The 41,621-nt window shown below is 61.2% G+C and carries 46 protein-coding genes and 1 pseudogene; 23 read left to right on the top strand and 24 right to left on the bottom strand.

Annotated elements, in window-relative coordinates; genetic code table 11:
- The 3 genes from BO74_RS13630 to BO74_RS13620 all read right to left on the bottom strand — a co-directional run.
- The coding region (locus tag BO74_RS13630; protein ID WP_496442919.1) for a TRAP transporter large permease at positions 1 to 1,154 on the bottom strand (1,154 nt) is incomplete at its 3' end.
- 1 nt (position 1,155) lies between these two features.
- Positions 1,156 to 1,623, bottom strand: coding sequence for a TRAP transporter small permease (locus BO74_RS13625; RefSeq protein WP_496442918.1), 468 nt, complete (start codon positions 1,621 to 1,623; stop codon positions 1,156 to 1,158).
- Positions 1,624 to 1,917: 294 nt separating this feature from the next.
- Positions 1,918 to 2,907, bottom strand: coding sequence for a C4-dicarboxylate TRAP transporter substrate-binding protein (locus BO74_RS13620; protein ID WP_496442917.1), 990 nt, complete (start codon positions 2,905 to 2,907; stop codon positions 1,918 to 1,920).
- Between the two features lie 210 nt (positions 2,908 to 3,117).
- Here BO74_RS13620 and BO74_RS13615 point away from each other — a divergent pair, with 210 nt between their 5' ends.
- Positions 3,118 to 4,974 carry a sigma 54-interacting transcriptional regulator gene (locus BO74_RS13615; protein ID WP_496442916.1) on the top strand — a complete coding sequence of 619 codons (1,857 nt, stop codon included), beginning with the start codon at positions 3,118 to 3,120 and terminating at the stop codon, positions 4,972 to 4,974.
- A 204-nt stretch (positions 4,975 to 5,178) separates the two neighbouring features.
- Positions 5,179 to 6,504, top strand: a complete 1,326-nt coding sequence (locus BO74_RS13610) for a peptidoglycan DD-metalloendopeptidase family protein (protein ID WP_496442915.1) — start codon at positions 5,179 to 5,181, stop codon at positions 6,502 to 6,504.
- A gap of 68 nt (positions 6,505 to 6,572) precedes the next feature.
- Here BO74_RS13610 and erpA read toward each other — a convergent pair whose 3' ends face one another.
- The 6 genes from erpA to rplM all read right to left on the bottom strand — a co-directional run bounded on the left by erpA (position 6,573) and on the right by rplM (position 10,121).
- Positions 6,573 to 6,923, bottom strand: a complete 351-nt coding sequence (gene erpA / locus BO74_RS13605) for an iron-sulfur cluster insertion protein ErpA (RefSeq protein ID WP_496442914.1) — start codon at positions 6,921 to 6,923, stop codon at positions 6,573 to 6,575.
- Between the two features lie 53 nt (positions 6,924 to 6,976).
- Positions 6,977 to 7,387 carry a bactofilin family protein gene (locus BO74_RS13600; RefSeq protein ID WP_496442913.1) on the bottom strand — a complete coding sequence of 137 codons (411 nt, stop codon included), beginning with the start codon at positions 7,385 to 7,387 and terminating at the stop codon, positions 6,977 to 6,979.
- Between the two features lie 34 nt (positions 7,388 to 7,421).
- Positions 7,422 to 8,171, bottom strand: coding sequence for a DUF6776 family protein (locus BO74_RS13595; protein WP_496442912.1), 750 nt, complete (start codon positions 8,169 to 8,171; stop codon positions 7,422 to 7,424).
- Complete coding sequence (gene argC, locus BO74_RS13590; RefSeq protein ID WP_496442911.1) at positions 8,147 to 9,178, bottom strand: N-acetyl-gamma-glutamyl-phosphate reductase; 1,032 nt, start codon at positions 9,176 to 9,178, stop codon at positions 8,147 to 8,149. The genes BO74_RS13595 and argC overlap by 25 nt, the downstream gene beginning before the upstream one ends.
- Before the next feature lie 112 nt (positions 9,179 to 9,290).
- Positions 9,291 to 9,683, bottom strand: coding sequence for a 30S ribosomal protein S9 (gene rpsI, locus BO74_RS13585; RefSeq protein ID WP_496442910.1), 393 nt, complete (start codon positions 9,681 to 9,683; stop codon positions 9,291 to 9,293).
- A gap of 9 nt (positions 9,684 to 9,692) precedes the next feature.
- Positions 9,693 to 10,121 (bottom strand): 50S ribosomal protein L13, encoded by a 429-nt coding sequence (rplM, locus tag BO74_RS13580; RefSeq protein ID WP_496442909.1) that lies wholly within the window; start codon positions 10,119 to 10,121, stop codon positions 9,693 to 9,695.
- Between the two features lie 121 nt (positions 10,122 to 10,242).
- Here rplM and BO74_RS13575 point away from each other — a divergent pair, with 121 nt between their 5' ends.
- Positions 10,243 to 10,668, top strand: coding sequence for an OsmC family protein (locus BO74_RS13575; protein WP_496442908.1), 426 nt, complete (start codon positions 10,243 to 10,245; stop codon positions 10,666 to 10,668).
- Positions 10,669 to 10,674: 6 nt separating this feature from the next.
- Here the strand turns inward: BO74_RS13575 and coq7 are convergent, their stop codons facing one another.
- Genes coq7 through BO74_RS13560 form a run of 3 tightly spaced genes read right to left on the bottom strand, consistent with a single transcriptional unit; the run spans position 10,675 to position 12,409 of the window.
- Positions 10,675 to 11,295, bottom strand: a complete 621-nt coding sequence (coq7, locus tag BO74_RS13570) for a 2-polyprenyl-3-methyl-6-methoxy-1,4-benzoquinone monooxygenase (RefSeq protein WP_496442907.1) — start codon at positions 11,293 to 11,295, stop codon at positions 10,675 to 10,677.
- A 26-nt stretch (positions 11,296 to 11,321) separates the two neighbouring features.
- A complete protein-coding gene (locus BO74_RS13565) occupies positions 11,322 to 11,870 on the bottom strand; it encodes a CNP1-like family protein (protein WP_496442906.1) in 549 nt (182 codons plus the stop codon).
- Entirely contained in the window at positions 11,870 to 12,409 is a 540-nt protein-coding gene (locus BO74_RS13560) for an RNA pyrophosphohydrolase (RefSeq protein WP_496442905.1), read from the bottom strand. The genes BO74_RS13565 and BO74_RS13560 overlap by 1 nt, the downstream gene beginning before the upstream one ends.
- A gap of 130 nt (positions 12,410 to 12,539) precedes the next feature.
- Between BO74_RS13560 and BO74_RS13555 the strand changes: the two genes are divergently transcribed.
- Both BO74_RS13555 and BO74_RS13550 read left to right on the top strand, forming a co-directional pair.
- Complete coding sequence (locus BO74_RS13555; protein WP_496442904.1) at positions 12,540 to 14,264, top strand: proline--tRNA ligase; 1,725 nt, start codon at positions 12,540 to 12,542, stop codon at positions 14,262 to 14,264.
- 38 nt (positions 14,265 to 14,302) lie between these two features.
- Positions 14,303 to 14,884 (top strand): lytic transglycosylase domain-containing protein, encoded by a 582-nt coding sequence (locus BO74_RS13550; RefSeq protein ID WP_496442922.1) that lies wholly within the window; start codon positions 14,303 to 14,305, stop codon positions 14,882 to 14,884.
- Here BO74_RS13550 and ffh read toward each other — a convergent pair.
- Entirely contained in the window at positions 14,881 to 16,236 is a 1,356-nt protein-coding gene (gene ffh / locus BO74_RS13545; RefSeq protein WP_496442903.1) for a signal recognition particle protein, read from the bottom strand. The two genes, BO74_RS13550 and ffh, sit on opposite strands and share 4 nt — an antisense overlap.
- 30 nt (positions 16,237 to 16,266) lie before the next feature.
- On the opposite strand from ffh, the gene BO74_RS13540 reads away from it, so the two are divergent.
- From BO74_RS13540 to BO74_RS13475, 14 genes are all read left to right on the top strand, one after another.
- Positions 16,267 to 17,103 carry a cytochrome C assembly family protein gene (locus BO74_RS13540; RefSeq protein ID WP_496442902.1) on the top strand — a complete coding sequence of 279 codons (837 nt, stop codon included), beginning with the start codon at positions 16,267 to 16,269 and terminating at the stop codon, positions 17,101 to 17,103.
- A gap of 129 nt (positions 17,104 to 17,232) precedes the next feature.
- On the top strand, positions 17,233 to 18,951 hold the full coding sequence (gene pilB / locus BO74_RS13535) for a type IV-A pilus assembly ATPase PilB (protein WP_496442901.1): 1,719 nt from the start codon (positions 17,233 to 17,235) through the stop codon (positions 18,949 to 18,951).
- Positions 18,952 to 18,968: 17 nt separating this feature from the next.
- On the top strand, positions 18,969 to 20,201 hold the full coding sequence (locus BO74_RS13530) for a type II secretion system F family protein (protein ID WP_496442900.1): 1,233 nt from the start codon (positions 18,969 to 18,971) through the stop codon (positions 20,199 to 20,201).
- 24 nt (positions 20,202 to 20,225) lie between these two features.
- Positions 20,226 to 21,074, top strand: a complete 849-nt coding sequence (locus BO74_RS13525) for a prepilin peptidase (protein WP_496442899.1) — start codon at positions 20,226 to 20,228, stop codon at positions 21,072 to 21,074.
- A gap of 138 nt (positions 21,075 to 21,212) precedes the next feature.
- Positions 21,213 to 21,479: an FmdB family zinc ribbon protein gene (locus BO74_RS13520; RefSeq protein WP_496442898.1), complete on the top strand. Its 267-nt coding sequence runs from the start codon at positions 21,213 to 21,215 to the stop codon at positions 21,477 to 21,479.
- Positions 21,479 to 22,084, top strand: coding sequence for a DUF502 domain-containing protein (locus BO74_RS13515; protein ID WP_496442921.1), 606 nt, complete (start codon positions 21,479 to 21,481; stop codon positions 22,082 to 22,084). The genes BO74_RS13520 and BO74_RS13515 overlap by 1 nt, the downstream gene beginning before the upstream one ends.
- Positions 22,085 to 22,113: 29 nt before the next feature.
- Positions 22,114 to 23,916: an aspartate--tRNA ligase gene (gene aspS, locus BO74_RS13510; RefSeq protein WP_496442897.1), complete on the top strand. Its 1,803-nt coding sequence runs from the start codon at positions 22,114 to 22,116 to the stop codon at positions 23,914 to 23,916.
- 5 nt (positions 23,917 to 23,921) lie between these two features.
- Positions 23,922 to 24,329: a guanyl-specific ribonuclease gene (locus BO74_RS13505; protein ID WP_496442896.1), complete on the top strand. Its 408-nt coding sequence runs from the start codon at positions 23,922 to 23,924 to the stop codon at positions 24,327 to 24,329.
- A gap of 9 nt (positions 24,330 to 24,338) precedes the next feature.
- Positions 24,339 to 24,779: a barstar family protein gene (locus BO74_RS13500; RefSeq protein WP_496442895.1), complete on the top strand. Its 441-nt coding sequence runs from the start codon at positions 24,339 to 24,341 to the stop codon at positions 24,777 to 24,779.
- Positions 24,776 to 25,228, top strand: coding sequence for a dihydroneopterin triphosphate diphosphatase (nudB, locus tag BO74_RS13495; RefSeq protein ID WP_496442894.1), 453 nt, complete (start codon positions 24,776 to 24,778; stop codon positions 25,226 to 25,228). Before BO74_RS13500 ends, nudB begins: the two co-directional genes overlap by 4 nt.
- Before the next feature lie 79 nt (positions 25,229 to 25,307).
- Positions 25,308 to 26,195, top strand: a complete 888-nt coding sequence (gene argB / locus BO74_RS13490; RefSeq protein ID WP_496442893.1) for an acetylglutamate kinase — start codon at positions 25,308 to 25,310, stop codon at positions 26,193 to 26,195.
- Between the two features lie 34 nt (positions 26,196 to 26,229).
- Positions 26,230 to 26,886 (top strand): pyrimidine 5'-nucleotidase, encoded by a 657-nt coding sequence (locus BO74_RS13485; RefSeq protein WP_496442892.1) that lies wholly within the window; start codon positions 26,230 to 26,232, stop codon positions 26,884 to 26,886.
- 45 nt (positions 26,887 to 26,931) lie between these two features.
- Complete coding sequence (slmA, locus tag BO74_RS13480) at positions 26,932 to 27,531, top strand: nucleoid occlusion factor SlmA (RefSeq protein WP_496442891.1); 600 nt, start codon at positions 26,932 to 26,934, stop codon at positions 27,529 to 27,531.
- The gene (locus BO74_RS13475) at positions 27,528 to 28,583 is read left to right on the top strand and encodes an acyltransferase family protein (protein WP_496442890.1); all 1,056 of its coding nucleotides are present in this window, start codon (positions 27,528 to 27,530) and stop codon (positions 28,581 to 28,583) included. Before slmA ends, BO74_RS13475 begins: the two co-directional genes overlap by 4 nt.
- Here the strand turns inward: BO74_RS13475 and hemB are convergent.
- Complete coding sequence (gene hemB, locus BO74_RS13470; RefSeq protein WP_496442920.1) at positions 28,538 to 29,557, bottom strand: porphobilinogen synthase; 1,020 nt, start codon at positions 29,555 to 29,557, stop codon at positions 28,538 to 28,540. The two genes, BO74_RS13475 and hemB, sit on opposite strands and share 46 nt — an antisense overlap.
- A 148-nt stretch (positions 29,558 to 29,705) precedes the next feature.
- Positions 29,706 to 30,581, bottom strand: coding sequence for a ribosome biogenesis GTP-binding protein YihA/YsxC (gene yihA, locus BO74_RS13465; RefSeq protein ID WP_496442889.1), 876 nt, complete (start codon positions 30,579 to 30,581; stop codon positions 29,706 to 29,708).
- On the opposite strand from yihA, the gene BO74_RS13460 reads away from it, so the two are divergent.
- Positions 30,562 to 31,197, top strand: a complete 636-nt coding sequence (locus tag BO74_RS13460) for a c-type cytochrome (protein ID WP_496442888.1) — start codon at positions 30,562 to 30,564, stop codon at positions 31,195 to 31,197. The genes yihA and BO74_RS13460 overlap by 20 nt on opposite strands.
- A 53-nt stretch (positions 31,198 to 31,250) precedes the next feature.
- Positions 31,251 to 31,682 carry a CBS domain-containing protein gene (locus tag BO74_RS13455; protein WP_496442887.1) on the top strand — a complete coding sequence of 144 codons (432 nt, stop codon included), beginning with the start codon at positions 31,251 to 31,253 and terminating at the stop codon, positions 31,680 to 31,682.
- 70 nt (positions 31,683 to 31,752) lie between these two features.
- Here the strand turns inward: BO74_RS13455 and gpmI are convergent, their stop codons facing one another.
- The 3 genes from gpmI to bioB form a co-directional block, all read right to left on the bottom strand.
- Entirely contained in the window at positions 31,753 to 33,405 is a 1,653-nt protein-coding gene (gene gpmI / locus BO74_RS13450) for a 2,3-bisphosphoglycerate-independent phosphoglycerate mutase (protein WP_496442886.1), read from the bottom strand.
- A 95-nt stretch (positions 33,406 to 33,500) separates the two neighbouring features.
- On the bottom strand, positions 33,501 to 34,382 hold the full coding sequence (bioC, locus tag BO74_RS13445) for a malonyl-ACP O-methyltransferase BioC (RefSeq protein WP_496442885.1): 882 nt from the start codon (positions 34,380 to 34,382) through the stop codon (positions 33,501 to 33,503).
- Complete coding sequence (bioB, locus tag BO74_RS13440) at positions 34,379 to 35,362, bottom strand: biotin synthase BioB (RefSeq protein ID WP_496442884.1); 984 nt, start codon at positions 35,360 to 35,362, stop codon at positions 34,379 to 34,381. The genes bioC and bioB overlap by 4 nt, the downstream gene beginning before the upstream one ends.
- Before the next feature lie 65 nt (positions 35,363 to 35,427).
- On the opposite strand from bioB, the gene BO74_RS13435 reads away from it, so the two are divergent.
- Entirely contained in the window at positions 35,428 to 36,153 is a 726-nt protein-coding gene (locus tag BO74_RS13435; protein WP_496442883.1) for a ComF family protein, read from the top strand.
- 73 nt (positions 36,154 to 36,226) lie between these two features.
- Complete coding sequence (locus BO74_RS13430; RefSeq protein ID WP_496442882.1) at positions 36,227 to 36,691, top strand: tRNA (cytidine(34)-2'-O)-methyltransferase; 465 nt, start codon at positions 36,227 to 36,229, stop codon at positions 36,689 to 36,691.
- 3 nt (positions 36,692 to 36,694) lie between these two features.
- Here the strand turns inward: BO74_RS13430 and trpC are convergent, their stop codons facing one another.
- From trpC to BO74_RS13400, 6 genes and pseudogenes are all read right to left on the bottom strand, one after another.
- Positions 36,695 to 37,510: an indole-3-glycerol phosphate synthase TrpC gene (trpC, locus tag BO74_RS13425; protein ID WP_496442881.1), complete on the bottom strand. Its 816-nt coding sequence runs from the start codon at positions 37,508 to 37,510 to the stop codon at positions 36,695 to 36,697.
- The gene (gene trpD, locus BO74_RS13420; protein WP_496442880.1) at positions 37,507 to 38,541 is read right to left on the bottom strand and encodes an anthranilate phosphoribosyltransferase; all 1,035 of its coding nucleotides are present in this window, start codon (positions 38,539 to 38,541) and stop codon (positions 37,507 to 37,509) included. Before trpD ends, trpC begins: the two co-directional genes overlap by 4 nt.
- Positions 38,542 to 38,544: 3 nt before the next feature.
- Complete coding sequence (locus tag BO74_RS13415) at positions 38,545 to 39,108, bottom strand: aminodeoxychorismate/anthranilate synthase component II (protein ID WP_496442879.1); 564 nt, start codon at positions 39,106 to 39,108, stop codon at positions 38,545 to 38,547.
- A gap of 10 nt (positions 39,109 to 39,118) precedes the next feature.
- Complete coding sequence (gene trpE / locus BO74_RS13410) at positions 39,119 to 40,603, bottom strand: anthranilate synthase component I (RefSeq protein WP_496442878.1); 1,485 nt, start codon at positions 40,601 to 40,603, stop codon at positions 39,119 to 39,121.
- 158 nt (positions 40,604 to 40,761) lie between these two features.
- The gene (locus BO74_RS13405) at positions 40,762 to 41,442 is read right to left on the bottom strand and encodes a phosphoglycolate phosphatase (RefSeq protein ID WP_496442877.1); all 681 of its coding nucleotides are present in this window, start codon (positions 41,440 to 41,442) and stop codon (positions 40,762 to 40,764) included.
- Between the two features lie 2 nt (positions 41,443 to 41,444).
- A pseudogene (locus tag BO74_RS13400) lies at positions 41,445 to 41,621 on the bottom strand (ribulose-phosphate 3-epimerase); the annotation flags it as partial.

Here is a 41,621-nt window from a genome sequence, read left to right as displayed (position 1 = left end):
GCGTTGGCGATGAACATCACCGTGCCCATCGGCGGGGTCAGGCAGCCGATCGCCAGGTTCAGGATCATGATGATGCCGAACTGGATCGGGTCAATGCCCAGCAGCTTCACCGTCGGCATCAGCAGCGGAACGAGCACGATGATCGCCGCGTTGCCCTCGATGAACATGCCGAGGATCAGCAGCAGGACGTTCAGCGCGATCAGGAAGGTCACCGGGCTGGCCGAGAAGCTGGTGATGAAACGGGCCACGTCCTGCGCCACCTGTTCCCAGGTCAGGAGCCAGGCGAACGCCGAGCAGGCCATGATGATCAGCATCACGCCGGCGGTTGACCGCGCCGTCTCGAGCAGGGCGAGCTTGATGTGCTCGAACTTCATTTCCTTGTACACCAGCGAACCGATGATGATCACGTACAGCACGGCGACGGCGCCGGCCTCGGTCGGCGTGAAGATGCCGACGCGAATGCCGCCGACGATGACCAGGATCAGCACGAGCGCCCCGGAGGCTTCCTTGAGCGCATCCCAGAACTCACCCAGGCGCGGCCCGTGATCACGCACCGGCTTGTAGCCGCGCACGCCGGCGACGATGCGGATCGCCACCATCAACAGGAAGGCACAGAGCAACCCGGGAACGACCCCGGCCATGAACATCTTGCCGATCGACACGTCGGCAACGTAGCCGTAGATGATCAGCGCGATGCCCGGCGGGATGATCGGGGTGATCAGCGAACCGGCAGCGGTCACCGCCGAGGAAAACGCCTTGTTGTAGCCGAGCTTGGTCATTTCCGGCACCAGCATCTTGCACAGCATCGCGCAGTCGGCCAGGTTGGACGCCGACATGCCGCCCATCAGCGTGGACAGCAACACGTTGGCCTGCGCCAGGCCGCCCTTGAAGTGCCCGGTCAGCACTTCGGCGAGCTTGAGCATGCGCCGGGTGATGCCGGTGTAGTTGAGCAGGTTGCCGAGGAAGATGAAGAACGGAATCGCCAGCAGCGTCACGTTCTCGCCGGCGCCGATGATCCGCTGCGCGGCGATGATCGGCGACGCGTCGCCGGCAATGAAGAAGTAGGCCAGAACCGCCCCGATGACGGCGATGAACACCGGCAGGTTGATGGCGAACCCGACCAGCAGAAGCAAGCATGCAATACCCACGGCCATGTCAGTTGTCTCCCCGGGAAGATTTCTTGATGTCCCCGATCAGGTGCAGGAGCAGATAAAAGGCCATCCAGAAGGCACCGACCGGCACGGCCAGGTCGATGTAGGTGTATTTGAAGCCAAGAATCGGCGTGATCTTGTCGCCGGCGGCCATCGACAGCTCCAGGCCGAGCCAGCCGAAGGTGACGAGGACGACGATGCCGACGACATCGTTGAAATAGCCGATATAGCGTTGCAGCGATTTCGGCAGATTGACCACCAGGGCGTCGATGCTGACATGCCCGCGCCCCTTCATCGCCGACGCGGCGCCGAACATGATGGCCCAGAGATAGAGGGCGATGAGCACTTCCTCGATCCATTGCAGCGGATCGTTGAGGATGTAGCGCATGAACACGGCAAGAATGGTGATCACGACGATGGCGACCGTAAACAGCTTGGCCAGCCAGTCATCGAGATTTTTCAGAAATCCCATGAGGACACCTTTTGATAATGAATTTCCAGCCTGCCAGGGACCGACAGGCAGTCGCGAACGCCTTCAAAGCCCACCGCAAAGACGCAAAGGTCGCTCAAAGGAAAGAGGGGGGCTGATCACGGAAGTACTGAAGACTCCGTCACCCGGGCGAAGGCCGGGATCCAGTTCGTTGCATTTTCTGGATTCCGGCCTTCGCCGGAATGACGAATCTTCAATAAACCAGCGTTCCCTTTGCTCCTTCGCGCCTTTGCGGTGGGTGTTTTCCGGCTTACGCCGGAAAATGACGGTGAAGGATTACTTCAGGTACGACTGAACCTTGTCGTACAAACCCGGCGTCCATTCCGGGAAGTGCGTGTAGGTCGGCTTGGCGGCTTCGCGGAAGGCCTTCTTGTCGACCTCGATCACCGTCACGCCTTCCTTCTTCATCTTCTCGATGGTTTCCTTCTCGGCGACCTGGATGATGTTGGTCATGAAGTTGCCGGCTTCGTCGGCCGATTCGGTCAGCGCCTTCTGAATGTCAGCCGGCAGCTTCTTGAAGTACGCGTCGCTCGTCACCCACTGGCTGACGTTGTCGAGGTGGCCGGAGAGGATCAGGTACTTGGCCGGCTCGTGGTGTTTCTGGCCGTACAGCACCGGGATCGGGTTCTCAGCACCGTCGATCACGCCGGTGGTCAGCGCCGGATAGACTTCGCCCAGCGGCATCGGCGTCGGGGTGGCGCCCATCGTCTTCATCGCGTCAATCTGGATGCGGTTGTTCGGCACGCGGATCTTCAGGCCTTTCAGATCCTCGGGCGTCTTGACCGGCTTCTTGGTGACCATGTGACGGGTGCCGTAGAGCCAGTTGGAGGTCAGGATGCGGAAGCCCTTGGCCGCCAGCTTGTCGTTCATTTCCGCGAACCACGGCGTCTTGGCCAGCTTGAAGATGTCCTTGTAGTCGTTGCCCAGGTACGGCCCCATCAGGATGCCGAAATCGGGAACGTAGTCGGCGAAGAAACCACCGTCGGCGATGGTGATGATCGCGCTGCCGAGCTTCATCTGCTCCATCACGTCCTTCTTCGAGCCGAGCTGCGAGCTCGGATAGAGCTTCAGTTCCCCCTTGCCGCCCGTCTTCTGCGCGAACAGCTTGGCCCACTCGTTGACCGCCTTGTCGATCGGTTCGCCCGGGTTGTTCTCGTACGCGATCTTGATCGAATACTGGGCGGAAATCGCATTGCCCATGCCAAAGCACAAAGCGACGCCGAGCAGCATGCCCAGCAGTTTCTTGTTGGCGCGAATGACGTTCATGAGTCCTCCTCATTGGTATTGGTTGAAATGACGTGACAAACGTAACCGTGTTTGCACCAGGGCTATTTAGCAATACGCATGCCAACTGTAAACCATTGATTAATATAGATCATCATTTACAATATTTTCATTTATGAAACACCTGAAATTGCACTATTGAAACGAAACGGGCATCATCCCGTCTCTTCACGCCCTCGAGGAGGCCGCGCCATGCAATCCATCCTGCTGCTCAGCCCGATGCAGAGCATTTCCGACACCGCGCCGGAAGTCGCCCGCGAGCTGGGCATCCGCATCGAGATCAGGGACTCCGACGACGCCAGCGTGGTACGCCATATTGGCGAATACCCGGAGGCCGAGGTCGTCGTCACCCGCGGCGGCTTTGCCGAGCTGGCCAAGCGCGTGCCCGGCATCACCGTCGTCGAGATCGCCATGTCGCTCAACGAACTGCTCAGCAACCTGAGCACGCTGACCGGCAAGGGCTTCAGCCGCATCGGCATTGTCAGCCACCCCAACCTGTTCAGCGGCGCGGCCGGGAACTTCAACATCCTCGACGCGCAGGTCAGCATCCGTCCGCAGGAAAGCGAAGAAGCCATCGCGGCGATGGTCCGGCAGATGGCTGACGAAGGCTTCCAGGCGTTCCTCGGCTGCCGCGTCGCCTTCAACACCGCGCGCGAACTGGGGCTCGAAGCCGTGTTTCTGGAGAGCGGCAAGACCTCGCTGCGCGCCGCGCTGCGCGAGGCCATGCGCATCATCAAGGCGAAGGAACAGGAGAAGCTGCAGGCGGCGCAGCTGGCGGCGATCATCGACAACATCGACGAAGCGGTGATCGCCTTCACCCCCGAGCACGAGGTCAACTTCTTCAACCGCCATGCGCGCCGTCTCTGCGCGGTCAGCCCGGCCAGCCCGCCGGACTTCGAGCACGCGCTGTCGGTCCTCGATTCCGGCGAAAAGGAACTCGTCACCTCGATCAACGGCAACAACGTCATCGCCCGCAGCATCCCGCTGGAATTCGACGACGCCGTGCGCGGCAAGGTCATCACCCTGCACGAAGTCACGCGCATCCAGGCCTCCGAATCGAAGATCCGCTCGTCGTTCCACAAGAAGGGCCTCTACGCCCGCTACCACTTCGGCGACGTGATCGGCGAGTCCGAATCCATCCGCCAGCTCACCGCCCGCGCCAAGACCTACGCCGGGCACGACTCGAACCTGCTGATCTACGGCGAGACCGGTACCGGCAAGGAAGTCTTCGCGCAGAGCATCCACAACCACAGCCGGCGCAAGCAGGGGCCGTTCGTCTCGGTCAACGTCGCCTCGATCCCGCCGAGCCTGCTGGAGAGCGAACTGTTCGGCTACGTCGACGGCGCCTTCACCGGCGCGAGAAAAGGGGGGAAACCCGGGCTGTTCGAACTCGCGCACGAAGGCACGCTGTTCCTAGACGAAATCGGCGAGCTCGCCCCGGAAATCCAGAGCCGCCTGCTGCGCGTGCTGCAGGAACGCGAAATCATGCGCATCGGCGACGACAAGATCATCCCGGTCGACGTACGCATCATCTCCGCCACCAACCGCGACCTGTTCCAGCAGACGCAGACTGGCGCCTTCCGCCAGGACCTCTACTACCGCCTGCACGTCGTCGGACTGCGCCTGCCGCCGCTGCGCACGCGCAGCGAAGACATCCCGGCCATCTTCGAACACTACCTGCGTCGCTTCGCCGGCCAGGCCGGGCGCGATGCCCGCCTGACCGACGCGGCAAGAGATGTGCTGCAAACCTACGCCTGGCCCGGCAACATCCGCCAGCTGCGCAACGTCGCCGAAGTGGTGGCCTACGGAGACGATGAACTGATCGACGCCCGGCACATCCATGAAGTGCTGGGCGACCAGGAGCGGGCCTCGTCACGAACCGACTTCATCACCATCCCTGAATGCGCCTCGCTCAAGCAGATGGAATCGGAGATCCTCCGCAACCTGCTGGCCAAGTACCCGGCCGACGAAGTCTGCACCCGCCTGGGCATCAGCCGCGTCACGCTATGGCGGAAGATGAAAAAACTGGCAGATTGCGCCTTCGCTTGAACCGCAAACCTCAGCACAGACCCGAAAGTCGAGAAAAGCGCTGAACCAAGCGGCTGCGATCCCTGTACCCCACTTTTCTCGCAGGTTCTTTGCGCCTCTTCTTTGCGGGGAACGTTGAATTTCAAAATTCAAATACCCGGTTGCCGATTCATCGCAACCGGTTTTTTTGTTAGACTCCCAAAAGTTTTTTTGGCTGTTTTTTCCATGGACACGAGACAGAACCCAACCCGGCATTTTCGCAGCAACTGGGCCACCCGCCTCCGCCACCCTTGGACGCTCGGTGCGTTCGGCGCCATCGCCCTGCTCGGCATGGTTGCCGCGTCCGCAGTCCCCCCGGTCAGCGCGCCACCGGCCGGCTCGATCGAGACGGTACTCGAACAGCTCGGCCACCCCGAAGTACTGCCACTCTCGCTCGAGGCTGACGAAACCTTCCTGCGCGAAGAACGCATCCAGCGCTCCGACACGATCGGCAGCCTATTCATGCGCCTCGGCGTTTCCGACCCCGCGGCGCTGGCCTTCATCCAGCAGGATCCGGCGGCCCGCAGCGCCGCGCGGCAGCTCCGGCCCGGCAAGTCGATCACTGCCGAAACGACCGGCAGCGGGGAATTGCTGGCGTTGCACTTTCCACTCGGTAGCGCTGATTCGGCACTGGTCATCGAGAAGAACGAGACCGGCTTTGCCTCGACCGAGAAGGTCGTAAAATTCTCACCCAGCCTGCAGATCAAGTCCGGAAAGATCACCAACTCGCTGTTCGGCGCCACCGACGAGGCCGGCATTCCTGACAGCGTTGCCGTCCAGCTTGCCGAAATCTTCAGCGGCGACATCGATTTCTACCGCGACCTGCGCAAGGACGACCGCTTCTCGGTCGTCTACGAATCGCTGACCCACAACGGACAGGAAGTCCGTGGCGGCAAGGTGATCGCAGCGGAATTCGTCAACGACGGAGTTACCTATCAGGCCTTCTGGTTTGCCAGTGGCGAGAGGGGCGGCTATTACACGGCCGAAGGCAAGAGTTTGCGCAAGGCTTTTCTCCGCTCGCCGCTGGAGTTCTCGCGCGTAACCTCCGGCTTTTCGAACGCCCGGCGCCATCCCGTGCTGAACATCACCCGGGCGCACAAGGGCATCGACTACGGCGCCCCGACCGGAACCCGCGTCCGCGCCGTCGCCGATGCAACAGTGGACTTCGCCGGCCGGCAGGGCGGTTACGGCAACCTGATCGTCCTCAAGCACCGGGGGAACTACTCGACCGCCTACGGCCACTTGAACGGGTTCGCGCCCGGCGTCCGCAAGGGTACCCGCATCAGCCAGGGCGACACGATCGGTTTTGTCGGCCAGACCGGCGTTGCCACCGGCCCGCATCTCCATTACGAGTTCCGCATCGCCGGCAAACAGATCAACCCGGCCACCGTGGCGCTACCAACAGCGATCCCGCTGGACAAGGCGCAACTGGCACAATTCCGCACGGCAACGCAGGCACTGCACGCGCATCTCGATCTGGCCAAGCAGATCCGGCTGGCCAGCGCGGAATAATCGAGACACCGAAGCTCAAAAAGAAACACCGGCCTGCGCCGGTGTTTCTTTTTGAGCATTACTGAAGATTACGCCGAGAACGACGAACCGCAACCGCAAGTCGAGGTAGCGTTCGGATTCTTGATCACAAACTGCGAGCCTTCCAGCCCTTCAGTGTAATCGATCTCGGCACCGACGAGGTATTGGTAGCTCATCGGATCGACGAGCAGGGTGACACCGTTCTTGACCATCGCGGTATCGTCATCGGCCGCTTCTTCGTCGAACGTGAAGCCATACTGGAAACCGGAGCAACCACCGCCGGTCACGAAAACGCGCAGCTTCAGTTCGGGGTTGCCCTCCTCTTCGATCAGTTCACGGACCTTGTTGGCCGCGCTGTCGGTGAAGATAAAAGGCATGGGCATATCTGCTGAGGTGTTCATCTCTTTCCTTCCGTTTCAGTCCTTATCAACGGCCATCACGGCCACGATCTTTCCTACTCGCTCGCACTACCAGGCACTTCCGGCACGCTCTCCACTACTGCGCTGTTGCGATGGAGCAGCTTTCCTTCGATTACCGCGCCCTGCTGCATCTCGATGCGATGATACTCGACGTCACCTGTGACTCGGGCCGAAGGGAGAAGTTCCAGCGACTCCCCGGCGACCACGGGGCCGATCACAGTGCCATTGATCACCACATGGCCGACCGTAATGGAGCCCTCGACACAGGCCTTTTCGCTGACGACGAGCGTCCCTTCCCGGGGATTTTCGCAACTGATGTTTCCGCGCACAGTGCCATCGACACGCAAGCCCCCGGAAAAGAATACATTCCCTTCGACGCGGGTGGCGGAACCAATGAGGCTGTCGATGCTGTTCTGAGGCGTTTTGCCCTTCTTCTCTCCAAACATGCGTTCTCCCTGTTAAAAATTCGGCAAAACACTCTCAGAGCATTGCCGACTGCGTGGCGCGCACCTTGCCATCCTGCACCAGGTTGGCCTCCACGCCGAGCAGGCGTGCCCCGGCGGGAATGGCAAAAGCCCCCTCGATACGATGGAAGCGCTTGACCTCCAAACTTCCCTTCGCCTGCGTGGGAATATCGATGGTCGCCTTCTTTCCGTTTTGCACAATCATTGCGCGCAAGGCAAGCACCCCCTTGAACCCGCCGCCTCGGCGCTGATCGGCGACGACCACCAACAGCCGATAAAGAAAATCGCCTTCCGCTCCGGCCGTCTCGACTCGCAACCTGTCGATCCGGACACCACTCTCCGTCGTTTGCGGCGCACCGGGCAAAAGCCCCTCGTAAAACGCCAGGTCTTCCCGCAACGCGGCGTTCTCGCTCTCCAGTAGCCGAAGCTGGCTTGCCAGCTTGCGCTGGGCGGCCCGCTCCATCTGCAGACTACTCTCCCCCGACCCGACCAGGCCGCGCAGCTTGGTCAATTCCGTATCGAGTTCCATCACATAGTTGCGCAGCGACTGAAGTTCTTCGACCGGCTCGACAGCGTGATAGCCGGCCATTTTCCGCCCAGCATCGTAAATCCATGCGGCCGCGGCAAGAGACACGGAGATGACAGCAACCGCAAGGAGCGCGCGCCAGTACCACGCGACATGCGCCCGGATGGCCAGGCGCGGCGCGGTAATGCCGAAGCGCTGGCGTAACCGGCGAATCCTTACGGCAGCACCGGGAGCTGCCATAAGCCTTCGGTTTCCGGCAGATCGAACATGATGTTCATGTTCTGTACGGCCTGACCGGCAGCCCCCTTGACTAGATTGTCGATTACCGAGAGAACCACCAGCGTATCCCCGCCCTGCGGCCGATGCACGGAAATCCGGCACAGGTTTGAGGCCCGGACGAAGCGGGTCTCCGGATGGGTCTTTGCCGGGAGCACGTCGACGAACGGCTCGGCGGCATAACGCTGCTCGTAGAGCGCCTGGAAATCAGCTTCGCCAGTAATGCGGGCGTAAAGCGTCGCGTGGATACCGCGGATAAGCGGAGTCAGGTGAGGCACGAAAGTCAGCCCGACAGGACCGTTCTTCGACAGACGCGACAATCCCTGACGAATTTCCGGAAGATGGCGATGCCCCGGCACGCCATAGGCCTTGAAATTATCGGATGCCTCGGAGAACAGCGACGAGACCTCCGCCTTGCGTCCGGCTCCGGAAACACCCGACTTGGCATCGGCGATGAGACCGCCAATCTCGACGAGGCCAGCTTCAACCAGCGGTGCGAAACCAAGCTGCACCGCGGTCGGGTAGCAGCCAGGATTGGCCACGAGACGGGCCGAACGCGTTGCCTCGCGATTCACTTCCGGCAGACCGTAAACCGCTTTCGCCACCCATTCCGGACTGGCGTGCTTCATGCCGTACCATTTTTCCCATTCGGCGACATCGGCGATACGATAGTCCGCAGCCAGATCAATGACCCGCACCCCGGCATCGAGCAAGTCAGGGGCTTGCTGCATGGCAACACCGTTGGGCGTGGCAAAAAAGACCAGATCACAGGCTTTGAGATCGGCCTTTGCCGGATCTTCGAACGCGAGATCGACGCGTCCGCGCAAACTGGGGAACATGGCAGCGACATGCGTGCCGGCATCACCGCGCGAAGTGATGGCGGAAAGTTCAACCGCCGGGTGCTGGGCCAACAAGCGCAAGAGCTCGACACCTGTATAGCCGGTGCCGCCTACGATACCAACCTTGATCATTTCATCCTCCTTGGCAGGAGGCGAATGATAGTCTGCCTCCCCCAAAAACACAAAGCCGCCCCGAAGGACGGCCTTGATGAACAACCCCACGCGGAACGCGTGGAATGCTGAATCAGCGCTTGGAGAACTGCTTGCGACGACGCGCCTTGTGCAGACCAACCTTCTTCCGCTCGACCTCACGCGCATCGCGAGTCACGAACCCGGCCTTCGACAGAACGCCCTTGAGCTCGGCATCGTATTCGATCAGCGCACGGGTGATGCCGTGACGAACAGCGCCGGCTTGCCCGGACTCGCCACCACCAGAAACATTCACCAGAATGTCGAACCCGGCCGATTGATCGACCAATTCGAGCGGCTGACGCACGATCATGCGCCCGGTCACGCGCGAGAAGAACTCGTCGATCGGCTTGCCATTGACGACGATATTGCCCGAGCCGCGCTTCATGAACACGCGAGCGACGGCACTCTTGCGACGCCCGGTTCCGTAATAGTAGTTTTCAGCCATTTCGACCTCTTAAATTTCCAGAACTTTGGGCTGTTGCGCCGCATGCGGATGCGTATCGCCCGCATAGCACTTCATTTTCTTCAACATCGCATAGCCCAGCGGCCCCTTGGGCAGCATGCCCTTGACAGCCTTTTCGAGCACGCGACCAGGAAAACGCTGCTGCATTTTCTTGAAGTTGGTTTCGTAGATGCCGCCCGGGAAGCCGGTGTGACGGTAGTACATCTTGTCGTCGGCCTTGTTGCCGGTCACGCGCAACTTTTCCACATTGGTCACGATGACGAAATCGCCAGTGTCCACGTGCGGGGTGAATTCTGCCTTATGTTTGCCACGCAGGCGGCGGGCGATCTCGGTCGCGAGCCGGCCGAGCACCTTGTCTGTGGCGTCAACCACGAGCCACTCGCGCTTCACTTCATGCGACTTGGCGGAGAAAGTCTTCATTTCTAAAGCCGTCCTTGTATGCCTGATAACGGAAAGCCGCACATTCTATTGCAAGCATCCAGCGCATGTCAATCGGTGTTTTAATATCATTTTTTTCGCCCGAATGGAGCAAAGGAAGCTTATGGATTGCACGGTCAAATGGATCGAAGGCGGGATGTCTTTTCTGGCGGAGACGGGGAGCAAACACGCGATCGTCATGGACGGCGCACCCGAGGCCGGGGGGCGTGACATGGCGCCGCGGCCAATGGAACTGCTCCTGGCCGGCGCTGGCGGCTGCACGTCGTTCGACGTCGTCTCGATCCTAAAGAAAGGCCGCCATGCGGTGACCGGCTGCGAGGTCAGCCTGCATGCCGAACGCGCCGAGACGGAGCCAAAGGTTTTCACCCGGATCCACTTTCACTTCAAGGTCAGCGGCAGGCAACTCAAGCCGGAAGCCGTGGCGCGAGCCATCGAGCTGTCGAAATCGAAATATTGCTCGGCGTCGATCATGCTGGGCAAGACCGCCGAGATCACGCACGACTTCGAAATCGTGGAGACCTCCGCCTGAATCTCGCTACAACCTGTAGGCCACCGTCGTCATGACCTTGGCGGCGAGGCGCATCGCCGCCTTCACCGGCACCGGCAGTTCCCTCGCCCCGAGGCCCACTGCCATTTCTGCGTGCGCCACTTCGTCGGCCTTCATCTGGGAAACAATGGCCCGTGACTTGCCATCCTCTGCGGACAGCAAGCCCAGATGCCCTTCAAGATGGGCCTCCACCTGTCGTTCTGTTTCGGCCAGAAAGCCGAGGTTCCAGCCATCGCCGAACTTTCCGGCAAGCATGCCGAAGGACAGCGCCCCGGCGTACCAGACAGGGTTGAGGTAACTTTTCCGCCCGCCGAGTTCGGCAATGCGCTGCTCGGTCCAGGCCAGATGCTCGGTCTCTTCATCGGCGGCATGATTCAGCGAAGCGCGCACACCTTCGTCATGACAGACGATCGCCTGCCCCTGATACAAGGCCTGGGCGCAAATCTCGCCGACATGATTGACGCGCATCAACGCCGCGACATGCGCCTTCTCAGCCGCGGACATCTCAGGTTCCGGAAGATCACTTCCAGGAATTCCACGCGGCGATACCGCCTTGGCAAACAGGGTGCGCAAAGCCTTGTCAAAACCGATGATCAGATCGTCAACCATTCAAGCCTCTGCAATCGAAAAGCACTTCAACGTTCGTAACGCAAGGCACGCACCGCATCGTCGGGCGTCATTATTGTCCGCGTCCCAACCGAGCAGAAGTAGTCAACAAACAAAGCCACGGGATACTGATTGCCACTCCCCTTGATCTTGATCCAGTTGTTGCTGCGCGCCTTGGACCAGGTTCGATCGGACCGACCGAAGGCATACAACCGCCGCTCGCCGGTGACACAGCGCATCCCTTCATAACTGATATTCCGCGCCCCAGAAGGACTGACCACCACAACCGAGAAACGGATAACCTCGTCACTCCCGATCGAGATCGAAGCGCCGTCCACGAAGAACTGCCGGTCGCGGACCGCCCCGACCTGGAAGGGAATCAGATTCTCCTCACTCGGGAACGCTGGCAACTGCACCTCGATTTCGGACCACGGCTTCTCGTCGAATTCACTATCAAACGGATCGGAGGCTCCTGCCGCTGAAAAATGCAGAAAGGCCATCAGCAGGAAGACGGATGGAGCCGTCACACGGGCACGCACCTTCCCCCATGCCGCAGAGAAAACATTTTTCGGCCGCACTACCTTGCCACCTCCGTTTGCCCCGCGCCCCGCTGGCGAAAAGCATCGCGTCTCGACTGCCGACGGTCGGCATCGAGAAAGCGCGCCAACTCGTTGAGAGCCTGCTCGTATACGCCGCGCTTGAACTCGATCACCGCGTCGAGGGAGACCCAGTAGGTACTCCAGCGCCAGGCATCGAATTCGGGATGGTCGGTTGCCCGCAGCGACACATCGGAATCGCGCCCGACCAACCGCAACAGGAACCAGATCTGCTTCTGCCCGCGGTAACTCCCGCGCCATTCGCGCTTTACCCAGTGGATCGGCACATCGTAACGCAACCAGTCCTTGGTTCTGCCCAGGACGGCAACGTGCTCCGGCAGCAAACCGACTTCTTCATGGAGTTCCCGGTACATCGCCTGCTCGGGAGTTTCCCCACGCTTGATGCCACCTTGCGGAAACTGCCAGGAATGCTCACGGATTCGCTTGCCCCAGAAGACCTCGTTTTTCGCGTTACAGAGGATGATGCCGACGTTGGGGCGATAGCCTTCACGATCGAGCATTTGGTTTGTACCTGCAAATGTATTGGTTGCCCGGATTTTTTCACATTTCGAAACGCTTGGAAAGGCAAGCCATTGGCGCGCAGTCTTGTAGAATCCGCTTTTTTCCTCGCCGTTGCTGAGACCATCGATCATGCGCACCTCCAACTATTTCATTTCCACCCTCAAGGAAGCCCCCTCGGACGCCGAAATCGTCAGCCACAAGCTGATGATGCGCGCCGGCCTGATCAAGCGCCTGGCCGGAGGCATCTACACCTGGATGCCGCTGGGCCTGCGTGTGTTGCGCAAGGTCGAGAACATCGTCCGCGAAGAGATGGACCGAGCCGGCGCCATAGAGCTGTCAATGCCCGCCGTGCAGCCGGCGGAACTCTGGCAGGAATCCGGCCGCTGGGAAAAGTACGGCCCCGAGTTGCTGCGCCTCAAGGATAGACATCAGCGCGACTTCGTCATCGGCCCGACGCACGAGGAAGTCATCACCGACATCGTGCGCAAGGAAGTAAAAAGTTACCGCCAGCTGCCCGTGCATTTCTATCAGGTGCAGATGAAGTTCCGCGACGAGATCCGGCCGCGTTTCGGCGTCATGCGCGGGCGCGAATTCCTGATGAAGGACGGCTACTCGTTTCATACCAGCTACGATGACCTGCAGCGCGAATATCGCAACATGTTCGACACCTATTCGCGCATCTTCACCCGCCTGGGGTTGAAGTTCCGCGCCGTGGCCGCCGACACCGGCTCGATCGGCGGCACGGGCTCGCACGAATTCCACGTTCTGGCCGACTCCGGCGAAGACGCGATCGCCTATTGTCCGAGCTCCGACTACGCCGCCAACGTCGAACTCGCCGAGGCGCTTGCGCCCACAGCCCCCCGAGCGGCCGCGGCTGAAGCCATGGCCAAAGTCGCCACCCCGGAGAAAACCCGGTGCGAGGATGTCGCTGCGTTTCTCGGCGCCGCCCTGACCCAAACGGTCAAGGCCATCGCCATCATGCGCACGCCGGACGGCGAAGCCGCCGCCCAATTCGCCATGATCCTGCTGCGCGGCGATCACGACCTCAACGAAATCAAGACGCAGAAAATCGTCGGCGACTTCCGCTTCGCCCGTGACGACGAAATCATCGCCGCGCTCGGCTGCCAACCCGGCTATCTCGGCCCGGTCGGTATCGGCGACGTTCCGGTTTTCGCAGACCGGACAGCTGCGGCGATGAGTGACTTCATCTGCGGCGCCAACGAGGCGGGATTCCACCTGACCGGCGTCAACTTCGGGCGCGACCTGCCGGAGCCGGCGGCGGTCGCCGACTTCCGCAACGTCCTCGCCGGCGACCCCTCCCCGGACGGAAAAGGACAGCTCGAACTGTGCCGCGGTATCGAGGTCGGCCATATCTTCCAGTTGCGCAAGAAATATGCGGAAGCGCTCAAGTGCTGCTTCCTCGACGTCAACGGCCAAAGCCAGATCATGGAAATGGGCTGCTACGGGATTGGCGTTTCGCGCATTGTTGGCGCGGCCATCGAGCAATGCCACGACGAGAAGGGGATCATCTTTCCGCGCGCCATTGCGCCGTTCGAGGCATGCATCGTACCGATGGGCTACGCGAAGAGCGAAGCCGTCAAGGCGGCGGCCGACAAGCTCTACGCTGATCTGAAGGCATGCGGAATCGACGTCCTGCTCGATGATCGCAACGAACGGCCGGGCGTCATGTTCGCCGACATGGAACTCATCGGCGTCCCGCACCGGATCGTCGTCGGCGAACGCGGACTCGCGGAAGGCAAGCTGGAGTACAAGGGGCGGACGGATGCCGAGGCGGAGATGGTTCCGCTGGACGCGATCGGCACGTTCCTCAAAGCCAGACTGTGCACCGACTGATCTTCATCGTTGTCCTGCTGACGCTCCCGGCCTTCGCCATGGCCGGGGCGCAGAAATACGAGCCGCTGTCGGACAGCGTGCGTGGTGCGCTGTCCCGCTCGATCGCCGACCAGGCGCCGCTGACGAGCTCATTCCGCTCCCCAATCGACGCCATCGACTGGATGACGGAGATGTCCAGGCGGCTGGAACGACGCATTCCGAACCGGGAAAGCCGGCACGAATTCCTGCGCGCTGTTCACTATGAAGCAACTCGCGCCGGGCTCGACCCGCAACTCGTTCTGGGCCTCATCCAGGTTGAGAGCGGTTTCAAGAAATACGCCGTATCGTCGGCCGGCGCGCGCGGTTTCATGCAGGTGATGCCGTTCTGGGTCAAGCTGATCGGCCGCAGCGACGACAATCTTTTCCACCTGCGCACCAACCTGCGTTACGGCTGCACGATCCTGCGCCACTATCTGGACATCGAAAAAGGGGACCTCTTCCGGGCACTGGGCCGCTACAACGGCAGCCTCGGCCGCGCCGAATACCCGAATCTCGTGAACGGCGCCTGGCAAAAGCAGTGGTCCTACACGAACACACGCCAGACCGTGGCGACGCGAAAAAAGACTCCCGCGTCGCTTTAGCGCATACCGGGAAGCATTCCTTTCATCCCGCGCATCAATTTGCCGATTCCGCCTTTCGAGAACTGCTTCATCATTTTCTGCGTCTGCTCGAATTGCTTGAGCAAGCGGTTGACTTCCTGAACCTGAACCCCGGCGCCCGTGGCAATCCGCCGCTTGCGCGAGGCCTTGATCAATTCCGGCTTGCTCCGCTCGCCGGGGGTCATCGAATTGATGATCCCTTCGATGCGCCCGATCACCTTGTCCTCGCCCCCGACCGGCATCTGGCTGGCCGCTTGAGCAAACTGCGCCGGCAGCTTGTCGAGCATCGAGGTGATGCCGCCCATCTTGCGCATCTGCCCGATCTGCTCCTTGAAGTCGTTGAGGTCGAAGTTCTTCCCGGACTTGAGCTTTTTGGCAAACTCGACCGCCTTCGCCTCGTCGATCCCTTTTCGTGCATCCTCGATCAACGACAGCACATCCCCCATCCCGAGGACACGCGAGGCCATCCGTTCCGGATGGAACAATTCCAGACCGGTGAGTTTTTCGCCCACGCCGGCATACTTGATCGGCTTGCCCGTCACGTGGCGAACCGACAGCGCCGCACCGCCGCGGGAGTCGCCGTCGAGTTTGGTCAGGATCACGCCGGTCAGCGGCAAGGCCTCGTTGAAGGCCTTGGCCGTGTTGATGGCGTCCTGCCCGAGCATGGCATCGACGACAAAAAGCGTTTCGATCGGCTTGAGCGCCGCATGCAACTCGGCGATTTCCTTCATCATCGCCTCGTCGATCGACAGACGCCCCGCGGTATCCACGAGCAGCACGTCGTAGAAATGCCGCCTTGCCCAGTCAACCGCATTCCGGGCGATAAGTACTGGTTGCTCACTTGGGGACGACGGGAAGAAATCGATCTGCGCCTGTTCGGCAACCGTCTTCAACTGCTCGATAGCGGCCGGCCGGTAGACGTCACAGGAAACCACCAGAACCTTTTTCTTTTGCGTTTCCTTCAGCAGTTTCCCCAGCTTGCCGACCGTGGTCGTCTTCCCCGCCCCCTGCAGGCCGGCCATCAGGACGATCGCCGGCGGCGTCGTGGCCAGATTGAGGCCGGTGTGCGCTTCGCCCATCAGCGCGGTCAGTTCGCGGTGCACAACGCCGACAAGCGCCTGCCCCGGACTCAGCGAGCCGATCACCTCCTCGCCGACAGCCTTCTCCTTGACGGCAGTAATGAACGCCTTGACGGCGGGCAGCGCCACATCGGCTTCCAGCAGGGCAAGGCGAACCTCGCGCAACGCATCGGCGATGTTGGTTTCGGTCAAGCGCGCTTCCCCGCGCAAGTTCTTCATGACGCGGGAGAGGCGCTGGGTCAGGTTGTCGAGCATTTGATTTCCGGCTTGGTGTAGACTTGAAAAATGCCGGACATTCTACTGCACCTCGCCTTCCACATCGCTGCTGCCCTGCTTTATGCCGGGTTAGGCATTCGTTTCTGGCAAACGCGACGGGTGAATTCGTCTGACTCGGCGGGCCACACAAGGCACGGACTGGAACGGCTCGTCCTCGCCGCGGCGCTGACGCTGCAGGGGTTCGGCCTGTACGAAAGCCTGTTCTCTACAGGCTCCCTGCGCTTCTCGTTCAGCATCGCCTTCTCGTTGATGCTCTGGCTGGCGGTGCTCATTTACTGGCTGGACAGTGTCCGTTCGCGGATGGAGGGAATGCTGCCGCTGATCCTGCCGCTGGCGGCCGCGGCCGCCCTGTCGCCCGCGCTGTTCCGGCAAACCCACGAAATCACCCATGCCGCCTCGCCGGAATTCAAGGCACATATCCTCACCGCCATGCTGGCTTACAGCCTGGTAACGCTTTCCGCCCTGCACGCCCTGTTCATGGGCCTCATCGAGCGAAAACTTCATCAAAACCCGCTGGAAGCCGGCCGTTTGAGCGCCCCGCCGCTTCTTGCCATGGAAACATTGCTGTTTCGCCTGATCGGCATCGCCTTCCTGTTGCTGACACTCACGCTCGTCAGCGGTGTTTTTTTCTCGGAGGAGATTTTCGACAAGGCCTTCACCCTGGACCACAAAACCGTATTCGCCATTGCCTCATGGGGCGTATTCGCAGCACTCCTGCTCGGCAGAAAAATCTACGGGTGGCGCGGAAGAATTGCCCAGCGGTGGACACTTGCCGGCTTCCTTCTTCTCTTCCTCGCCTATATAGGAACCCGTTTCGTATCGGAGATAGTGCTCGGAAGAATATGAGATTTGGCAGAGTACTCAGAAGCAATCGCTCCCACCCTCCCGGCTTTACAAACCGGGAAACTCATTGCATGATCCTTCTGGCATTTTTCCTATGCACATCCACTTCCCGGGTCTAATCATCAGGCAGACATGGCAGCAAATCCCCAACACTCGGCCTTGAGCGGTCTCGCACGTGCGCTGGTTCAAGCCGGGCGGATTCGTGAAAGCGAAGCTGAAACACTGGCATCGCAGGCCTCTGCCACCCGGACCACATTCATCGAGCAACTTGTCAACTCGAAGAAGATTGGCGGCAGCGAAATCGCCCGCTTTGCCGCCGAGACCTTCGGCTATCCGTTACTTGATCTGGGCGCTTTCGACGAGGCGCACATCCTCAAGTCGGCAATCGACAAAAAGCTGATCGCAACCCATCGCGTCATCCCGCTGCACAAGCGCGGCAACAGGCTCGCCGTCGCGATCGCCGACCCGACCAACCTGCGCGCACTCGACGAGATCCGCTTCCAGACGGGCCTGGCCGTCGACCCGGTCATTGTCGATGAAACGATTCTCTCGCCGCTCGTTACGACGCTTTCCGAGTCAGCCGAAGAGACGCTCAAGAACCTGGTCAGCGAGGACATCAATCTCGAGTTCACTGACGAAGACGCCGCCGACAAGGCAAACGACGAAGCAGCTTCCGTCGAGGTCGACGACGCTCCCGTCGTTCGTTTCATCCAGAAGATGCTGCTCGATGCGATCAACGACGGGGCATCAGACATTCATTTCGAACCTTACGAAAAGAACTACCGCATTCGTTTCCGCATAGACGGAATCCTGCGCGAAATTGCATCCCCCCCTCTGGCGATCAAGGAAAAGATTGCATCGCGCATCAAGGTGATTTCCCGCCTGAACATCGCCGAAAAACGCGTTCCGCAAGACGGGCGCATGCGCCTGGTGTTGTCGAAGAGCCGCGCCATCGATTTCCGGGTCAGCACCCTCCCGACGATGTACGGAGAAAAAATCGTCCTCCGGATTCTCGACCCCAGCAGCGCCACGCTGGGAATCGACATGCTTGGTTACGAACCGGAGCAGAAGGCACTCCTCCTCGACGCCATTCAGCGCCCCTACGGTATGGTTCTGGTCACCGGCCCAACCGGCTCGGGCAAGACCGTGTCGCTCTACACCTGCCTGAACATCCTCAACAAACCGGGAATCAACATCTCCACGGCAGAGGATCCGGCCGAAATCGCGTTGCCCGGAATCAACCAGGTCAACATCGATGACCGCCAGGGACTGACCTTCCCCGTCGCGCTCAAAGCCTTCCTGCGGCAGGATCCGGATATCATCATGGTGGGTGAAATCCGCGATCTGGAAACCGCCGAAATTGCCATCAAGGCAGCGCAAACGGGGCACATGGTGTTATCCACACTGCACACCAACGACGCCCCGTCGACGCTCACGCGCTTGATGAACATGGGCGTACCCACATTCAACATAGCCTCCAGCGTCCTGCTGATCACCGCACAGCGACTGGTCCGCCGATTGTGCACATGCAAGCGCCCGATCGACACACCGGAAGAAACCTTGCTGAACGCCGGATTCACCGAAGAGGACCTTGATGGTGACTGGGTCTTGTATGAACCGGGTGAATGCGATCGATGCAAGGGTTCCGGTTACAAGGGACGCGTCGGGGTCTATCAGGTCATGCCAGTAACAGAAAGCATTCAACGCATCATCATGAGTAATGGAACATCGCTGGACATTGCCGAACAGGCGCGTCGAGAGGGAGTCAACGACCTGAGGCGCTCCGGGTTGCGCAAAGTAATGCAAGGGCTAACCTCGCTCGAGGAAGTCCTCGGCAGTACCAACGCCTGAAAAACAAAGGGGACAACATGGCAACAGCGGCACAAGCAGCCAGACGCGGACGGGAGGCCAAGGAATTCACGTACCTGTGGGTCGGAAAAAACAAGGCCGGAAAAATCGTTCGTGGGGAACAGCGGGCGGCCAGCGAAGCCGTGGTCAACGCCACCTTGCGCCGGCAAGGCATCCTGGTCACGAAGATTTCAAAACAGAAATTCAGAGGCGGAAGGAAGGTCTCCGAAAAGGACATTGCGTTGTTCACGCGACAACTGGCAACGATGATGAAGTCGGGCGTACCACTGCTGCAGACGTTCGACATCGTCGGACGGGGACACGACAACCCGTCCGTCGGCAAATTGCTCCTGGATATAAAAACAGACGTCGAAACGGGAAGTTCGCTGTCGCAAGCATTCCGCAAGTTTCCGCTGCACTTTGACGCGCTCTATTGCAACCTTGTCGCCGCGGGCGAACAGGCCGGCATTCTGGAAACACTGCTAGACCGATTGGCGACCTACAAGGAAAAGATGCTCGCCATCAAGTCGAAGATCAAAGCGGCGCTCTTCTACCCGATTGCGGTGATCATCGTCGCCTTCATCATCACCGCGGTGATCATGATCTTCGTCATCCCCGCATTCAAGAACGTATTTACCAGTTTTGGCGCCGACCTGCCCACGCCAACGCTGATGGTCATCGCCATGTCCGACTTCTTCGTCGCCTATTGGTGGGCGATTTTCGGCAGCATCGGCGGGGGGCTTTTCGCCTTCTTCTACACCTGGAAACGCTCCGAGAAGATGCAGTTCATGATGGACAGGTTTTTCCTTCGCCTGCCGCTGTTCGGCCCGATCATCCGCAAGGCCGTCATGGCGCGCTGGACTCGCACACTGTCCACCATGTTCGCCGCTGGCGTCCCGCTCGTGGAGTCGCTGGATTCGGTTGGCGGTGCCGCCGGCAACTACGTCTACAAGCAGGGAACGAAGCAGATCCAGGGCGAAGTCGCCACGGGAACCAGCCTGACCTCGGCGATGCAGAACACCAACCTGTTCCCGAACATGGTTACCCAGATGGTGGCCATCGGAGAGGAATCAGGATCGCTCGATGCCATGCTCGGCAAGGTCGCGGACTTTTTCGAGGCCGAAGTCGACGATGCTGTGGAGGCCTTATCAAGCCTCATGGAGCCCATCATCATGGTTGTGCTCGGCACTCTGATTGGCGGCATGGTCATCGCCATGTATCTGCCGATTTTCAAGCTTGGCGCGGTTGTTTAGCAGATCACGACGCGAGGATTTTCTTTGGAAGCACTGACTCAGCCCAATATTTTCCCGTTCGTTGCCGGCCTGCTGGGCCTGCTGGTCGGAAGCTTCCTTAATGTCGTGATTCATCGACTACCCAGAATGATGGAGCGCGAGTGGCAGACCCAGTGCGCGGAACTGCGTGGCGAGGATGTCCCTGAGGCCGAACCGCTATCACTATTGCGACCTCGCTCCCGCTGCCCGGTGTGTGGACACGGCATCGGCGCGCTTGAAAACATTCCGATCGTCAGCTGGCTGGCACTGCGCGGGAAGTGTGCCCACTGCCGCGCGCCCATATCGGCGCGGTATCCGATCGTTGAAGCCCTGACAGGACTCCTGACCGGCTTCGCCGCGGCGCATTTCGGTTTCGACTGGAGCGCACTGGGAGCCATCCTGCTTATCTGGTCGCTGATAGCGCTGGCGTTCATCGACTTCGACACCACCTACCTTCCCGATGCCATCACGCTCCCCTTGCTCTGGTGCGGTTTGCTGTTCAACCTGCACGGGGTATTCGCCGACCTGCCCACGGCGGTCATCGGCGGGATGGCCGGCTACCTTTCCCTCTGGTCGGTTTACTGGGCTTTCAAACTGCTAACCAAAAAAGAGGGAATGGGGTATGGCGATTTCAAGCTGCTCGCCGCACTCGGCGCCTGGCTGGGATGGCAGATGCTCCCGCTCATCGTGCTTCTTTCCTCGCTGGTCGGCGCAATCATCGGCATCCTGCTGATCATCCTGGCCAAAAAGGGCCGGAACGTTCCAATCCCCTTCGGCCCCTATCTCGCGACGGCAGGATTGCTCGCGCTGTTCTGGGGGGAAGAGATCACGCGCCAGTATCTGCTGCTGATGTAAGCAGATAGTGTTCGCCAGCTCGCATGAATAAACGCCTTGAAATCATGGCGTTCGGCCCAATTTCCGGTTCCGCGAGCCCGATGTAGCCAGTCTCCTTCGGGTATAATCAACGACTTTGTTGCAGATGGAACGAATGCCATGCCGATCTATGCCTACCGCTGCTCCTCTTGCGGCTTTGAAAAAGATCACTTGCAGAAAATGAGCGATCCGGTGCTGGTCACCTGCCCGGAATGCAACCATGAAACCTATGAAAAACAACTGACGGCCGCCGGCTTCCAGCTCAAGGGGACCGGCTGGTATGCCACCGACTTCAAAGGCGGCAACGGCAGCAACTCTTCGCCCAAAAAGGAAAGCTCCCCAGCCTGCGAGGTCTGCCCGGGAGCAACTGCGTGCGCGGCCAGTTGATCAAGCGCTATTTCATCACCGGGCTGCTGATCTGGGTCCCACTGGCGATCACCGCCTGGGTTCTGTCGCTGATCGCCAGTGTTGCTGACCAGTCCCTGCGACTTCTCCCGCCCACCATCCATCCGCACAGCCTGCTCGGCTTCGACATCCCCGGCGCGGGAATCGTCGTCACGCTGCTGATCATTCTGGCGACGGGGATTCTCGCGGCGAACATCATCGGCCAGCGACTGGTAGCGTGGTGGGAAAAGCTGCTCGCCCGCATCCCGGTCGTCAACTCGCTCTACAACGGCGTCAAACAGGTTTCGGACACACTTCTCTCGCCGTCGGGGATGGCCTTTCGCCAGCCTCTGCTGGTGCCATACCCGCACCAGGGATCGTGGACCATCGCCTTTCTTACGGGCGACCCCGGAGGCGACGTCGTCAACCATCTCGACGGCGAGCATGTCAGCGTCTATGTTCCCACGACGCCAAACCCGACGTCGGGATTCTTCCTGATGTTTCCCCGGCGGGATGTCATCGAACTAGACATGGACGTCGACGAAGCACTCAAGTACATTATTTCGATGGGCGTCGTCGCGCCACCCGCGCACCCGAAAAAGCCCTAACCAGTCAACCAACTCCATTCTTGATTAACATGCGAACCCATTATTGCGGACAACTCAATTCACAGACGATCGGCCAGGAAGTCACCCTGTGTGGCTGGGCGCATCGCCGGCGTGACCACGGCGGGGTCATTTTCATCGATTTGCGTGACCGTGAAGGGCTGGCCCAGGTGGTCTGTGACCCCGATCGCCCGGAGATGTTCGCCATCGCCGAATCGGTGCGCAACGAGTTCTGCCTGAAGATCACCGGTGTCGTCCGTGCCCGTCCGGCAGGAACGATCAACCCGAACATGCCGAGCGGCGAAGTGGAAATCCTCTGCCACGCCATCGACGTGCTCAACCCCTCGGTGACGCCGCCGTTCAGCCTCGACGACGACAACCTGTCCGAAAACGTCCGGCTGACGCACCGCGTTCTCGACCTGCGCCGCCCGCAGATGCAGAAGAACATGCTGTTGCGCTACAAGACGGCACGCGCGTTCCGTCGCTTCCTCGACGACGCCGGCTTCATCGACATCGAAACACCGATGCTGACCAAGAGCACACCCGAAGGCGCCCGTGATTACCTGGTGCCGTCGCGTGTCCATTCCGGCCAGTTCTTCGCCCTGCCGCAATCGCCGCAACTGTTCAAGCAGCTGCTGATGGTTGCCGGCTATGACCGCTACTACCAGATCACCAAGTGCTTCCGCGACGAAGACCTGCGCGCCGACCGTCAGCCGGAATTCACCCAGGTCGATATCGAGACCTCGTTCCTGGGCGAAAAGGAAATCACCGGCATCATGGAGGAGTTGGTTCGTTACGTCTTCAAGGACGCGATCAACGCCGACCTGCCGAATCCGTTCCCGCGCATCTCCTACGCCGAGGCCATGCACCGTTTCGGCTCTGACAAGCCAGACCTGCGCGTCACGCTGGAGTTGACCGAACTGACCGACGCGGTCAAGGACGTGCCGTTCAAGGTGTTCGCCACTGTAGCCAACAGCGAGGGCGGACGCGTGGCTGGCCTGCGCATCCCCGGCGGCGCTGGCCTGACCCGTGGTGAAATCGACGCCTACTCGCAATTCGTCGGCATCTACGGCGCCAAGGGACTGGCTTACATCAAGGTCAACGACGTCACGCAGATCAACGAGACCGGGCTGCAGTCGCCCATCGTCAAGAACCTGAACGAAGCCGCGCTGAAGGCAATCATCGAGCGCACCGGCGCGCAGTCCGGCGACCTCATTTTCTTCGGCGCGGACAAGGTCAAGGTCGTCAACGACGCACTCGGTGCCCTGCGGATCAAGATCGGCCACGAAAAGGGCTTCCTCAACGGCAAGGCTTGGGAACCGCTGTGGGTCGTCGACTTCCCGATGTTCGATTACGACGAGGAGGACAAGCGCTGGGTCGCCTGTCACCACCCCTTCACCAGCCCGAAGGACGAACATCTCCCGCTGCTCGCCACCGACCCGGGCAAGTGCCTCGCCAAGGCCTACGACCTGGCGCTCAACGGCTGGGAACTCGGGGGCGGTTCCGTGCGTATCCACCGCGCCGATGTTCAGGAGCAGGTATTCAAGGCACTCGGCATCAGTGATGAGGAAGCGGAACTCAAGTTCGGCTTCCTGCTCGACGCACTCAAGTACGGCGCGCCACCACACGGCGGGCTGGCTTTCGGTCTGGATCGCATCGTCACGATGATGACCGGCGCCGAATCGATCCGTGACGTGATTGCCTTCCCGAAGACCCAGCGCGCCCAGTGTTTGCTGACCAACGCCCCCAGCCCGGTGGACGAGAAGCAACTGCGCGAACTGCACATCCGGTTGCGGCAAAAAGTTGAAACCGCGGGCGAAGGCTCCAAAACCTGAGACCGATGAAGCGGTTTGCAGCAATCCTCCGGCTAACGGCCTTTCTGGCGTTAGCCGGTTTTTGTTTCAACCTGCCGGCGTTTGCTCGCGACGCCTCGGCAAGCGGAAAAATCGATTCGGTCCTGCTGGCCGACCTGCCTCCCGAAGCCCGGCAAACGCTCGACCTGATCAAACGTGGCGGCCCGTTCCCCTACCCACGCAAGGATGGCAGCACCTTCGGCAACTTCGAGAAGCGACTTCCCTTACGTTCCCGCGGATACTACCGCGAATACACCGTTCCGACGCCCGGCAGCCGCGATCGTGGCGCCCGCCGAATCGTCGCAGGCAGGGGGCGCAATCACGACGTCACGCGATCCAGCGAGTACTATTACACGCACGACCATTACCGCAGTTTTCGCCGCATCCAGGAGTAAAGAACAGGCATGAAGACGGAAACGTTGCGCAAGCTGCTGGCAAAGCCCGAGCTTTGTGGCATTTACCACCTTCCCTCAAGCGGGATCGGCCCGCTTCAGGGGGCAGCCGATTCGCTTGACTACCCGTGCTTCCGCGTCGATCTGCGTGACGCCGCCGAGATGCCGACGATCCTCTCCGGTTTTGGCGAGGCACTGAATTTGCCGGAGTGGTACGGCGCCAACCTCGACGCGCTCAAGGACTGTCTCACCGATTTTTCATGGCACGAGGCCGCGGGATACGTGCTGATCATTGCCGGCGCCGACTCGTTGCACGCCTCCGGCACACCTTTTCGCCAGTTCAACGAGGTGCTTGCCGCAGTGATCGAAGAGTGGCGCAGCAATGGCGTCCCCTTCTGGATCTTCTACGACCTGAGAGCCGACGGCTTGGCGACACTGCCGACAGTGACATGAGCTTCAAGCGACCGGTTTCCGTCCTCGTCGTCATTCACACGCCCGACCTGCAGGTCCTGTTGCTGGAACGGACATCGCACGCAGGGTACTGGCAGTCAGTCACCGGCAGCCAGGAGGACGGTGAACCGCTTCTCGCAACGGCCCGGCGAGAAGTGGAAGAGGAAACCGGCCTCGTTGCACCGGCCGAACACTTCACCGACTGGGATGTCACCAACGTTTTCGAAATCTTCGCCGAATGGCGCCACCGCTACGCCCCGGGCGTCAGCCATAACACCGAACACGTTTTTTCGCTCGAAGTGCCGAGCCCCGGGCCCGTACGCATCGCCCCCGACGAACACCTCGCCTACGGCTGGCTCCCATGGCAGGCGGCGGCCGAGAAATGTTTTTCCTGGACCAATCGCGAAGCGATCCTCGCGCTCCCGGAGCGCCTGACACGCCGTGCGCGCTGACTCGGCGAAGGCTTGCGCCTCGCTTTTTATTTACCCCCCCGGCGAGTAAAATCCGGCAGTCTTTGAAAGGAACCGGACCATGACCACCGCACAGAATACCCCCGCGCAGGAAGCCGCCATCCTTGCAGAAGCGCTGCCCTACATCAAGCGTTTCCACGGCAAGACGATCGTCGTCAAATTCGGCGGCAACGCCATGATCGACGAGAAGCTGAAACAGTGCTTCGCGCGTGACGTCGTGCTGCTCAAGCTCGTCGGCCTCAACGTCGTCGTGGTCCACGGTGGCGGTCCGCAGATCGAAAATCTGCTGACCCGCGTAGGCAAGAAAGGCGAGTTCATCCAGGGCATGCGCGTCACCGATACCGAAACGATGGAAATCGTCGAAATGGTGCTCGGCGGACAGGTCAACAAGGATGTGGTCAACCTCATCAACCAGGCCGGTGGCAAGGCGGTCGGCATGACCGGCAAGGACGGCTGGATGATCCGGGCGAAGAAGCTGTACCTGCAGAATCGCGACAAGCAGGACGACCTGATCGACATCGGCATGGTCGGCGACATCACCCAGATCGACCCCTCGCTGATCAGCCACCTCGAAGCCGGCACCTTCATTCCGGTGATCGCGCCGATCGGCGTCGGCGAGGACGGCGAAACCTACAACATCAACGCCGACGTCGTCGCCGGCAAGATCGCCGAAGTGCTTCGCGCCGAGAAACTGGTGCTGCTGACCAACACCCCGGGCGTCCTCGACAAGGACGGAAAACTGGTGACCGACGTCACCCCGGCGCAGATCAACGCCATGGTCGAGGACGGCACGCTGCACGGCGGCATGCTGCCGAAGATCGGCTCCGCGCTGGACGCCGCGCGCAGCGGGGTGAAGAGTGTCCATATCATCGACGGCCGTGTCGAACATGCCCTGTTGCTCGAAATCCTCACCAGCCGCGGTGTCGGCACGATGATCCGCAGCAGCTAAGAAACAGTTGAGCCACAGCGGGCGGGAGCACACCTTGTCGAACCAGGTCATTTCCCGCCCACGTACCTGGCTCTTCGATCTCGACAACACCCTCCATAACGCCAGCGCGCACATCTTCCCGCACATCGGGCGATCGATGCGCGACTACATCTGTCGCCATCTGGACCTGGACGAAGCCGCCGCGACGCAACTCCGGCAGCACTATTGGCGGCGCTACGGCGCGACGCTGCTCGGCCTGATGCGCCACCATGACGTCGATCCGCGCCATTTCCTGCACCACACCCACCAGTTTCCCGACCTCAGCCGCATGGTGGTCGCAGAGAGTCCGTTGAAGGCGACGCTTCGGCGCCTCCCCGGGCGGAAAATCATCTTTTCCAACGCACCCATCCACTACACCGAGGCCATTCTGGACATCATCGGCATCCGCCGCTGCTTCAGTGCCGTTTACTCCGTCGAGCAATTGCGTTACCAGCCCAAGCCGGCAATCCAGGGTTTTCTGCGTGTTCTCCGTAGCGAGAGTCTCGACCCGCGCCGCTGCATCATGGTCGAGGACACACTACCCAACCTGATGACCGCCAAGCGGCTCGGCATGAAAACCGTCTGGGTGACGCGAAGCACGCGCAGGCCGCCCTGTGCAGACGTTCAAATCCGGAGCGTTCTCGATTTGCCCGACCGGCTTGGCTCGCTATAATCGTCCGACAGAAGCCAGAACAACCCAAACAGACAGGGAACGGGAATGACGACCAAGCCCGGCGAGCGACGCCTGCAGATCCTGCAGACGTTGGCGGCCATGCTCGAGGCCCCGCGGGGCGAGAAGATCACCACGGCGGCGCTGGCTGCACAACTGGAGTGTTCGGAGGCAGCACTTTATCGCCACTTCGCCAGCAAGGCCCAGATGTTCGAGGGGCTGATCGAATTCATCGAAAGCAGCCTGTTCAGTGTCATCAACCGGATAACGGCGGAAGAAACGGATGGCTTGCACCAGGTCGAGCACATCGTCGCCCTGCTGCTGGGATTTGCCCAACGTAACCGCGGCATGACCCGGGTGCTGATCGGCGATGCGCTGGTCAATGAAAAGGAACGCCTGCAATTACGCATCAACCAGTTGCTGGACAAGGTCGAAGCGTCGATCAAGCAAGCTCTCCGCGTCGCAGCGACACAGGACCGCCTTTCTCCCGATGCGGATTTCGGCGCGCTGGCCAATCTTCTGCTCTGCTACGTCATCGGACGCTGGCAGCAGTACGCAAAAAGCGGCTTCGTCCGCGAACCGCTGGTCGACTGGCCGGTGCAATGGCCGATGCTTCTCGTCGCCTGCCTGAGTCAGCGTTCCGCATGAACGACACCCGCAACGCTCCGCAGCGCCTTCATTTCATCGACGCGATCAAAGCCGTCGCCTCACAGCTGATCGTTCTGCATCATCTCGCCTTCTACGGACCCATGTCCGATTACGCGCAAACGCTTTCGCCCGGACTGTTTTCCTGGCTTTCCCAACATGCGCGGATCGCCGTGCAGGCCTTTCTCGTCATGGGCGGCTTTCTGGCCGCGCAGGCGCTGGCTCGCGACGGACGCCTGACCGACAAGCCGCTCGGGCAGATTCTCTGGCGGCGCTATCTCAAGCTCGCCATTCCGTATTTCTTCGCCCTCGCGCTGGCAATCGCCGCTGCCGCGATTGCACGATCGCTGATCACGCACGAGTCGATCCCGCCCGCGCCCACCTTGGCGCAAGTCGTTGCTCACCTGCTTCTCTTGCAGAGCATTCTCGGATTCGACGGTCTCTCGGCGGGGGTCTGGTACATCGCCATCGACTTCCAGCTATATGCCATCCTGCTGATCGTTCTCTGGCTGGCGCGCCGGATTACGCCTTTAGCCCGGAATGCCGGCCTCGTCTGCGTCACCGTACTAATCGCCGCCTCGCTGTTCCACTTCAACCGCAATCCGGCGTGGGACAACTGGGCGATCTATTTCTTTGGCGCCTACGGCTCGGGCGCCATAGCCTACTGGGGGACCCGCCGCAATCACGTCGCGTGGTGGGCGCTGCTCATCGTCGCCATGGCGGCGACAGCGTTGGTCATCGACTTCCGTTCGCGCATTCTGGTCGCGCTGATCGTCGCCGTGGCGCTCGGCCTGTCACGCAGCTTCGGCTTTATCGCGAGTTGGCCGCAAACACGGCTCCTCGGCTGGCTGGGACAGATTTCCTACTCGGTATTTCTGGTGCATTTCCCGGTATGCCTGATCATCAATGCCGTTTTTGAACGTTTCCCGCCGCATACGCCGGGCATCGAGCTTGCCGGGATTCTGACCGCGTGGTTCGCCAGCATTTGCGCCGGCGCCGTCATGCACCGCTACGTGGAACGCCGGAGCCAGCCGGCGGCGTCGAGCGCAAAATAGGTCAGAATTCCATCGGCCCCGGCGCGCTTGAACGCCAGCAGGCTCTCCAGAACACAGGCCTTCTCATCCAGCCAGCCATTCTGAGCAGCCGCCTTGAGCATGGCGAATTCACCGCTGACCTGGTAAGCATAGGTCGGGACACGGAACGTCTCCTTGACCCGGCGCACGATATCCAGGTATGGCATCCCGGGCTTGACCATCACCATGTCCGCACCTTCCTCCAGGTCGAGCGCCACTTCCCGGAGCGCCTCGTCGGTGTTGGCCGGATCCATTTGGTAGGTCGCCTTGTTCCCCTTGCCCAGATTCCCCGCAGAGCCCACCGCATCGCGGAACGGCCCGTAGAAACTCGACGCATATTTCGCCGAATAGGCCAAAATTCGCGTTTGGATATGCCCCGCGGCGTCCAGCGCAGAACGGATCCGCCCCACCCGTCCATCCATCATGTCCGAAGGCGCCACGACATCGGCGCCGGACTGGGCGTGAGTGAGTGCCTGCTTCGCCAGCGCTTCAAGCGTCTCGTCATTCAGGACGTAGCCGCGAGGATCATTCGCGTCGATCAATCCATCCTGCCCATGACTGGTGTAAGGATCGAGTGCAACGTCGGTGATCACCCCCAACTCCGGCAATTCCTTCTTCAACGCGGCAACCACGCGCGGCACCAAGCCATCGGGATTCCAGGCCTCTTCCGCACCGGCGGTCTTCAGCGACGGATCGACAACGGGGAACAATGCCAGCGCCGGAATGCCCAGTTGCAGCGCGCGCTCGGCGGTTACCAGCAGACGGTCAACACTCTGACGTTCGACACCCGGCATCGACGCTACCGACTCGACCCGCCCGAGCCCTTCCAGGACGAATACTGGCAGGATCAGGTCATCGGCCGACAAGACCGACTCACGCATCAGGCGCCGGGAAAAATCGTCGCGACGCATGCGCCGCAGTCGCCTCGCAGGAAAATCCCCATCGTTGATATTCATCATCCAGCCTCGTCGTTATTCTTCATCCAGAAATTTCGGGAACTATCTTCCACTCATCTGCTCAAATTGCGCAGATGGCACGCACCATCTCCCGCTTCATCTCCCTGAGCGGGTGCCTTACATCCCCGTAAGGCATTTTTGCCCCCGGTCATGCGACTGGGGGCTTTTTATTTTTTGCCGCCGCCTTTTCCTTTTCTTTTTCCTTTCCAGCCGAGCGTGCTGCCCATCCCTGTACCTTGCGTTGCCGCGGACGCGCCACCTTGCCCGGAGGGCCGCTCACGACCGGTGGCGCGGCCTCGCACTCCGTAACATCGAGACCGAGCCAGGCGCCGAGAACCTTCTCCGCTTCTGCAACCCCGGTGTGCTTCAGGCTGGAGAACAACTGTACCGAACAGCGACCGTCCAGCGCCGAGAGAGCTTCCCGTACGGCCCGGACGACCTGCGCCTGCTCGGTACGCGTCAGCTTGTCGGCCTTGGACAACAGGATATGAATCGGCTTGCCCGTCTGTGCGAACCAGTCGATCATCTGCACATCCAGGTCCGTCATCGGGTGGCGGCTGTCCATGATCAGAACCAGTCCGGCGAGCGCGGAACGATGGATCAGATAAGGAGCGAGAAGCCCCTCCCACTGGGCGCGGATCTCCGCCGGCGCCTTGGCAAAACCGTAGCCAGGCAAGTCGACCAGATACTTGCCGTCGACGAGTCGGAAGTAGTTAAGATGCTGCGTCCGTCCCGGCATCTTGGAAACGAACGCAAGTCGCGAATGGTTGGCCAGCGTGTTGATGGCCGATGATTTACCGGCATTCGAGCGACCGGCAAAGGCAATTTCGCAGACGGAATCGGCAGGCAAATCGTTTAGACTGGCCACCGTGGTATGAAATGTGACGTTCTTGAAAAGCGACATGAAGAGCCCCCTTAGGGCGGCGTGGAGCTTGGATAAAGTGCTATAGAATATCAGGTTTGAATCGGCGTCTCCGGACCAGCTTATCAACAGGAGCTTTCCAATGATCCGCACCACGGCCATCGCACTCCTCGCCACCCTCTGCTGCAATGCGCTCGCCGCGGATGCCGCGACCGGAAAACCGGATCTGGAGAAAGCGCGAAAGATCGCCGAAACGGTCTGTGTTGCCTGCCACGCAGCCGACGGCAACAGCCCGACAGCGGCCAATCCGATCCTCGCGGGGCAAGGTGCCGATTATCTCTTCAAGCAACTCAAGGAGTTCAAGGCCGAGGACGGAAAACCGGCAATACGCAACAACGCGATCATGGCCGGCATGACCGCTGCGCTGAGCACCGAGGACATGCGGGCGCTGGCCGTCTATTTCTCGCAACAGAAGATCAAGCCATCGGCAGCCAGCAACGAAAAACTGGTGGAAGCCGGGAAACACCTCTGGCGCAAAGGCGACTTCGACCGCGGCATCCCGGCCTGCGCGGGCTGTCACGGCCCGGCCGGAGCCGGCCTGCCGGTCCAGTATCCACGCCTGTCCGGTCAATATGCGGAATACACCGAACTGCAACTCAAGAACTTCCGCAGCGAGGAACGGTCGAACGACCCGGAAAGAATGATGAGAGCGATTGCCGACAAGCTTTCCGACAAGCAGATCAAGGCCCTCGCCGATTACATTGCGGGACTGCGCTAGGAGCGATCGGCGATCAAGGCTTTAGCGTGCCAACCAGGCCAAAAGGAGAAAAAATGAAAACACTCAAGCAACTGATCTCCAGCAAGACCCGCCCACTCGCCTCCATTGCCCCCGATCAAACTGTGCTGCGCGCACTCGAAATCATGGCCGAATATGACGTCGGTGCCCTGCTGGTACTCGACGGGAAGGAACTTTGCGGCGTATTTTCCGAGCGGGACTATGCCCGCAAGGTGATTCTGCAAGGCAAAGCCTCCAAACACACCAAGGTCAGCGAAATCATGACCGGCAAGGTCATTTGCGTCAGCCCGGACACCAGCATGGAAAAATGCATGGCGATCATGACCGAAAAACACATTCGTCACTTGCCGATCGTCGATGAGAAAAAACAGGTTCTGGGCATCGTCTCCATCGGCGACGTGGTGAAGGAAGTCATCAGCCAGCAGCAGTTCATCATCAACCAGCTGGAAACGTACATCACCACCTGATACGCGTCCGGATCAGGACGAAAAAAAGCGCAGGCCGGTCGCCTGCGCTTTTTTCGTCACGAGATCGAGGTTACTTGATCTCGAGCAGACTCTCGTCCCACTTGGCGTGCTTTTCCAGGCCAAGCAGGTTGGCCGTCGTTGCCGCAATATTGGACAGACCCGCCGTTTCCGTCTGCTTCAGTCCGAGTTTTCCGCCGGTCACGTTGTCGTAGAGGATCAGCGGCACGGGGTTCAGCGTATGCGCCGTTTTGGCCTTGAACGAGCCATCCTTGTTCTGCGCCGGCTGCTTGGTCTTCTTGTCGATTTCGTACATCTCGTCGGCATTGCCATGGTCGGCGGTGATCAGCGCCACGCCACCCAACGCGTCGATCACCGGCAGGATGCGGCCGAGCGCAAGATCAACGGCTTCAACGGACATCGTCGCGGCACGGAAATTCCCGGTATGCCCGACCATGTCGCCGTTGGCAAAATTACAGCGCAACGTGCGGTACTTGCCGCTCTTCAGCGCTTCGATCATCGCATCGGCGATCTCGGCGGACTTCATCCACGGGCGCTGCTCGAACGGAACGACGTCGCTCAGCACTTCCTGATAGGTTTCGCCCTCGAACTTGCCGGAACGGTTGCCGTTCCAGAAGTAGGTCACGTGGCCGTACTTCTGCGTTTCCGAACAGGCGAACTGCGCGATGCCGGCCTTGGAGAACCACTCGCCCATGGTGTCCTGAATGGCGGGCGGCGGCACCAGAAAGCGCTGCGGCAGCTTCAGGTCGCCGTCGTACTGCAGCATGCCGGCGTAGGTGACCTTGGGCACGCGCACGCGGTCGAACTTGGCGAAATCTGCCTGCTCGAAAGCCAGCGTGATTTCGATCGCGCGGTCACCGCGGAAGTTGAAGAACACCACCGCATCGCCATCCTCGACGGTGCCGACCGGTTTGCCGTCCTTGGCGACGACGAAAGCCGGCAGATCCTGATCGATCGTGCCGGGGAACTTGGCGCGCAGTCCCTTGACCGCCTCAGCCGCGCTGGCGAACTGGTCGCCCTTGCCGAGCACATGAGTATTCCAGCCTTTCTCGACCATGCTCCAGTTGGCTTCGTAGCGATCCATGGTGATGGTCATGCGGCCGCCACCCGAGGCGATCTGTGCGTCGAAGCCGTCCTTGTTGGCTTCGACGAGGAACGCTTCAAACGGCTCGACGTACTCGAGCGCGCTGGTCTCGGGCACATCGCGTCCGTCCAGCAGGACATGCACGCGCACCGTCTTGACGCCTTCCTCCTTGGCGCGCAGCACCATCGCCTTGAGGTGATCGATGTGGCTGTGCACGTTGCCATCGGAGAACAGGCCGATGAAATGCAGTACCCCCGGCTTGCCATTGGCACCGGCCTTGGCGCCCGCGACAACCTGCTGCCAGGCTTCGCCCTGCCAGATAGCCCCGGTGGCGATGGCGTCAGCCACGAGCGAAGCACCCTGGCTATACACCTGTCCCGCGCCGATGGCATTGTGTCCGACCTCCGAATTGCCCATGTCGTCGTCGGACGGCATGCCGACGGCCGTGCCGTGGGCGCGCAGGGTGATGTTCGGGTATTTGGCGAACAGGCGGTCGAGGTTCGGTTTCTTGGCGGCGGCAATGGCGCTGCCGACGTCGGTTTTCGGAAGACCGTAGCCGTCCATGATGATCGTGACGACCGGCCCCTTGATGCCGGCGAATGAGGCGAGTTTCTGCAACATGATGAGTTCCTGGGGGACGTGAAAAAACGAAATCGGCCGAACGGCCAAACCACCGAATCATAACAAATCCACGCGGCCTCGCGGCCTGACGACTGCTAACGCGAGCGTTGCTTCGGATCGAAACGGATCACCGTGCGCCCGTCGGCGATCGTGCGCGGCTCGGGCTTCCAGGCATGGCCGTAGACAATCTCGAACGATGCCGGCAAGCGTCCGTCAGCACGCAACTGCTCGTAGCGGTCGCAGGCCTGGCGCCAGGCATGGCGGCCCATCAGGCCGCGCCGGCGCTCGCCCATCGCGCAAGCGGCGCCGCTTTGCCGCAATTCGCTGAAAAGCGCGTCGAGCGACGGATAGGTCACGGTCAGCCGCTCGACATCCATCACCGGATCAGCGAAGCCGCATTCGAGCAGCATGTCGCCGTAGTCGTGCATATCGACAAATCGCAACGTGTGCGGGTACGCATCGTCGAAGCAGGCGCGTAGTTCCTTCAGCGTATCCGGGCCGAAAGTGGAAAACATGAGCAGCCCGCCGACTTCGAGCACGCGCAGCATTTCGCGCAAACCGGCCAGCGGATCGACCAGCCAGTGCAGCATCAGGTTGGACCAGACGAGACCGGCCGAACCGCTTTTCAGCGGCAGAGCCTGCGCATCGCCGGCCAGCAGCGCAGCGCTCTTCGGCCCGCGCAGGAAAGGCACCAGCCAGCGCAGACGGGAACGCTGCCGGTTGCCAACGCGGAGCATCGGTTCGGAAACATCGACGCCGGAAATTCCCGCCTGCGGGTAGCGCTCGCCGAGCGCCGCCAGGCTGGCGCCGGTGCCACAGCCAAGATCGAGCACCCTGCCGGGCTGGATCTTCACGTAATCGAGCCGCTCCAGCATGCGCGAGGCGATCTCGCGCTGCAGGACGGCGACGGCGTCATAACCGGCGGCCGCGCGCGCGAAGTTGCGCCGGACCTGTTGCGGATCGACGAAAGGCGTCAAACTGCCTTCAATCCGAGCTTGTCGAACAACTGCTGGTCGACGTTGGTCGCCATGTTGCTCGCCGTCAGCAACTTGTCGCAGTAGAAGATCGAATTGGCCCCGGCGAAGAAGCACATCGCCTGCATTTCCGGCGACATCACCTCGCGCCCGGCGGAAAGGCGGACGTAGCTCTTCGGCATAGTGATGCGTGCCGCGGCGATGGTGCGCACGAATTCGAAGCTGTCGATCTTCTCCTCCGCCGCCAGCGGCGTGCCGGGCATGGCGACAAGGTTGTTGATCGGCACCGATTCCGGTGGCGGGTTCATGTTGGCCAGCTGGGCGACCATCGCGGCGCGGTTGCGGCGCGATTCGCCGAGCCCGAGGATGCCGCCCGAACAGACCTTGATCCCGGCCGCGCGCACCTGGGAAATCGTATCGAGGCGATCGGCATGTTTGTGCGTGGTGATCACCTTGTCGTAGAACTCGGCGTCGGTGTCGACGTTGTGGTTGTAGTAATCGAGGCCCGCGTCCTTGAGTTTCTCCGCCTGGCCGTCCTTGAGCATGCCCAGCGTGACGCAGGTTTCCATGCCCAAGGCCTTGACCTCGCGGATCATCTGCGTGACGACTTCCAGTTCCTTCTCTTTCGGCCCGCGCCAGGCCGCGCCCATGCAGAAGCGCGTGGCACCCTTTTCTTTCGCCTCTTTCGCCGCGGCGACGACCTCCTCGACCTGCATCAGCGCCTCGCGCTCAGTGTCCGTCTTGTAGCGGGCCGACTGCGAGCAGTAACTGCAATCCTCCGGACAGCCACCGGTCTTGATCGACAGCAGCGCCGAACGCTGGACCTCGTTGGGATCGAAATTCTCGCGATGCACCTGATGCGCGCGGAACAGCAGATCCATCAGCGGCATCTGGTAAAGTGCCTCGACCTGCGAGACGGTCCATTTTGTTGCCGGCGCATTCGCCGCGGGAGCCAGGGATGCTGCGGAAGAAACTGTATTCATGAAGAGCCACCGGAAACAAAACGTGCCGAAGCCGACTAACGCCGCCCCGCGCTGTTGATTAAAAAATGGGCATTCTAACGCAAAACTGGCGCCGTCCGGCCACGCTGGGAAACCTTGTCCGCCGTGCCGTTGACGCCCTGCTGACGCAGGACTGCCTGCTTTGTGGACAGGCAAGCGGCCATCAAATTCTCTGCCCTGCCTGCCAGGATGACCTGCCGCGCCTGCCGTCCGAATGCTGCCCGTGTTGCGCCCTGCCGACGTCCGCCGCTGAAACCTGCGGCCGCTGTCTGTCGCGGCCGCCACACTACGACAGAACACTGGCGCTGTTCAATTACGGCTTTCCGGCAGACAAGCTGATCCAGGCGTTCAAGTACGCGCACCGCCTGGCTCTGGCGCCGTATTTCGGCAGGCACCTCGCCGAGCGTGCCCGTGATGTTTGCGCCGATCTGATCATTCCACTACCGTTACACCCCAAGCGCCTGCAGGAACGCGGCTTCAACCAGGCACTGGAACTGGCCCGGCCCGTGGCCAAGGAACTGCGCCTGCCGATCGACACAAAAATCTGCCAGCGGGTCCGGCACACTCCGACGCAGGCCGCGCTGCCGTGGCGCGAACGCGAAGGCAACATCCGCGGCGCATTCGATTGCGGCGGCGATCTTTCAGGCAAGCGAATCCTGCTTGTCGACGATGTCATGACCACCGGCGCCTCGCTCGACGAATGCGCCCGGACGCTCAAGCTGCACGGTGCAACGGACATTACGCTGCTGGTCGTCGCGCGTGTTCTTCCGTGATGAAAGCACTTTCGAGGAAAATACCGCCCGATACAAAAAGCGACTTCTTTCACATCGAATTCCGGAGTTTTATTTGACCGCCGTCGTCCTCTTCCAGCCTGAAATTCCGCCGAACACCGGCAACGTGATTCGTCTTTGCGCCAATACCGGCGCGGAATTACACCTCGTCGAACCGCTCGGTTTCAAATGGGAAGACCGCTCATTGAAGCGCGCCGGACTCGATTACCACGAGTTCGCCCGGGTATTCCGCCACCCGGATTGGGCGCATTGCACCGCAGCACTGGCGGGGCGACGCCTGTTCGCGGTCACCACCCGCGGCCAGGCACGACCGGACGAAATCGCCTTCGAAGCTGACGACGTTTTTGTGTTTGGCCGCGAGACAAGCGGTCTGCCTCCCGAGGTGATGGCCGAATTCCCGCCCGAACGACGTCTGCGCTTGCCGATGCTGCCGGGCCAGCGCAGCCTCAACCTCTCGAACGCCGTCGCGGTGACGGTGTTCGAGGCCTGGCGGCAGCGGGGATTTTCCGGCGGGGTGTAGCGGTCAGGCGGCAAACAGCGCCGCCAGCGCCTGCCCCGGACTCGGCTGGCGCATGAAGGCTTCGCCGACGAGGAAGGCATTGACCTGGTTGCAGCGCATCAGCGCCACATCCTCCGGAGCGAGAATCCCGCTTTCGGTCACGACGATCTTGTCCGCAGGAATGCGTGGCAACAGATCGAGCGTGGTCTGCAACGTAACGTCGAAGCTGCGCAGGTCACGGTTGTTGATCCCGAGCAGCGGCGTCCCAAGTTGCAGCGCCTGCTCGAGTTCATCGCCGTCGTGCACCTCGACGAGCACGGCCATGCCGAGTTCGCGGGCAAGAGCTTCGAGGTCCTGCATCGCCGACAGGTCGAGCGCAGCGGCGATCAGCAAGATGGCGTCGGCACCCATCGCCCGCGCCTCATAGACCTGATACGGATCGACGAGAAAATCCTTGCGCAGCACGGGCAGGGCGCAAGCCGCCCGGGCAGTCTGCAGATACTCCGGCGCGCCCTGGAAGAACTGCCGGTCGGTCAGCACCGACAAGCAGGCCGCGCCATGCGCCGCGTAGTCGGCGGCAATCTCGGCCGGCCGGAAGTCGGCACGAATCACGCCCTTCGAGGGACTGGCCTTCTTGATTTCGGCGATCACCGCCGACTGCCCGGCGGCGATCTTGCCGCGGATCGCCTCGACGAAACCACGGGCCGGCGGCTGCGCCCGTGCCTCGTCGCACACGACGGCCAACGGCTTGGCCGCTTGCGCGTTAGCGACTTCCTCCGCCTTGACGGCGAGAATGCGCTTCAGGATGTCCGGCGCATTTATACCTTTCATGCCGTTCATGCCGCACAGGCCTGGGTAAAGCGGGCAAATTCGTCGAGTTTGGCGCGCGCGGCACCGCTGGCCAGCGCCTCGCGGGCCATGGCGATACCCTGCCCGATCGATTCGGCACGATTGGCGACATAGAGCGCCACGCCGGCATTGAATACGACGATCTCCAGCGCCGTTCCCGGCACGTTGTCGAGCACGGACAGGACCACGTCCTTCGATTCGGCGGCGTCCTCGACACGCAGCGAGCGGTTGGAGGACATGCGCAGACCGAAATCCTCGGGGTGAATCTCGTATTCGCTGATCTTGCCGTCCTTCAGTTCGCCGACCAGCGTCGACGCGCCGAGCGAGACTTCGTCCATGCCGTCCTTGCCGTGCACGACCATCACGTGCTTCGCCCCAAGACGATCCATCACGCGCACCAGAATACCGACGAGATCGGGATGGAAAACGCCGAGCAGCGAATTCGGCGCACCCGCCGGGTTAGTCAACGGCCCGAGGATGTTAAAGATGGTACGCACGCCCATTTCGCGGCGCACCGGCGCGACGTTCTTCATCGCCGCGTGGTGATTGGGCGCAAACATGAAACCGATGCCGGTCGCCGCCAGGCAGTCGCCAACCTGTTGCGGCGTCAGGTTGATATTGACGCCGAGCGCTTCAAGCGCGTCGGCGCTGCCCGACTTCGAGGACACACTGCGCCCCCCGTGCTTGGCGACCTTGGCGCCCGCGGCAGCGACGACGAACATCGACGTCGTGGAGATATTGAAGGTGTTAGCCCCGTCGCCGCCGGTACCGACGATATCGACGAAATTCGAGTTGTCAGCGACTTCGATGCGCGTCGACATCTCGCGCATCACCTGCGCGGCGGCTGTGATCTCGCCAACGGTTTCCTTCTTGACGCGCAGGCCGGTGATGATCGCCGCCGTCATCAGCGGGGAAATTTCGCCGCGCATGATCTGGCGCATCAGGTCGAGCATTTCGTCGAAGAAGATTTCTCGGTGTTCGATGGTGCGCTGCAGCGCCTGTTGCGGAGTAATCGTGGTCATGGCTTACCTCGTCAGGAAGTTTTTCAGCATGTCGTGACCGTGTTCGGTCAGGATCGATTCGGGGTGGAACTGCACGCCCTCGACCGGCAAGGTCTTGTGGCGCATCCCCATGATCTCGCCGTCGTCGGTCCAGGCGGTGATTTCCAGGCAGTCGGGCAGTGTTTCGCGCTCGACCGCCAGCGAATGGTAGCGCGTGCAGATGACCGGATTGGGAAGGCCACGGAACACGCCGACGTTGGTGTGATGCACTGGCGACACCTTGCCGTGCATCAGTTGCTTGGCATGCACGACGCGCCCGCCGAAGGCTTCGCCGATCGACTGGTGGCCGAGGCATACGCCGAGCAGCGGAATCTTGCCGGCGAAGGCCTTGATCGCCGCCAGCGAAATGCCGGCCTGTGCAGGCGCACAGGGGCCGGGGGAAATGACCAGAAACTCGGGATCGAGCCGGGCGATTTCGTCGAGGGTGATCGCGTCGTTGCGGAACACCTTGACATCCTGCCCGAGTTCGCCGAAGTACTGGACGAGGTTGTAGGTGAAGGAATCGTAGTTGTCGATCATCAGCAGCATGGCAGGCACCTCACTCAAAACGGGTATCGAGGCCGTTCTCGGCCAATTCGGCGGCACGCAGCACCGCTTTTGCCTTGTTCTGCGTTTCCTGCCATTCCCCTTCCGGTGTCGAATCGGCGACGATGCCGCCGCCGGCCTGAACGTGCAGCTTCCCGTCCTTCAGCACAGCGGTACGGATGGCGATCGCCAGGTCCATGTCGCCGTGGAAACCGAGGTAGCCGACGGCCCCGGCGTAGATGCCGCGCCTGGTCGGTTCCAGCTCGTCGATGATCTCCATCGCCCGCACTTTCGGCGCGCCCGAAACCGTGCCGGCGGGAAAGGTCGCCTTCAGCACGTCGAGCGCATCGAGCCCCGGCTGCAGCTTGCCTTCGACGTTGGAGACGATGTGCATTACGTGCGAATAGCGCTCGATGGTCATCTTCTCGGTCAGCTTGACGGTGCCGATGCGCGCAACCCGGCCGGTATCGTTGCGCCCGAGATCAAGCAACTGCAGGTGTTCGGCGCATTCCTTTTCGTCGCCGAACAGTTCGGTCGCCAGCGCCTGATCTTCCTCGAACGTCGCCCCACGCTTGCGCGTGCCGGCGATCGGCCGCACCGTGACCGTATCTCCTTCCAGACGTACCAGAATTTCCGGTGAGGCGCCGACGACGTGGAAGTCCTCGAAGTCGAAATAGAACATGTACGGCGACGGATTGAGCGAACGCAGTGAGCGATAGAGCGCCAGCGGACTCGCGCCGAACGGTTTGCTCATCCGCTGAGAAAGAACGACCTGCATGATGTCGCCCTCGGTAATGTACTCCTTGGCCTTGAGCACAGCCTGCTTGAAGCGCTCCTCGCCGAACACCGAAACGGCCGGCTGCGAAACGACAGGTTTTTCTTCCGGAATCGCCACCGGCTCACGCAGGCGCGCGAGCAGTTCCTTCAAGCGGGATTGCGCCTTCTGATAGGCACCAGGTACGCCCGGCTCGGCGAAGACAATCAGCGTCAGCTTGCCCGACAGGTTGTCGACGACGGCGATTTCCTCGGAGAGCAGCAGCTGAATGTCGGGGATGTCGGAAATACCCATTTCGCCGGCCTTGCGCCCTTTTTCCAGGCGTGGCTCGACGTAACGCACCGTGTCGTAGCCAAAACAGCCGACCAGACCGCCGCAGAACCGCGGCAAGCCCTTCAGCGGCGCGGCGCGGAAACGCGCCATATAGTCACCAATGAAGTCGAGCGGATTGACGTTCTCGGCGCGCTCGGCGATGCGGTTGCCGGTCAGCACCAACACCTGCGGGCCATTGACGACGATGCGTGTCGGGCTGGCCAGGCCGATCATCGAATAGCGGCCAAAACGCTCGCCACCCTGCACCGATTCGAGCAGGTAGGTGTACGGGCCGTTGGCCAGCTTCAGGTAGATCGAGAGCGGGGTATCGAGATCGGCGAAGGTCTCGAGGGTGACGGGGATGCGGTTGTAACCTTCAGCGGCGAGCTGATTGAACTGGGCTTCTTTCATGTAACGACTCCACAAACAGGAACTGCAAGACGAGACACGGCACGCACAGGCGCGCCGGAACAAAAGCTAGGCTGTCCGGCAGGGTCGCCAGGGCCACGCCTCCGCCCAGAATGCGGGCTCGAGATGCAGGTTGTGGAGGAAATCGTTCATGCGCTTAATTATGCAGTCGTGCCGCGAATGAGGGCCGCGGCGGATTCGATGCTCGAAACTATAGCATCACACGCCAGCTCCTGCACGTCGCGCCCTTCGTTGTAGCCATAGGGCAGCAGGAAAACACTGCAGCACGCGGCCCGCGCGGCGAGGAAATCGTTGACCGAATCGCCGATGAACAGCGCCTCGGCGGGCGAGACGCCGAGGCGGCCGCAGGCCCAGATCAGCGACATGGGATCCGGCTTGTGCTTCGGCAAGGTATCGCCGCTGACCACCACCGGGAAATACGGGGCGAGCCCGGTCATTTCAAGCAGCGGGCCGGTAAACGCCTCGGTCTTGTTGGTAATCACCGCCATCGGCAGGCCCTTGGCCCGGATGGCGTTCAGCCCCTCGCGCACGCCAGGAAACAGTTGCGTCCTCAGGCCGTTCTCCCGGGCGTAATGCCGCCGGAAACTGGCCAGCGCTTCGGCAGGCGCCGGCGAATCGTCGTCGGCCGCAGCGAGCGAGTCGGCCAGCGAGCGTTTAACCAGGTTGGGAATGCCGCGCCCGACGTAGCGGCGCACGGCTTCTTCCGGCAGCGCCGGCCGCCCGAGGTCGGCAAGCATCCCGCAGACGGCGGCATGCAGGTCGGGGACCGTATCGAGCAGCGTGCCGTCGAGATCGAACAGGACGGCACGGACATCAATCATCGTCATACTCGCGCCAGTTGCGCGCGCATGGAGGCGATCACCGAATCGTAACGGTGCGGGTCGCTCTCCTGGCCGGCCTCGTAGATGGCCGAACCGGCGACGAAGGTATCCGCGCCGGCCAGCGCGATCGCGGCGATGTTGTCCACCTTGACCCCGCCGTCGATCTCGATGCGGATCCG

Source organism: Propionivibrio pelophilus DSM 12018 (assembly GCF_059569095.1).
Note: the sequence above shows the minus strand (reverse complement) of the source record. Positions and strands in the feature narration are given on the sequence as shown.

Excerpts from the sequence above, each read along its gene's own strand:
- BO74_RS13625 (WP_496442918.1), bottom strand. The coding sequence starts at position 1,623 with ATGGGATTTCTGAAAAATCTCGATGACTGGCTGGCCAAGCTGTTTACG.
- BO74_RS13620 (WP_496442917.1), bottom strand. The coding sequence starts at position 2,907 with ATGAACGTCATTCGCGCCAACAAGAAACTGCTGGGCATGCTGCTCGGC.
- BO74_RS13615 (WP_496442916.1), top strand. The coding sequence starts at position 3,118 with ATGCAATCCATCCTGCTGCTCAGCCCGATGCAGAGCATTTCCGACACC.
- BO74_RS13610 (WP_496442915.1), top strand. The coding sequence starts at position 5,179 with ATGGACACGAGACAGAACCCAACCCGGCATTTTCGCAGCAACTGGGCC.
- erpA (WP_496442914.1), bottom strand. The coding sequence starts at position 6,923 with ATGAACACCTCAGCAGATATGCCCATGCCTTTTATCTTCACCGACAGC.
- BO74_RS13600 (WP_496442913.1), bottom strand. The coding sequence starts at position 7,387 with ATGTTTGGAGAGAAGAAGGGCAAAACGCCTCAGAACAGCATCGACAGC.
- BO74_RS13595 (WP_496442912.1), bottom strand. The coding sequence starts at position 8,171 with ATGGCAGCTCCCGGTGCTGCCGTAAGGATTCGCCGGTTACGCCAGCGC.
- argC (WP_496442911.1), bottom strand. The coding sequence starts at position 9,178 with ATGATCAAGGTTGGTATCGTAGGCGGCACCGGCTATACAGGTGTCGAG.
- rpsI (WP_496442910.1), bottom strand. The coding sequence starts at position 9,683 with ATGGCTGAAAACTACTATTACGGAACCGGGCGTCGCAAGAGTGCCGTC.
- rplM (WP_496442909.1), bottom strand. The coding sequence starts at position 10,121 with ATGAAGACTTTCTCCGCCAAGTCGCATGAAGTGAAGCGCGAGTGGCTC.
- BO74_RS13575 (WP_496442908.1), top strand. The coding sequence starts at position 10,243 with ATGGATTGCACGGTCAAATGGATCGAAGGCGGGATGTCTTTTCTGGCG.
- coq7 (WP_496442907.1), bottom strand. The coding sequence starts at position 11,295 with ATGGTTGACGATCTGATCATCGGTTTTGACAAGGCTTTGCGCACCCTG.
- BO74_RS13560 (WP_496442905.1), bottom strand. The coding sequence starts at position 12,409 with ATGCTCGATCGTGAAGGCTATCGCCCCAACGTCGGCATCATCCTCTGT.
- BO74_RS13555 (WP_496442904.1), top strand. The coding sequence starts at position 12,540 with ATGCGCACCTCCAACTATTTCATTTCCACCCTCAAGGAAGCCCCCTCG.
- BO74_RS13550 (WP_496442922.1), top strand. The coding sequence starts at position 14,303 with ATGGCCGGGGCGCAGAAATACGAGCCGCTGTCGGACAGCGTGCGTGGT.
- ffh (WP_496442903.1), bottom strand. The coding sequence starts at position 16,236 with ATGCTCGACAACCTGACCCAGCGCCTCTCCCGCGTCATGAAGAACTTG.
- BO74_RS13540 (WP_496442902.1), top strand. The coding sequence starts at position 16,267 with ATGCCGGACATTCTACTGCACCTCGCCTTCCACATCGCTGCTGCCCTG.
- pilB (WP_496442901.1), top strand. The coding sequence starts at position 17,233 with ATGGCAGCAAATCCCCAACACTCGGCCTTGAGCGGTCTCGCACGTGCG.
- BO74_RS13530 (WP_496442900.1), top strand. The coding sequence starts at position 18,969 with ATGGCAACAGCGGCACAAGCAGCCAGACGCGGACGGGAGGCCAAGGAA.
- BO74_RS13520 (WP_496442898.1), top strand. The coding sequence starts at position 21,213 with ATGCCGATCTATGCCTACCGCTGCTCCTCTTGCGGCTTTGAAAAAGAT.
- aspS (WP_496442897.1), top strand. The coding sequence starts at position 22,114 with ATGCGAACCCATTATTGCGGACAACTCAATTCACAGACGATCGGCCAG.
- BO74_RS13505 (WP_496442896.1), top strand. The coding sequence starts at position 23,922 with ATGAAGCGGTTTGCAGCAATCCTCCGGCTAACGGCCTTTCTGGCGTTA.
- BO74_RS13500 (WP_496442895.1), top strand. The coding sequence starts at position 24,339 with ATGAAGACGGAAACGTTGCGCAAGCTGCTGGCAAAGCCCGAGCTTTGT.
- nudB (WP_496442894.1), top strand. The coding sequence starts at position 24,776 with ATGAGCTTCAAGCGACCGGTTTCCGTCCTCGTCGTCATTCACACGCCC.
- argB (WP_496442893.1), top strand. The coding sequence starts at position 25,308 with ATGACCACCGCACAGAATACCCCCGCGCAGGAAGCCGCCATCCTTGCA.
- slmA (WP_496442891.1), top strand. The coding sequence starts at position 26,932 with ATGACGACCAAGCCCGGCGAGCGACGCCTGCAGATCCTGCAGACGTTG.
- BO74_RS13475 (WP_496442890.1), top strand. The coding sequence starts at position 27,528 with ATGAACGACACCCGCAACGCTCCGCAGCGCCTTCATTTCATCGACGCG.
- hemB (WP_496442920.1), bottom strand. The coding sequence starts at position 29,557 with ATGAATATCAACGATGGGGATTTTCCTGCGAGGCGACTGCGGCGCATG.
- BO74_RS13460 (WP_496442888.1), top strand. The coding sequence starts at position 30,562 with ATGATCCGCACCACGGCCATCGCACTCCTCGCCACCCTCTGCTGCAAT.
- yihA (WP_496442889.1), bottom strand. The coding sequence starts at position 30,581 with ATGGCCGTGGTGCGGATCATTGGAAAGCTCCTGTTGATAAGCTGGTCC.
- BO74_RS13455 (WP_496442887.1), top strand. The coding sequence starts at position 31,251 with ATGAAAACACTCAAGCAACTGATCTCCAGCAAGACCCGCCCACTCGCC.
- gpmI (WP_496442886.1), bottom strand. The coding sequence starts at position 33,405 with ATGTTGCAGAAACTCGCCTCATTCGCCGGCATCAAGGGGCCGGTCGTC.
- bioB (WP_496442884.1), bottom strand. The coding sequence starts at position 35,362 with ATGAATACAGTTTCTTCCGCAGCATCCCTGGCTCCCGCGGCGAATGCG.
- BO74_RS13435 (WP_496442883.1), top strand. The coding sequence starts at position 35,428 with ATGGGCATTCTAACGCAAAACTGGCGCCGTCCGGCCACGCTGGGAAAC.
- trpC (WP_496442881.1), bottom strand. The coding sequence starts at position 37,510 with ATGAACGGCATGAAAGGTATAAATGCGCCGGACATCCTGAAGCGCATT.
- trpD (WP_496442880.1), bottom strand. The coding sequence starts at position 38,541 with ATGACCACGATTACTCCGCAACAGGCGCTGCAGCGCACCATCGAACAC.
- BO74_RS13415 (WP_496442879.1), bottom strand. The coding sequence starts at position 39,108 with ATGCTGCTGATGATCGACAACTACGATTCCTTCACCTACAACCTCGTC.
- trpE (WP_496442878.1), bottom strand. The coding sequence starts at position 40,603 with ATGAAAGAAGCCCAGTTCAATCAGCTCGCCGCTGAAGGTTACAACCGC.
- BO74_RS13405 (WP_496442877.1), bottom strand. The coding sequence starts at position 41,442 with ATGATTGATGTCCGTGCCGTCCTGTTCGATCTCGACGGCACGCTGCTC.